At 70.6% G+C, this 56,239-nt stretch carries 56 protein-coding genes (1 of these 56 cut by a window edge); 36 read left to right on the top strand and 20 right to left on the bottom strand.

What is annotated here, in order from left to right; translation table 11 throughout:
- Window positions 1–647 carry the 3' portion of an alpha/beta fold hydrolase gene (locus tag ACSEEN_RS14110; protein ID WP_247863863.1) on the top strand. Its footprint begins 181 nt before the window's first position, so only the last 647 of its 828 coding nucleotides appear in the window; its start codon lies off the left edge, out of view; its stop codon occupies window positions 645–647.
- A gap of 4 nt (window positions 648–651) precedes the next feature.
- Here ACSEEN_RS14110 and ACSEEN_RS14105 read toward each other — a convergent pair whose 3' ends face one another.
- From ACSEEN_RS14105 to ACSEEN_RS14095, 3 genes are read right to left on the bottom strand one after another with little or no spacing between them, the layout of a single operon-like run.
- Window positions 652–1,290: a maleylpyruvate isomerase N-terminal domain-containing protein gene (locus ACSEEN_RS14105; RefSeq protein WP_440713500.1), complete on the bottom strand. Its 639-nt coding sequence runs from the start codon at window positions 1,288–1,290 to the stop codon at window positions 652–654.
- 1 nt (window position 1,291) lies between these two features.
- Window positions 1,292–2,695: a mycothione reductase gene (locus tag ACSEEN_RS14100; protein WP_440713499.1), complete on the bottom strand. Its 1,404-nt coding sequence runs from the start codon at window positions 2,693–2,695 to the stop codon at window positions 1,292–1,294.
- Window positions 2,692–3,747, bottom strand: coding sequence for an alpha/beta hydrolase (locus tag ACSEEN_RS14095; RefSeq protein WP_247863860.1), 1,056 nt, complete (start codon window positions 3,745–3,747; stop codon window positions 2,692–2,694). The genes ACSEEN_RS14100 and ACSEEN_RS14095 overlap by 4 nt, the downstream gene beginning before the upstream one ends.
- 145 nt (window positions 3,748–3,892) lie before the next feature.
- On the opposite strand from ACSEEN_RS14095, the gene mqo reads away from it, so the two are divergent.
- The 5 genes from mqo to ACSEEN_RS14070 are packed head-to-tail and all read left to right on the top strand — an operon-like array spanning window position 3,893 to window position 11,108.
- Window positions 3,893–5,428: a malate dehydrogenase (quinone) gene (gene mqo, locus ACSEEN_RS14090; RefSeq protein ID WP_283255215.1), complete on the top strand. Its 1,536-nt coding sequence runs from the start codon at window positions 3,893–3,895 to the stop codon at window positions 5,426–5,428.
- 2 nt (window positions 5,429–5,430) lie between these two features.
- Window positions 5,431–7,383: a VWA domain-containing protein gene (locus ACSEEN_RS14085; protein ID WP_440713498.1), complete on the top strand. Its 1,953-nt coding sequence runs from the start codon at window positions 5,431–5,433 to the stop codon at window positions 7,381–7,383.
- A 55-nt stretch (window positions 7,384–7,438) separates the two neighbouring features.
- Entirely contained in the window at window positions 7,439–8,056 is a 618-nt protein-coding gene (cobO, locus tag ACSEEN_RS14080; protein ID WP_298441537.1) for a cob(I)yrinic acid a,c-diamide adenosyltransferase, read from the top strand.
- Complete coding sequence (locus tag ACSEEN_RS14075) at window positions 8,053–9,441, top strand: cobyrinic acid a,c-diamide synthase CobB (RefSeq protein ID WP_440713512.1); 1,389 nt, start codon at window positions 8,053–8,055, stop codon at window positions 9,439–9,441. Before cobO ends, ACSEEN_RS14075 begins: the two co-directional genes overlap by 4 nt.
- Complete coding sequence (locus tag ACSEEN_RS14070; RefSeq protein ID WP_298442999.1) at window positions 9,438–11,108, top strand: GAF domain-containing sensor histidine kinase; 1,671 nt, start codon at window positions 9,438–9,440, stop codon at window positions 11,106–11,108. The genes ACSEEN_RS14075 and ACSEEN_RS14070 overlap by 4 nt, the downstream gene beginning before the upstream one ends.
- Window positions 11,109–11,130: 22 nt before the next feature.
- On the opposite strand, the gene ACSEEN_RS14065 is transcribed toward ACSEEN_RS14070, so the two are convergent.
- The 4 genes from ACSEEN_RS14065 to ACSEEN_RS14050 form a co-directional block, all read right to left on the bottom strand.
- Window positions 11,131–11,565 carry an SRPBCC family protein gene (locus ACSEEN_RS14065; RefSeq protein WP_440713497.1) on the bottom strand — a complete coding sequence of 145 codons (435 nt, stop codon included), beginning with the start codon at window positions 11,563–11,565 and terminating at the stop codon, window positions 11,131–11,133.
- 18 nt (window positions 11,566–11,583) lie between these two features.
- Window positions 11,584–12,084 (bottom strand): pyridoxamine 5'-phosphate oxidase family protein, encoded by a 501-nt coding sequence (locus ACSEEN_RS14060; RefSeq protein ID WP_440713496.1) that lies wholly within the window; start codon window positions 12,082–12,084, stop codon window positions 11,584–11,586.
- Between the two features lie 5 nt (window positions 12,085–12,089).
- Window positions 12,090–12,800 carry a hypothetical protein gene (locus tag ACSEEN_RS14055; RefSeq protein ID WP_440713495.1) on the bottom strand — a complete coding sequence of 237 codons (711 nt, stop codon included), beginning with the start codon at window positions 12,798–12,800 and terminating at the stop codon, window positions 12,090–12,092.
- A 73-nt stretch (window positions 12,801–12,873) separates the two neighbouring features.
- A complete protein-coding gene (locus ACSEEN_RS14050; RefSeq protein ID WP_247863853.1) occupies window positions 12,874–13,548 on the bottom strand; it encodes a response regulator in 675 nt (224 codons plus the stop codon).
- Window positions 13,549–13,655: 107 nt separating this feature from the next.
- Between ACSEEN_RS14050 and ACSEEN_RS14045 the strand changes: the two genes are divergently transcribed.
- From ACSEEN_RS14045 to ACSEEN_RS14025, 5 genes are all read left to right on the top strand, one after another.
- Window positions 13,656–14,630, top strand: a complete 975-nt coding sequence (locus ACSEEN_RS14045) for an acyl-ACP desaturase (RefSeq protein ID WP_247863852.1) — start codon at window positions 13,656–13,658, stop codon at window positions 14,628–14,630.
- A gap of 56 nt (window positions 14,631–14,686) precedes the next feature.
- Window positions 14,687–15,928, top strand: a complete 1,242-nt coding sequence (gene cobA, locus ACSEEN_RS14040; protein ID WP_440713494.1) for a uroporphyrinogen-III C-methyltransferase — start codon at window positions 14,687–14,689, stop codon at window positions 15,926–15,928.
- Complete coding sequence (locus ACSEEN_RS14035; RefSeq protein WP_247863850.1) at window positions 15,925–16,404, top strand: hypothetical protein; 480 nt, start codon at window positions 15,925–15,927, stop codon at window positions 16,402–16,404. The genes cobA and ACSEEN_RS14035 overlap by 4 nt, the downstream gene beginning before the upstream one ends.
- 202 nt (window positions 16,405–16,606) lie before the next feature.
- Entirely contained in the window at window positions 16,607–17,389 is a 783-nt protein-coding gene (locus tag ACSEEN_RS14030; RefSeq protein WP_247863849.1) for a phosphatase PAP2 family protein, read from the top strand.
- Entirely contained in the window at window positions 17,386–18,963 is a 1,578-nt protein-coding gene (locus ACSEEN_RS14025) for a hypothetical protein (RefSeq protein WP_298443020.1), read from the top strand. The genes ACSEEN_RS14030 and ACSEEN_RS14025 overlap by 4 nt, the downstream gene beginning before the upstream one ends.
- Window positions 18,964–19,556: 593 nt before the next feature.
- Here the strand turns inward: ACSEEN_RS14025 and yaaA are convergent.
- Window positions 19,557–20,297: a peroxide stress protein YaaA gene (gene yaaA / locus ACSEEN_RS14020; RefSeq protein ID WP_247863847.1), complete on the bottom strand. Its 741-nt coding sequence runs from the start codon at window positions 20,295–20,297 to the stop codon at window positions 19,557–19,559.
- 56 nt (window positions 20,298–20,353) lie between these two features.
- Here yaaA and ACSEEN_RS14015 point away from each other — a divergent pair, with 56 nt between their 5' ends.
- On the top strand, window positions 20,354–22,087 hold the full coding sequence (locus tag ACSEEN_RS14015) for a proline--tRNA ligase (protein ID WP_247868029.1): 1,734 nt from the start codon (window positions 20,354–20,356) through the stop codon (window positions 22,085–22,087).
- A gap of 69 nt (window positions 22,088–22,156) precedes the next feature.
- Here the strand turns inward: ACSEEN_RS14015 and ACSEEN_RS14010 are convergent, their stop codons facing one another.
- From ACSEEN_RS14010 to ACSEEN_RS13995, 4 genes are read right to left on the bottom strand one after another with little or no spacing between them, the layout of a single operon-like run.
- On the bottom strand, window positions 22,157–22,459 hold the full coding sequence (locus ACSEEN_RS14010; RefSeq protein WP_298443024.1) for a hypothetical protein: 303 nt from the start codon (window positions 22,457–22,459) through the stop codon (window positions 22,157–22,159).
- 31 nt (window positions 22,460–22,490) lie between these two features.
- On the bottom strand, window positions 22,491–22,832 hold the full coding sequence (locus tag ACSEEN_RS14005; protein WP_440713493.1) for a helix-turn-helix domain-containing protein: 342 nt from the start codon (window positions 22,830–22,832) through the stop codon (window positions 22,491–22,493).
- A 39-nt stretch (window positions 22,833–22,871) separates the two neighbouring features.
- Entirely contained in the window at window positions 22,872–23,309 is a 438-nt protein-coding gene (locus ACSEEN_RS14000) for a ferritin-like domain-containing protein (RefSeq protein WP_440713492.1), read from the bottom strand.
- Window positions 23,306–23,827, bottom strand: a complete 522-nt coding sequence (locus ACSEEN_RS13995) for a hypothetical protein (protein WP_440713491.1) — start codon at window positions 23,825–23,827, stop codon at window positions 23,306–23,308. The genes ACSEEN_RS14000 and ACSEEN_RS13995 overlap by 4 nt, the downstream gene beginning before the upstream one ends.
- A 100-nt stretch (window positions 23,828–23,927) precedes the next feature.
- Here ACSEEN_RS13995 and rimP point away from each other — a divergent pair, with 100 nt between their 5' ends.
- The 8 genes from rimP (at window position 23,928) to ACSEEN_RS13955 (ending at window position 32,325) form a co-directional block, all read left to right on the top strand.
- The gene (rimP, locus tag ACSEEN_RS13990; RefSeq protein WP_440713490.1) at window positions 23,928–24,473 is read left to right on the top strand and encodes a ribosome maturation factor RimP; all 546 of its coding nucleotides are present in this window, start codon (window positions 23,928–23,930) and stop codon (window positions 24,471–24,473) included.
- A 53-nt stretch (window positions 24,474–24,526) separates the two neighbouring features.
- On the top strand, window positions 24,527–25,579 hold the full coding sequence (nusA, locus tag ACSEEN_RS13985) for a transcription termination factor NusA (RefSeq protein ID WP_247863841.1): 1,053 nt from the start codon (window positions 24,527–24,529) through the stop codon (window positions 25,577–25,579).
- A 90-nt stretch (window positions 25,580–25,669) separates the two neighbouring features.
- Complete coding sequence (locus tag ACSEEN_RS13980; protein WP_440713489.1) at window positions 25,670–25,948, top strand: YlxR family protein; 279 nt, start codon at window positions 25,670–25,672, stop codon at window positions 25,946–25,948.
- 64 nt (window positions 25,949–26,012) lie between these two features.
- Window positions 26,013–28,808, top strand: coding sequence for a translation initiation factor IF-2 (gene infB / locus ACSEEN_RS13975; RefSeq protein ID WP_440713488.1), 2,796 nt, complete (start codon window positions 26,013–26,015; stop codon window positions 28,806–28,808).
- Window positions 28,808–29,257, top strand: a complete 450-nt coding sequence (gene rbfA / locus ACSEEN_RS13970; protein WP_247863838.1) for a 30S ribosome-binding factor RbfA — start codon at window positions 28,808–28,810, stop codon at window positions 29,255–29,257. The genes infB and rbfA overlap by 1 nt, the downstream gene beginning before the upstream one ends.
- On the top strand, window positions 29,254–30,213 hold the full coding sequence (locus ACSEEN_RS13965) for a DHH family phosphoesterase (RefSeq protein WP_247863837.1): 960 nt from the start codon (window positions 29,254–29,256) through the stop codon (window positions 30,211–30,213). The genes rbfA and ACSEEN_RS13965 overlap by 4 nt, the downstream gene beginning before the upstream one ends.
- The gene (locus tag ACSEEN_RS13960; protein ID WP_440713487.1) at window positions 30,210–31,520 is read left to right on the top strand and encodes an MATE family efflux transporter; all 1,311 of its coding nucleotides are present in this window, start codon (window positions 30,210–30,212) and stop codon (window positions 31,518–31,520) included. The genes ACSEEN_RS13965 and ACSEEN_RS13960 overlap by 4 nt, the downstream gene beginning before the upstream one ends.
- A 25-nt stretch (window positions 31,521–31,545) precedes the next feature.
- Entirely contained in the window at window positions 31,546–32,325 is a 780-nt protein-coding gene (locus ACSEEN_RS13955; protein WP_440713486.1) for an esterase/lipase family protein, read from the top strand.
- A 24-nt stretch (window positions 32,326–32,349) separates the two neighbouring features.
- On the opposite strand, the gene ACSEEN_RS13950 is transcribed toward ACSEEN_RS13955, so the two are convergent.
- The gene (locus ACSEEN_RS13950; RefSeq protein ID WP_247863835.1) at window positions 32,350–32,679 is read right to left on the bottom strand and encodes a GNAT family N-acetyltransferase; all 330 of its coding nucleotides are present in this window, start codon (window positions 32,677–32,679) and stop codon (window positions 32,350–32,352) included.
- Window positions 32,680–32,724: 45 nt separating this feature from the next.
- Window positions 32,725–33,927, bottom strand: coding sequence for an NAD(P)/FAD-dependent oxidoreductase (locus ACSEEN_RS13945; RefSeq protein WP_440713485.1), 1,203 nt, complete (start codon window positions 33,925–33,927; stop codon window positions 32,725–32,727).
- A 46-nt stretch (window positions 33,928–33,973) separates the two neighbouring features.
- On the opposite strand from ACSEEN_RS13945, the gene ACSEEN_RS13940 reads away from it, so the two are divergent.
- The 4 genes from ACSEEN_RS13940 to truB all read left to right on the top strand — a co-directional run bounded on the left by ACSEEN_RS13940 (window position 33,974) and on the right by truB (window position 38,769).
- Entirely contained in the window at window positions 33,974–34,939 is a 966-nt protein-coding gene (locus ACSEEN_RS13940; RefSeq protein ID WP_440713484.1) for a metallophosphoesterase family protein, read from the top strand.
- 120 nt (window positions 34,940–35,059) lie between these two features.
- A complete protein-coding gene (locus tag ACSEEN_RS13935; RefSeq protein WP_440713483.1) occupies window positions 35,060–35,743 on the top strand; it encodes a 4'-phosphopantetheinyl transferase family protein in 684 nt (227 codons plus the stop codon).
- A gap of 4 nt (window positions 35,744–35,747) precedes the next feature.
- Window positions 35,748–37,838, top strand: a complete 2,091-nt coding sequence (locus tag ACSEEN_RS13930; RefSeq protein ID WP_440713482.1) for an acyltransferase family protein — start codon at window positions 35,748–35,750, stop codon at window positions 37,836–37,838.
- Between the two features lie 31 nt (window positions 37,839–37,869).
- The gene (gene truB, locus ACSEEN_RS13925) at window positions 37,870–38,769 is read left to right on the top strand and encodes a tRNA pseudouridine(55) synthase TruB (RefSeq protein ID WP_247863830.1); all 900 of its coding nucleotides are present in this window, start codon (window positions 37,870–37,872) and stop codon (window positions 38,767–38,769) included.
- 36 nt (window positions 38,770–38,805) lie between these two features.
- On the opposite strand, the gene ACSEEN_RS13920 is transcribed toward truB, so the two are convergent.
- Both ACSEEN_RS13920 and ACSEEN_RS13915 read right to left on the bottom strand, forming a co-directional pair.
- The gene (locus ACSEEN_RS13920) at window positions 38,806–40,053 is read right to left on the bottom strand and encodes an alpha/beta hydrolase family protein (RefSeq protein ID WP_440713481.1); all 1,248 of its coding nucleotides are present in this window, start codon (window positions 40,051–40,053) and stop codon (window positions 38,806–38,808) included.
- A 95-nt stretch (window positions 40,054–40,148) separates the two neighbouring features.
- A complete protein-coding gene (locus ACSEEN_RS13915; RefSeq protein ID WP_440713480.1) occupies window positions 40,149–40,832 on the bottom strand; it encodes a metal-dependent transcriptional regulator in 684 nt (227 codons plus the stop codon).
- A gap of 59 nt (window positions 40,833–40,891) precedes the next feature.
- On the opposite strand from ACSEEN_RS13915, the gene ACSEEN_RS13910 reads away from it, so the two are divergent.
- The 4 genes from ACSEEN_RS13910 (at window position 40,892) to ACSEEN_RS13895 (ending at window position 45,344) form a co-directional block, all read left to right on the top strand.
- On the top strand, window positions 40,892–41,857 hold the full coding sequence (locus tag ACSEEN_RS13910; protein WP_247863827.1) for a bifunctional riboflavin kinase/FAD synthetase: 966 nt from the start codon (window positions 40,892–40,894) through the stop codon (window positions 41,855–41,857).
- A 175-nt stretch (window positions 41,858–42,032) separates the two neighbouring features.
- Window positions 42,033–42,302: a 30S ribosomal protein S15 gene (gene rpsO / locus ACSEEN_RS13905; RefSeq protein ID WP_247863826.1), complete on the top strand. Its 270-nt coding sequence runs from the start codon at window positions 42,033–42,035 to the stop codon at window positions 42,300–42,302.
- Window positions 42,303–42,440: 138 nt separating this feature from the next.
- Complete coding sequence (locus ACSEEN_RS13900; protein WP_247863825.1) at window positions 42,441–42,743, top strand: GlsB/YeaQ/YmgE family stress response membrane protein; 303 nt, start codon at window positions 42,441–42,443, stop codon at window positions 42,741–42,743.
- Between the two features lie 381 nt (window positions 42,744–43,124).
- Window positions 43,125–45,344, top strand: a complete 2,220-nt coding sequence (locus ACSEEN_RS13895; RefSeq protein WP_247863824.1) for a polyribonucleotide nucleotidyltransferase — start codon at window positions 43,125–43,127, stop codon at window positions 45,342–45,344.
- 81 nt (window positions 45,345–45,425) lie between these two features.
- On the opposite strand, the gene ACSEEN_RS13890 is transcribed toward ACSEEN_RS13895, so the two are convergent.
- The 3 genes from ACSEEN_RS13890 to ACSEEN_RS13880 form a co-directional block, all read right to left on the bottom strand.
- Window positions 45,426–45,872 (bottom strand): GNAT family N-acetyltransferase, encoded by a 447-nt coding sequence (locus ACSEEN_RS13890; RefSeq protein ID WP_247868027.1) that lies wholly within the window; start codon window positions 45,870–45,872, stop codon window positions 45,426–45,428.
- A 316-nt stretch (window positions 45,873–46,188) separates the two neighbouring features.
- Window positions 46,189–48,225: a neutral/alkaline non-lysosomal ceramidase N-terminal domain-containing protein gene (locus tag ACSEEN_RS13885; protein ID WP_298441450.1), complete on the bottom strand. Its 2,037-nt coding sequence runs from the start codon at window positions 48,223–48,225 to the stop codon at window positions 46,189–46,191.
- Between the two features lie 126 nt (window positions 48,226–48,351).
- The gene (locus ACSEEN_RS13880) at window positions 48,352–49,812 is read right to left on the bottom strand and encodes an MFS transporter (RefSeq protein ID WP_440713479.1); all 1,461 of its coding nucleotides are present in this window, start codon (window positions 49,810–49,812) and stop codon (window positions 48,352–48,354) included.
- A gap of 98 nt (window positions 49,813–49,910) precedes the next feature.
- Between ACSEEN_RS13880 and ACSEEN_RS13875 the strand changes: the two genes are divergently transcribed.
- The 6 genes from ACSEEN_RS13875 to ACSEEN_RS13850 all read left to right on the top strand — a co-directional run bounded on the left by ACSEEN_RS13875 (window position 49,911) and on the right by ACSEEN_RS13850 (window position 54,222).
- The gene (locus tag ACSEEN_RS13875) at window positions 49,911–50,393 is read left to right on the top strand and encodes a MarR family winged helix-turn-helix transcriptional regulator (RefSeq protein WP_247863822.1); all 483 of its coding nucleotides are present in this window, start codon (window positions 49,911–49,913) and stop codon (window positions 50,391–50,393) included.
- A complete protein-coding gene (locus ACSEEN_RS13870; protein WP_298441445.1) occupies window positions 50,390–51,874 on the top strand; it encodes an amidase in 1,485 nt (494 codons plus the stop codon). Before ACSEEN_RS13875 ends, ACSEEN_RS13870 begins: the two co-directional genes overlap by 4 nt.
- Window positions 51,875–51,945: 71 nt before the next feature.
- Window positions 51,946–52,689: a 4-hydroxy-tetrahydrodipicolinate reductase gene (dapB, locus tag ACSEEN_RS13865; RefSeq protein WP_298441455.1), complete on the top strand. Its 744-nt coding sequence runs from the start codon at window positions 51,946–51,948 to the stop codon at window positions 52,687–52,689.
- A 3-nt stretch (window positions 52,690–52,692) separates the two neighbouring features.
- Entirely contained in the window at window positions 52,693–53,211 is a 519-nt protein-coding gene (locus ACSEEN_RS13860) for a hypothetical protein (protein WP_298441443.1), read from the top strand.
- Window positions 53,204–53,761: a TIGR03086 family metal-binding protein gene (locus tag ACSEEN_RS13855; RefSeq protein WP_247863818.1), complete on the top strand. Its 558-nt coding sequence runs from the start codon at window positions 53,204–53,206 to the stop codon at window positions 53,759–53,761. Before ACSEEN_RS13860 ends, ACSEEN_RS13855 begins: the two co-directional genes overlap by 8 nt.
- Window positions 53,761–54,222 (top strand): flavodoxin family protein, encoded by a 462-nt coding sequence (locus ACSEEN_RS13850; protein ID WP_247863817.1) that lies wholly within the window; start codon window positions 53,761–53,763, stop codon window positions 54,220–54,222. The genes ACSEEN_RS13855 and ACSEEN_RS13850 overlap by 1 nt, the downstream gene beginning before the upstream one ends.
- Window positions 54,223–54,231: 9 nt before the next feature.
- Here the strand turns inward: ACSEEN_RS13850 and ACSEEN_RS13845 are convergent, their stop codons facing one another.
- Entirely contained in the window at window positions 54,232–54,606 is a 375-nt protein-coding gene (locus ACSEEN_RS13845; protein ID WP_247863816.1) for a winged helix-turn-helix transcriptional regulator, read from the bottom strand.
- A gap of 133 nt (window positions 54,607–54,739) precedes the next feature.
- Here ACSEEN_RS13845 and ACSEEN_RS13840 point away from each other — a divergent pair, with 133 nt between their 5' ends.
- Window positions 54,740–55,390, top strand: a complete 651-nt coding sequence (locus ACSEEN_RS13840) for an NAD(P)-dependent oxidoreductase (RefSeq protein ID WP_247863815.1) — start codon at window positions 54,740–54,742, stop codon at window positions 55,388–55,390.
- Window positions 55,391–55,867: 477 nt separating this feature from the next.
- Window positions 55,868–56,020, top strand: a complete 153-nt coding sequence (locus ACSEEN_RS13835; protein ID WP_440713478.1) for a hypothetical protein — start codon at window positions 55,868–55,870, stop codon at window positions 56,018–56,020.
- Window positions 56,021–56,239: the final 219 nt, after the last annotated feature.

Raw genomic sequence — 56,239 nt, 5'->3', positions numbered from 1 at the left:
GCGGATACAGCCCGGGCGCGCGCCCGGAGGCCGTCGACGACTACCGGCTGGACCGGCTGGCCGGCGACGTCCTCGGCGTCCTCGGCCACTTGAACATCGCGTACTCGATGCTGGTCGGCCACGACTGGGGCGGCATCGTCGCCTGGCAGCTGGCGGCCAAGCACCCGGAGCGGTTCACCAGCCTGGTCGCGGTCAGCACCGGCCACCCGTCGGCGATGGCCGATGCCCTCGCGCTCGGTGACGATCAGCGGACACGGTCGTCGTACATCAAGGACTTCATCGCCGAGGGCGCCGAGGAGACGCTGACCGCCCGCGGCGGCGTCCTGTTGCGCCGTGCGGGGCTGTCCGCCGACGAGGTGAAGCCGCTGCTGGAGCCGGGCAGGCTGGCCGGGCCGCTCGGCTGGTACCGGGCCAACTTCACCGGGAACATCGCCGAGACGCTGAAATGCCCGCCGGTGGAGATCCCGACCACCATGCTGTGGAGCGACGGCGACGCGGCGCTGGGTCGTGACCAGGCCGAACTCTCCGGCCGCTACGTGTACGGCGACTACCGGTTCTCCGAGCTGCACGGCGTGGACCACTGGATTCCGCAGCGCGCGCCGGAGGCCGTCGCCAGCGAGATCGCGCTGCGCTCCGCGCTGTTCTGACCGGTCAGCCCAGGACCGTGAAGCCCGGGGCGAGGCCGTCGCGCCCGGTCATCGCCCGCAGTACGGTGACCGCCCGGCCGGGTTCGGCCAGTGCGGCCGCCAGTTCGATCGCCCGCGGGGCCGCCCGCAGCAGATCGGGCCCGGGCTCGAGTCCGAGGGCGCTCGTCAGGTCCAGCGAGTGCACGGTCAATTCGAAGGCGCGGGTCGGCAGATAGTCGATCAGGCGCATCGGGCCGACGGGGGAGAGCAACGGCGCGTCGTCGGGCAGCACCGGCACGAGATCGCCGACGCGATCGGCGATGGTGAGGGCCGCACCGACCGGATCGTCGCCCAGATCGAGACCGGCCGCGACGCCGCGCGCCGCGACCGCGGCGGGGTCGCCGACCGAAGCGAACGCGGCCCGGAAGTAGGCGATCGGGCCGTCCAGGACACTCTCCGGGTCGATCGAAACCCCTTCTGCCGCGGCGAGATACGACTCGATGGTCAGGAAGGCCCGGCACGTGTGACCGAGAAGGGAACGCACCGTCCAGTCGCCGAGTCCCGGATCGTCGAGCCGGGCCGGGTCCAGGCGGCCGATCGTGTCGCGGAAGCCGGCGGCGGAGCCGTCGAACCAGCCCCGGATCTCCTTCGTCGAGATCGGCATCTCAGTCCAGTTCGAGCCCGAGGAGGGCGTTCTCCAGCACCTCGGGGAGCGCCGGGTGGATCCAGTACTGGCCGCGGGCCATGTCCGCGACGCCGAGGCCGAAACTCATCGCCTGGATCACCGGCTGGATGATCGACGACGCCTGCGGGCCCAGAATGTGCGCCCCGAGCAGGAGCCCGGTGTCGCGGTCGGCGATCACCTTGCAGAACCCGGTGGTGTCCTCCATCGCCCAGCCGTAGGCGACGTCGCCGTACGCCTGCACCTTGACCGCGATCCGGTGACCGGCCGCCACGGCCTCTGTCTCGGTGAGGCCGACGGCCGCGATCTGCGGGTGGGTGAACACCGCGGCGGGTACGGCGGTGTGCATGAACGACGCGAGATCCGGTGCGTCCCAGCCCTTCAGCAGGTTCTCCTGCACGGTGCGCTGCTCCTGGTTCGCCACGTGCTTCAGCTGATACGGAGAGCTCACATCACCGAGCGCCCACACCCCGCGCGCGGGGGTGCGGCCGTGAGCATCGGTCGGTACGCGGCCGTCGGAGGTGAGTTCCATCCCGATGGTGTCCAGGCCGAGCCGGTCGCCGTTGGGGGTGCGGCCGGTCGCGACCAGGAGGACGTCGACGTCCAGGTCGTCGCCGGAGGCGAAGCCCAGCCGGATCTCGCCGGAAGGCAGCTCGCTGACGGTCGAGCAGGTCTCGTCGAGCTGAACGTCCCACTGCCGCTGCGCGATCGCGGTGAAGCGGGCGCTGATCTCCGCGTCGAGCTTGCGCAGCAGCGCCGGCCCGCGGGCGATCACCGTGACCTGCGTGCCGAGGGCGCCGAAGACGTGCGCGAACTCCGCCGCGATGTAGCCGCTGCCGACGATCGCCATCCGCCGGGGGAGTTCGGGGAGCCGCATGACGTTGTCGTTGGTGTAGTAGCGGACACCCGAGCGCGCGATCGGTTCGGGGATCTCCGGCCGCGCACCGGCGGCGATCACCACCTCCGTGGCGAGCACGACGTCGCCGGCGGCGGTGACCAGGCGATAGCGGCCGGTCGCGTCGTCACGGCCGTCGAACACCACGTGCGAGGAATAGACGGTGATGTTGGGGCAGTCCTCCTCGCGGTAGCGCCGCCCGCCCGCCGAGATCGGGTCGATCCGGCCGAAGACGCGGGCGACCAGCTCGGGCCAGCGCACCCCGTCGAAGGTCGCCTCCACGTCGTAGGCGGCCGCCGATCTGATCTCGGCCGCGACATCCGCCGCGTAGACGAACATCTTGGTCGGGATGCAGCCCACGTTCAGGCAGGTGCCGCCGTAGATGCTCTCCTCGAAGATCGCGATCGAGAGGCCGTCGAAGCGCTCGTCGGGGATCGAATTGCCGCTTCCGGTGCCGATGATGGCCAGATCGGTCAGCTGCGGGCTGCTCATGCGTCGGTCTCCTCGGTGGTGGCGGCGGGGTCGATCTCGTGGCGCATCCAGTCGCCGACCGCCTCGTAAGCGAGTTCACGGGGCACGGACTTGGACAGGAAGGCGTCGTGCCGGGCGCCGGGGATCACCACCGACAGCACCCGCCGGCCGAGGAACGGCGCCCAGCGGGCCATGTGGCTCACGTCGAGCACACAGTCGGCGGTGTCGACGGCGACGTCGTACGACGACGAGAAGTGCGACTTGTCCGAGCGCAGCACCAGCACCGGCACGCCGACATCGATCCCGTCGTGAATCGTGAACTGGCCCTGGCGGATCGCGTTGAGCCAGCCGAAAGTGACCGGGAAGCCGCCGAGCGGTTTGCGCTCCAGGTCGTACGACCACTCGCCGCCCGAGTCGACGTGCAGGCTCTCGCCGTACGACGACGACAACTCGCGCGGCACCTCCGCCTTCGGGCGCACCTTGGCGATCGCGGCCACCACCCGGGCGAGCGGGCGGGTCCGCAGCACGGCCTCACCCTGCATGTCGAGCCACGGGGCGTTGAGCAGGAGGCCGGCGATGCGGTCGTGTCGTGCCGGGTCGGTCTCCCGGAGCCGGTCGAGCCACAGCGGGGTCACCAGGCCGCCGGTGGAGTGCCCGGCGACCACGACGCGGACCGGCGCGCCGGCCGCGCTCAGCTCATCGGTGATCACGTCCAGCGCCAGGGTCAGCTCCTCGTCGTACACGGCGAGATCGGTGGTGAAGTGCGGCTGATGATGGGCGGCCAGTGAACGGCCGCATTTGCGCAGGTCGAGTCCGTAGAAGGCGTAGCCGAGGCCGTCGAAGTAGTCGGCCAGCTCCTCCTGGAAGAAGTAGTCGGTGAAGCCGTGGACGTAGAGCACCGCGCCGCGGGAGGCCCGCGCGCGGCCGGGCCGGCGGATCAGGGTGGCGCTGATCGGGTCCTCGCCGTCCGGGTCGGGACCGAGCGGGAGCGTCAGCAGCTCGTAGTGGTCGAGGAATTGGTCGGGACGCCAGACGTGCTCGTGGGCGAGCTCGGAAGACTTCGGGGAGGTCACACCGTAGAGCTTAGATGCCTGTGCCGCGTGTCGTGCATCGCACAAAGGCACCTCCGATTCGGGCGGTCAGCGCGTCATGGTGGACAATGACGAACGATGAGCGGACCCGAACCGGGGCGGCCGCGCGGACGGAAGTGAGCTTGACGTGTCCCAGAAGGTGATCAAGACGGACGTGGCGCTGGTCGGCGCCGGCATCATGAGCGCCACGCTCGGTGCCCTGCTGCGGCAGCTGGAGCCGAACTGGACGATCAGCCTGTTCGAGCGTCTCGACGCCGCGGCCGCGGAGAGCAGTGATCCGTGGAACAACGCGGGCACCGGTCACTCGGCGCTCTGCGAGCTGAACTACACCCCGATGGGTGACGACGGCGCGATCGACATCACCAAGGCGCTGAGCATCAACGAGCAGTTCCAGCAGTCGCGCCAGTTCTGGGCGTACGGCGTGGACAACGGTGTGCTCGGCGCGCCCGACGAGTTCATCAACCCGATCCCGCACGTGAGCTTCTGTCACGGCGATGCCGGCGTCGACTACCTGGCCAAGCGGCACGCCGCCCTCGCCGGTCAGACCCTGTTCGAGGGTATGGAGTACATCACCGACGAGGCCGAGTTCGCCGAGCGGCTCCCGCTGATGGCCGCCGGCCGCACCTACGAGGGTGATCCGGTCGCGCTCAACTGGTACACCGAGGGCACCGACGTCGACTTCGGTGCGCTGACCCAGCAGCTGCTGAACTACGTGGGCCGCGACGCGCAGCTGTACTTCGGCCACGAGGTGCGCAACCTGTCCAAGCAGTCCGACGGCAGCTGGGTGGTCAAGGTCCGCAACGTGCGCACCGGCGAGGTGCTGCGGGTCGAGGCCAAGTTCGTCTTCATCGGCGCCGGCGGCGGTGCGCTGCACCTGCTGCAGAAGTCCGGTATCCCGGAGGCCAAGGGCTTCGGCGGCTTCCCGGTCTCCGGCCAGTTCTTCCGCTGCACCAATCCCGAGCTGATCGCCGAGCATTCGGCCAAGGTGTACGGCCAGGCCGCCGTCGGTGCCCCGCCGATGTCGGTGCCGCACTTGGACACCCGCGTGATCAACCACGACAAGGGTCTGCTGTTCGGCCCCTATGCCGGCTGGTCGCCCAAGTTCCTCAAGACCGGCGGCGTGATGGATCTGCCGAAGTCGGTGAAGCCGGGCAACCTGCTCCCGATGATGTCGATCGCGCCGAAGGAGTTCGGCCTGCTCAAGTACCTGATCGGCGAGCTCGCCGCGTCGTCGGCCGACCGCGTGAAGACGTTGCAGGAGTTCGTCCCGCGCGCCACCGGCGGCGACTGGGAGATGATCACCGCGGGTCAGCGCGTGCAGGTGATCCGGGCCACCGGCAACAAGGGCAACCTCGAATTCGGCACCGCCGTGGTGGCCGCCGCGGACGGCACCATCGCCGGTCTGCTCGGTGCGTCGCCGGGCGCGTCGACCGCCGTGCCGGCCATGCTGAACGTGCTGAAGCAGTGCTTCGGCGACCGCTTCGACGGCTGGACGCCGAAGCTGACCGAGATGATCCCGTCGTTCGGCCAGAAGCTCAACGACAACCCGGCGCTGTTCCGCCAGATGTGGGACTGGACCAACCGCAGCCTCGAGCTCACCGGCCCCGGCCGGCACGTCGCGCCGGAGGGCGCCGGCCGCCACGAGGCCGCCGAGCAGGCCTGAGCGTGTCGCAGTCGCCGGCCCGCTACCCGTTCAGCGCGGTCGTCGGACAGGACCGGCTCAAGCTGGCGCTGATCCTGTCCGCGGTGTCGCCGGGTATCGGGGGCGTGCTGATCCGCGGCGAGAAGGGCACGGCCAAGTCGACCATCGTCCGCGGTCTGTCGCCCTTGCTCGCGCGGGGCGACGGCGGCGGTGGGCGAGTGGTGGAACTGCCCATCGGGGCCACCGAGGACCGGGTGATCGGTTCGCTCGACCTGACGCGTGTGCTGCGCGACGGCCAGGCGCACTTCACTCCCGGCCTGATGGCGCAGGCCGACGGCGGTGTGCTGTACATCGACGAGGTCAACCTGCTGTCCGATCACCTGGTGGACGTGCTGCTCGATGCCGCGGCCAGCGGCCGGGTGACCATCGAACGCGACGGAGTCTCGCACACCCAGTCGGCGGACTTCGTGCTGGTCGGCACCATGAATCCGGAGGAGGGGGAGCTGCGCCCGCAGCTCCTCGACCGGTTCGGGCTGGTCGTCGACGTGGCGGGTCCGCGCGAAGTGGACGAGCGCGTCGCGATCGTCACCGCGCGGATGGCATTCGACGCCGACCCGGAAGGCTTCGCGGCGTCCTACGCCGACGCCGAAGCCGAACTGGCGCAGCGGATCTCGTCCGCGCGGGCGGCGATCGGCGAGGTGACGGTCCCGTCCGCGGAACTGCGGCGCATCGCCGCGGTCTGTGCGGCCCTGGAAGTCGACGGGCTGCGCGGTGACATCGTGGTGGCGCGCACCGCGGCCGCGCACGCCGCCTGGCGCGGTGCCGCCGAGGTCACCGAGGACGACGTGACGGTGGCCGTCGAGCTGGCGCTGCCGCACCGGCGCCGGCGCAACCCGTTCGACTCCTCCGACATGGACCGCTCGCAGCTCGACGAGGCACTGGAACGCGGCGAGCAGGCCGCCCAGGAGCCGCCCCCTTTTGACGGTGCGCCCGAGCCGGACGACGGCCCGGGCGAGGCTGCCTCGGACACCGAACCCGACGGTCCGCCGGACGACGATTCGGGCGGGTCCCCAGACGGCGGCGACGCCCCGCCGGGCCCGGCGTTCGGGACCCCGCCCGCGGGCACCGGGTCGCGGCTGCGGGTCTTCCGCGCCGCGGGTATCGGCGACGGCGACGACGGACGACGCTCCCGCGCCCGCAGCCGCCGCGGAATGACTACGCACGCCGTCGATTTCAGCCACGACACCCCCGTCCACCTGTTCGCGACGGTGCTTTCCGCCGCGGGCCGGGCCGCGGGGACGCCGTCGATCGAGGCCGGTGACCTGCGCGGGGCGCAGCGAATCGGGTCGGAGTCGAATCTGGTGGTCTTCGTGGTGGATCTGTCCGGCTCGATGACCGCCCGCACCCGGCTCGACGCCGTCCGGACGGCGTGCGTCGACCTGCTGCGCGACTCCTACACCCGGCGCGATCGGGTGGCCGTGGTCGTCGCGGCGGGCCGCGGCGCCTCCGTGGCGGTACCGCCGACCCGCTCGGTGGATCTGGCCGTCGCGCGCCTCGCACAGGTGCGCACCGGCGGACGGACCCCGCTCGCGGAGGGACTGACGACGGCGCTCGGGGTGATCGAGCGCGCCGCCCGCACCGATCCGGAGCGCCGACCGCTCCTGGTGGTCCTCACCGACGGCCGGGCCACCGCCGGACCGAACGCTCCCGAACGGGCATCGGCCGTCGCCGATGCCATCGCACGAGGCGGCATCTCGTCGCTGGTGGTGGACTGCGAACAGGGCATGATCCGTCTCGGTCTCGCCGCCGACCTCGCGCGCCGGATGGGCGCCGAGTACGTCTCGATGGATTCGCTCGCCGTCTCCGGACTCGCCACGGCGGTGACCGGCCGTGAATCAGCGGGCTCGTTGGCGTGGCGAGCGCACTCCATGCTGGTCGAGCGGAGTCGAGACCACTCGCTTCGTCGAGAGTGGTGATCTCGACTCCGCTCGATCATCATGTGGACGCCGTCGCACCGCTAGGGTTGGATCCATGCCCAAAGGAGTGCCCGAGTCGGTTCCGAACGACGGTCTGACCACCCGCCAGCGCCGTAACCAGCCCGTGCTGGCCGTCCACACCGGGCCGGGCAAGGGGAAGTCGACGGCCGCCTTCGGGATGGCGCTGCGCGCCTGGAACGCGGGCATGGACGTCGCGGTGTTCCAGTTCGTGAAGAGCGCGAAGTGGAAGGTCGGGGAGGAGAACGCGCTGCTCGCGCTCGGGAAGGTGCACGAGGAGACCGGGCAGGGCGGGCCGGTGCAGTGGCACAAGATGGGGCAGGGCTGGTCGTGGATCCGGCGGTCCGATGACGCCGAGCAGGATCACGCCGAGGCAGCACGCGCCGGGTGGACCGAGATCGCCCGCCGGATCGCGGCGGACGAACACGACTTCTACGTCCTCGACGAGTTCACCTATCCGCTGCACTGGGGCTGGATCGACACCGACGAGGTGGTCGCCGCACTGCGTGCCCGGCCGGGCCGCCAGCACGTCGTGATCACTGGCCGGTACGCGCCGGAGTCGTTGCTCGAGGCCGCCGACCTGGTGACCGAGATGACCAAGGTCAAGCATCCGATGGACGCCGGCCGGAAGGGCCAGAAGGGCATCGAGTGGTGACCCGCCTCCCGGCGGTGGTGATCGCCGCGCCGAGTTCGGGGAGCGGGAAGACGACGGTCGCGACCGGCCTCATCGGTGCGCTGACCGCGGCCGGGCACACCGTGGCGCCGTTCAAGGTGGGCCCCGACTACATCGACCCGGGCTATCACGCCCTCGCGGCGGGCCGGCCCGGACGCAACCTGGATCCTCTTCTGGTGGGCGAGGAGCGGATCGGGCCGCTGTTCGTGTCGGGTGCCCGGGGCGCGGACGTCGCCGTCGTGGAGGGCGTGATGGGCCTGTTCGACGGGCGGATCGCGGCCGCGGCCCCGGACCTCGGGCTGGGTTCGACCGCCCACGTCGCGACCCTGATCGGCGCGCCGGTGGTGCTGGTGGTCGACGCCGCGGGGCACTCCCAGTCGCTGGCCGCGCTGCTGCAGGGCTTCGTCGGCTATGCGCCACAGGTGCGGATCGCCGGGGTGATCCTCAACCGGGTCGGTTCGGACCGCCACGAGGAGGTGCTGCGCCAGGCGTGCGTCCGCGCCGGACTGGCCGTGCTCGGGGTGCTGCGCCGCGACCCGGCGATGTCGGTGCCCTCCCGGCACCTGGGGCTGATCCCGGCCGCCGAGCGAGACGCCGAGGCCGTCGATGCGGTCGCCGCCATGTCCACGAAAGTCGGTGCGGCCCTCGATCTTCCGGCGATCCTCGCGGTCGCCGCGCAGGCCCGCTCGCCGGCGTGCGTGCCGTGGTCGGCGATCGATGAGGTCGCGCACCCGGTGGCGTCGCGTCCCGTGGTCGCGGTGGCCCGTGGTCCGGCGTTCACCTTCTCCTACGCCGAACACGCCGAACTGCTGACCGCGGCCGGGGCAGAGGTGGTCGGGTTCGATCCGCTCACCGAGTCGCTGCCGGAACCGGCCGCCGCCGTGGTGATCGGCGGTGGGTTCCCGGAGGAGCACGCCGCGACGCTGAGCGCCAATCTGCCGCTGCGCGACGCCCTCCGCGCGCACGTGGCGGCCGGCCGGCCGGTGCACGCCGAATGCGCGGGCCTGCTCTATCTGCAGCGGATGCTCGACGGCTATCCGATGACCGGTGCACTGCCCGGACGGGGCGCGTTCACACCGCGGTTGACGCTCGGCTATCGCGACGCCGTCGCGCTGACCGGTTCGGTGCTGTTCGACGCGGGCGAGCGGGTCACCGGGCACGAGTTCCACCGCAGCGTCGTCCACTGGGACGACCCGCCGTCGCCGGCCTGGGGCTGGCGGGGCGCCGACGGGCTCGCGGCCCACGACGGCGCGGTGACAGCCGGGGTGCACGCGTCGTACCTGCATCTGCATCCCGCGGGCTATCCTGCGGCCATCGCCCGATTCGTCCGGGCGGCGGTAGACGAGAGGCCGGCGGAGGGGATATGACGTCCGACGACAGTGAGCGCGGCGATTACGCCGACCTCACCGCGCAGCTGCGCATCCGTGACCCGCACCGTCCGTCCGGTTCGGAGGCGCTGCGCACCGCGCTCGACGCGCTGACCGACGAGCAGTCCGATCCGGCCGTGCTGCGGGAACTGCTCGAAGCGGTGCTGCTGGTGGGGCAGGGGCTGGACCTGGCCGATGCGCTGCAGCGCATCGTCGACGTCGCCGCGGCGGTGCTCGACGCGCAGTACTGCGCGCTCGGCGTCCGCAGCCCCGAACTGCGGTTGCAGGCGTTCGTCTACACGGGGATCTCCCCGGAGGTGCGCGCCGAGATGGGCGGCCTGCCGATCGGCCGCGGGGTGCTTGGTGAGCTTCTGCAGCATCCCGAGGTGCTGCGGATCGCCCATCTCGGCGAGCACCCGGCGTCGGTCGGTTTCCCGCCGCACCATCCGCCGATGGACACCTTCCTCGGGGCGCCGATCATCGTGCGCGGTGAATTGTTCGGCAGCATCTATCTCACCGAGAAACAGACCGGCTCCGAGTTCACCCCGCAGGACGAACAGATCGTGTCGGTGCTCGCGGTGGCGGCCGGTATCGCGGTCGACAACGCGCGGATGTACGAACGCCAGCGCACCCGGCATCGGTGGATGGAGATCCTGGCGCACCGCGGGTCCGAGCCGATGGCCGGCCTGGCACTGGACGACACGCTCAACGGGCTGTGCGCGGACGTCGCGGCGCTGACCGGGGCCACCGACGTGTTCATCGTCTCGATGCAGGGCGGCCAGCCGTGCCTGCACGGGCACACCGGGCGGCCCGTCGAACCCGCCGACATCACCTGGCCGGGACTGACGTTCAGCGTGAGCGAGGCATCGGGTGCCCAGTGGCTGCGGCGCGGGGCCCGCTGGAAGACGGCGCAGCCGATGCAGCAGACGCCCGGTGACTACGGGGCGATCGTGCTGACCCACGTCGACCGCCCGAACTGGGAGCCCGAGGAGATCGCCGGTCTGGCGGGCGTCGCCCGGGTGGCCTCGCTGGCGATCGCCTACGCCGAGCAGCAGCAGCTCACGCGCGAACTGGAGACGCTGGAGGACCGCCACCGGATCGCGCGCGACCTGCACGACCACGTGATCCAGCGGCTCTTCGCCATCGGCATGTCGTTGCAGACCATGCTGGCCGCGCCGAACCAGGTGGAGGAGCGGATGGCGCAGGTGATCGTCGACCTCGACGCCACCATCGCGCAGATCCGGACGTCGATCTTCGACCTTCAGTCGTCGTCCCTGCACGGGGAGTCGGTCACGCTGCGCCGCAAGGTGCTCGACGTGGTCGCCGAACTCGCGCGGCATGCGCCGATTGTGCCGAGCGTGTCGTTCGCCGGGCCGGTCGACACCCTGGTTCCCGACCGGCTGGCCCCGCACATCGAGGCGGTGCTCCGCGAGGGGCTGTCGAACGCGCTGCGGCATTCCGGGGCGATGCGGATCGGCGTCCGGATCGTCGCTGACGACGTACTGACCGTGGAGATCAGCGACGACGGCTGCGGAATCCCGACCGACGTCGGCTACCGGGGTCTGGACAATCTGACGCGCCGGGCCGACGAGTGCGACGGCAACTTCACCGTCGACACCGCCCCCGGCCGCGGCACCGTCCTGATCTGGGAGGTACCGCTCGACTGATCGCCGCGGCGGGCGGGCCGGATCAGCGGCCCTCCAGGTCGTGGGCGCACGCGGCCAGGACGGCCGCGAAGCTGCGCGGCAGCAGCCGCGAGGTGATCGCCGCCATCGGCTTGCCGCCTCCACGCGCGGGATGGGTGTAGTCGGAGGTCCACCGCACGGCCGTGGTCCCGTCGTCGCCGGCGGTCAGGGTGATGGTGCCGCCGCGGTGGTCGATCGCCGGCACCGAGGTGAGGATCAGATACTCGTAGCGGTGCGGCGGATCGGCGGCGACGATCTTCTCCCGGGCCCAGAGCCCGAGTGCCAGAACCTCGCGCACGCTGCCCGCCTCGCCGTTTCCGGACGTCCAGCGTGCGGTGAGCGCCAGCGGCGCACGGGTGAGGTTCGCCGGATCGGTCAGCCAGGCGTACACCTCGTCCGCCGGTGCGGCGATGGTTCGTTCGACGGTCAGTTCAACCACGGGACGGCTCCTTCGTCGTCAGAAGCGGAAGCGGGTGCAGTCGGCCGGGAACGACGACCAGGCGAGCACCCGGTGCGGCACGATCACCCGCAGGCCGCCGCCGTCCGCGCCGGACCAGGCGCCGGGCTCGGGCCGGTAGCCGTCGTCGTGGTACTTGGCGAAGGCCGCGGCGAGTCGTGCACCGAGTCCGTCGGCGTCGGCCCGGGTGGCGCTCGAGGTCCCCTCGACGATCACCACGTCGGTGCCGCTCTCCAGGGTCAGGGTGACGTTCGGGTTCGCCTCGACGTTGCGGGTGTGCCGGGTGGTGGGCGCACCGTCGTAGTAGAAGCGGCCGTCGACCCACACGCCCCAGCGCGGCACGCTGTGCGGCCGGCCGTCCGGCCGCACCGAGCACAGCCAGTAGTGTTTGGCCGCCACCAGTTTCGGTTCGACGGCGGCCCAGGTCAGCAGGCCGTCGGTCGATTCGGGCAGGCCGTAGCCGTCGGGGAATTCGGGGCGGTCGGGTGTGGGGGAGGTCATGGCCTTCAGTCAATCAGTTCCCGGCGCGTCACGGTCGACGACGGCAGCACGAGCACCGCGCGGTCGGCGGTGAGGATGTGCAGGAACCCCGGCGACTCCTCCAGGACGTAGCCGTCGAACGTGCCCCGCGTCGTGGTGGTGATGTGTTCCTCGCCCATCCACGGTTCGTCGTCGACCACCGCGAGGACGAGGATGCCGATCCCGGCGATGAGCGCGATCCGGCCGGTCGCGGCGAGTGCGAAACGGCGCAACTCGCCCGAGCGGGCGAATCGCCGGATCGCCGCCAGCACCGCGCCGAAGGCGACGGCACCGACCAGCGTCCACGGGCTGCGGTAGGTGACGGTCATCGTGAAAGCGATCACCGCGAGCACGACCGCCGAGAGGATCGTCGAGATCTCGATGCGGCCGCGCTGTTCGGGCAGGGGCCAGAACAGTCTCAGCAGGACCAGCGGAAGCAGGACGGCGGTGAAGGCACCGGTGATCCACGGCTGCGCCGCGATGGTGCCGAACGCGATGGCGAAGGAATCGCTGAAGTCGAAGGTGTCGGCGATCTGAGCCACCGTGTGCCAATCCCAGCGGGCGACGGCGAGCAGGCGCAGCAGCAGGAAGAGGACGGCGACGATCGCCGCGGTGCCGAGCTCGATGTCGAACCGCCGGTACGCGGCCTCGGTCTGGGTGTCGTCCGGGCCGGGGTCTCGACTTCGCTCGACCGTCATGGCAACTCGACCGTCATGGCAACTCGACCGTCATGGCAACTCGACCGTCATGGCAGCTCGACCATCGGGAACTTCAGCGTTCGCGTTCGCGCAGCTTGGTCGCCATCACCGCGACCTGGGTGCGGCGCTGCATGTCGAGTTTGGCGAGGATGTGCGAGACGTAATTCTTGATCGTCTTCTCCGCCAGGAACATCCGCTCGGCGATCTGGCGGTTGGTGAGGCCCTCGCCGATCAGCCGGAAGACCTCGCGCTCCTGTCCGGTCAGCTCGGCGAGCGGATCGGTCTTCTCCTTCTTATCGTCGCGCAGCTTGGCGAGCAGGGCGGTGGTGCTGCGGTCGTCGAGCAGCGAGCCGCCCTGGCCGATGGTGCGCACCGCGGCGATCAGGTTGGCGCCCAGGATCTGCTTGAGGACGAAACCGGAGGCGCCGGCGAGCACGGCGGCCAGCAGCGCGTCGTCGTCGGCGTAGCTGGTGAGCATCAGGCAGCGGACCCGTGGATCGCGGGAACGGACCTCGCGGCACAGCTCGACGCCGTTGCCGTCGGGCAGCCGGACGTCGAGCACGGCGACGTCCGGCCGGGTCGCGCCGATCCCCGCGACGGCCTCCTTGACGCTCGCCGCCTCGCCGACGACATGCAGGTCGGGGGCGGTGCCGAGAAGGTCACGCAGACCACGGCGAACCAGCTCGTGGTCGTCGACGAGGAAGACGCGGATCGGCTTCCCGGGGGCTGCGTTCGGAGGAGTCGCCATAGGGGAAACGGTACCGCAGGGCCCGCCGAATTCCGGACCGGCGACCCGGCGGGTTCAGGACTTTCGGCTCTCCGAACCACACCCGTCACACGACGAAGATCGAAACCATGACCACTCTCATCGGAAAGAAAATGAGCGGCTCGGATCTTCTCCGGGAACTGCTGCCCGTCTGCGAGACCGAGGTCGAGCGGCACATGAAGATGACGCGGGACTGGCATCCGCACGACTACGTGCCGTGGGACGAGGGCCGGAACTTCGCGATGCTCGGCGGCATCGACTGGGATCCGGAGCAGTCGCAGCTGTCGGAGACCGCCAAGGCCGCGATGATCACCAACCTGCTGACCGAGGACAACCTGCCGTCGTACCACCGGGTGATCGCCGAGAACTTCAGCCTCGACGACGCCTGGGGCTTCTGGGTCGGCCGGTGGACCGCCGAGGAGATGCGGCACTCCACCGTCATGCGCGACTACCTCGTGGTGACCCGCGGCGTGGACCCGGTGGAACTGGAAGAAGTCCGGATGGCGCACATGACCTCCGGCTTCAATCCGCTGCCCGAGGACGACGGCCAGCGCGACCACAGCTACGACATGCTGTTCGCGGTGAGCTACGTATCGTTCCAGGAACTCGCCACCCGGGTGAGCCACCGCAACACCGGCAAGGCGTGCGGCGACCCGATCGCCGACCGCATGCTGCAGCGTGTCGCCGCCGACGAGAACCTGCACATGCTCTTCTACCGGAACGTCGTCGACGGCGCCCTCGACCTGGTGCCCGACGAGGCGATGGCGGCGATCTACGGGATCGTCTCCAACTTCCAGATGCCCGGCGCCACCATGCCGAACTTCCGCCGCAACGCCGTGCTGATCGCCAAGGGCGGCATCTACGACCTGCCGCAGCACATGGAGGAGGTCGTGATGCCGGTGCTGCGTAAGTGGCGGATCTTCGAGCGCAACGACTTCGGCCCGCTCGGCGAGATGTACCGCGAGAAGCTCGCCGACTTCCTCGAAGAGATGAACATCAAGGTCCGCAAGTTCGAGGCCTCGCGCGAGCGGGCCCTGGCCCGGGAACGCGCCAAGAGCGCCTGAGTCCCGCGCCGTCCGGTGATCTGGCCGTAACAATCGGCGAAGTAGGCTCGGGGATCATGGGCGAAGGACACTATCTGGCGGGGCTGGACCTGACCGGACGCAAGGTCGTGGTGGTCGGCGGCGGCAGCGTCGCGCAGCGCAGGCTGCCGCAGCTGATCGCCGCCGGCGCCGACGTACACGTGATCGCGATCGACCCGCGGCCCACCGTGGAGGCCGAGCCGGCCGTGCACGTGCAGCGGCGCGCCTACGCCGCCGGCGACCTGGACGGCGCCTGGTACGTGCTGGCCTGCACCGACGATCCGGCGGTCAACGCCGCGGTGGTCGCCGAGGCCACCGCGCACCGGATCTTCTGCGTCCGTGCCGACGACGGCCGGGAAGGCACGGCCGTCACCCCGGCCTCGGGGCGGCACGACGGCCTGCAGTTCGGCGTCCTGGCGGGCGGCGACCACCGGCGCAGCGCGGCGGTGCGCGCCGCCATCTCGGCGGCCCTCGCCGACGGATCCGGACTCACGCTGGATACGGCCGCGCCGCACGCCCCCGGAGTGGCGCTGGTCGGCGGGGGGCCGGGCGACCCCGAACTGATCACCGTGCGCGGCCGGCGCCTGCTGGCACGCGCGGACGTCGTCGTCGCCGATCGCCTGGCGCCCGGCGGCTTGCTCGATGAACTCGGCCCGCAGGTCGAGGTGATCGACGCCGCCAAGGTGCCCTACGGGCGGGCGATGCGTCAGGAGAAGATCAACGAGATCCTCGTCGACCGGGCCCGGGCCGGGAAGTTCGTGGTCCGGCTCAAGGGCGGCGACCCGTACGTGTACGGGCGCGGCTTCGAGGAACTTCAGGCCTGCGTCGACGCCGGGGTGCCGGTGACCGTGGTGCCCGGCATCACCTCGCCGATCTCCGCGCCCGCGCTCGCCGGGATCCCGGTGACCCACCGCGGCGTGACCCACGAGATCGTGATCGTCTCCGGGCACGTCGCCCCCGGACACCCCGACTCGCTGACCGATTGGGCCGCGCTGGCCCGGCTCCGCGGCACCCTGGTGCTGATGATGGCGGTCCAGCGGCTCGATGCCTTCGCCGCCGCGCTGCTCGACGGCGGCAAGCCCGCCGACACGCCGGTGGCACTGATCGAGAACGCGTCGCGTGCCGACCAGCGGCTGATCCGCACCGATCTCGCCCACGCGGCGCAGACCGCGCACGAGCAGAAGCTGACGCCCCCGGCGATCGTGGTGATCGGCCCGGTCGCGGGATTCACCGACGCCGATCGGGCGCTGGGTTTCGGCGACGAGCAGGTGCGGCGATGAGCCGGCCGAGCGCCGCGGGCCAGGTCGCGGCCGTCGTCGCCGGGCTGATCCTGCTGGTCGCCGCGGTCGCGGCGTGGTGGGTCTCGCCGTGGGTCACCGCGATCCTGGTGGGCGTCGCCGTCGTCGTGCTGTCGTGCTGGCAGTGGTACCGCCGGCGGCGCGGCATTCCGCCGGCCCCGGAGACCGCGTGGACGGTGTACGTGTGGCCGCTGACCTTCGGCGCGCTGGCGGTGATCGCGCTGAACGGCTGGATCTACCGGATCTCCGTCGACGCCGGCGGTGGGTCGACGACGATCGGGATGCTCGCCGGGCTGGCGACCGGTGTCGTCGGGATGGCCGCGGCGTACGGATACGGTCGTGTCCGGGCGCAGAAGGCGCAGCTGGCGCAGGTCGTCGACAACGCCGTGGACGACCCCGGCGAACAGCGCGAATCCGGCGACGACCAGCAGTGGTTCTTCCCACAGGCCGGTTCGTAGATTCTTGCGGCGAGCGCGCCGCCCCGTACTCTGCATAGAGGTATGTGAACCGCAGGCGTGCCCGAAGGCCCCTGCGCGCGTGGAACGGATGTGGGCAGTGACCGAAGTCAGGGAGCCGGCCGTACGCGCCGATGCACCTGTCGCTGGGGCACCTGTCGCCCGACCCCGGCCGCAGTCCGTGCTCGCGGCGCGTCTCGGACGGATGCCGGTCGCGCTCGCGCGCGTGCTCGACTACTTCATCCAGCCGCGCTGGTGGGTCGAGATCATCGTGCTCGGCGGTCTGTACGCGATCTACTCGGTGATCCGGAATTCGGTGCACAGCGAGGTCAGCCAGGCGTTCGTCAACGGCCGGTGGATCCTCGACTTCGAGGACCGCTGGGGGCTCGCGTGGGAGCGGGGTCTCAACAGCTTCGTCGACCACACACCGGCGGTCGCCGCGGTGTGCGCGGTCGACTACGCGTCGCTGCACTTCATCGTCACCCCGGCGGTGCTGATCTGGCTGTTCGTCGCGCACCGATCGCGCTACCGGCTGGGCAGTTCGGTGCTGGTGCTGACGACGCTGCTCGCGCTGATCGGATTCTTCGCCATGCCCACCGCGCCGCCGCGGATGTTCGCCGACGAGCACTTCGTCGACATCATGGCCAAGACCGGGTCGTGGGGCTGGTGGCCGGAATCCGGGGCGCCGGCGTCGGACGCCGTGTCGAACCAGTTCGCCGCGATGCCGTCGCTGCACTGCGCGTGGGCCACCTGGTGCGGGATCATGCTGTGGCTGTACGCCCGCCGGCTGTGGGTCCGCGTGCTGGGCCTGCTGTACCCGTTCACCACGTTCTTCGTCGTGATGGGCACCGGCAACCACTATCTGCTCGATGTGCTCGCCGGACTGGCGACGCTCGCCGCCGGTGCGCTGATCGCCTTCGGTCTGCGGTACGCGTGGCGCTGTTATCTGCGCTACGCCCTGCGACGATCGGGACCGGCCGCGTCGTGAGTACGGCACCCGCTGCGACGCACCTGCGCCGGGCGTGGTTGCCGATCGCGGTGACCGCGGTGGTCAGCGCGGTGCTGTGGGCCGTCGGGCCGGCCGTCTCGGACATGCAGGCGGCCCTGGCCCGCGAGGGGGCGGCGCGCGCGGGCGTCGGACTCGCGTACTGGTTCGACTGGTTCGGCGGGGTGTCCCCGGGGAGCTACTCGCTGATCGTGCCGACGATGTCGGCGTGGATCGGCTCGCTGCCGCTGCTGTGTCTGTCGACGCTGGCGATCGCGGCCATGGCGTATCCGCTGTCCCGCCGTGCGACGCACCCGACGGCGCTGGCCTGGGCCGTCACCGGCGCGGCGATCCTCAACATGATGTCCGGGCGCGTGGCGTTCGCGGTGGGCGCGGCGATCGCGCTGGCCGCGCTCCTGGCCGCGAGACGCGTGCATCCCCTCGTCGGCGCGGCCGGCCTGCTGGTGGCCGGTCTGGCCAGCCCGCTCGCCCCGGCCTTCGTCGGCATGGCGGCGGTGCCGTTCCTCGCGTACTCGGTGACGCGGACGGCGTCGACGTGGGCCGTCGTGGCGGGCAGTGCGGCCGGCGTCGCCATCCCGTTCGTGCTGTTCGGCGCGCCGGGGTCGCAGGTGTTCCCGGCGACGACGCTGTTCTGGTGCCTGGCGATCGCGGCCTGCGCGTGGGCGGCGATCACCGAGCCGCCGGCCAAACTGATCGTGCCGCTGTCGATCGCCGCGGCGCTCCTCCTGTTCTTCATCCCGACCGGCGTCGGCTCCAACATCGCCCGGTTCTTCTACTTCGTGCTGCCGTGCCTGGCGCTCTACTACTCCCGGCGTTCCCCACGGGTCCTGGCCCTGCTCCTGGTCCCGGCGCTGGTGTACGCGCTGTTCGTGGCGATCTCCGACCTGACGGCGGCGGCGCGGATCGACGACCCGGCGACGTCGTACACGCCGCTCGCCGAAGAACTGGCGCGCGACCACGGCCTCGGCAACCACCGCGTCGAGCTGGTCGACGCCGGCACGCATGTCGGCTCGCACATGCTGGCCGGGACGGCCAAGCTCGCGCGCGGCTGGGAGAACCAGACCGACGCGCGCTACAACCCGATCTTCTACACCCCCGACGCCCTCACCGCGGACAGCTACCGTGCGTGGCTGGCGGACAACGCCGTGGCCTACGTCGCCGTGTCGTCCAAACCGCTGCGTTCCATGCAGCGCGAGGCGGATCTGGTCGGGGGCGGTCTGCCGTATCTCACGGAGATCTGGCGCAACAGCGAGTGGACGCTGTACCGGGTCGCCGATCCGACCGACATCGTGCCGGCGCCGTTGACGCTGGTCAGCGACTCGCCGTCGCGCATGGTGATCGATGTCCCGAAGGCGGGCGTGTTCCCGATCCGGATCCGGCCCAACCGCTACCTGACGGCCCGGCCGGAGGCCGATCCGGCGACGACGGCCTGCATCACCTCCACCGACGACGGCTGGATCGAACTGCACGCCGACCGGCCCGGCCGGTACGAGCTGCAGGGCCAGTTCAGTCTCCGCGGAGTGTTCACCGGCGACACGCTGACCTGCCCGTCGTAGGCGGGCGTGCGGTCTGCCGGCGTCGTCATGCCGTGTGCCCGGTCGCGACAGATTGCGGAACGCGCTTCCTTACCGCGTTCGGGGACCGGCCTCGGCTGTGACCGATCCACGACAGGGCCGAAGCCGATCTCAGTTGCAGTTCGACCCTCCGCCCAACTGGCCTCGACCTCCTGCGGGCTGGACGGCGACGCCTGGGTGGCGGCGTACTCCAGTCGTCGTGCACACTCGGCGTCCGAGTCGGTAGCTCGGGTGATGTTGCCGATGTGTGCAAGTCGGTCGTGACGTCGGTGAACCGTCCCGAGTACCGGGGCCGCTTCTCATCAGTTCTGATCGAGGGCGTGGAAAGTGGACATGACGAGGTGGACGGCACGCTCACTTATGATTCTGCTGACAGCGACTCCCTCTGCCACTCGTGACAGGACAGGGGCGTGGCGTCGTCCGGGCAACGGTCGTCGCGCAGGGTTTGAGGTTTGACTTCGACTCGGACTCGGCTTGCGCTTCGCCCGGCTCGGCTGGCGTGCGGTAGCGCGCAGGCGCTGGTGTGCGCGTCGGTCGCGGGCTTCGGTCGGCGCCGCTGGCGGCGTGTCGGCCACTCACTCGGTGACGACGGTGATCTCGGTCGGTGAGGTGATCTCCACGTGGTGGCCGGCGTCGGACAGCACCGCCGCGAGCTTGTCGATGTCGCCGACCCTGGCGCGGGTGCGGACCAGATCGCGGGCGATCAGGCCCTTGTAGTGCTTGTTGAAGTGGCTCACCACGGTGCGTGAGCCGTCCGGGCGTTCGGTGACGACGGTGGCGGTCACCGCGCCGCGCACCGGTCCGAGGGAGAGATAGGCGCCCGACCGGAGGTCGAGGACGAAGTCGTCGATCGCGTCGAGGGCGGGGGAGAGCGCCGGCTTCCACACCGAGGCGAGGGTGCCGAATCCGGGCAGTTTGGAACCGCCGGACAGCCGGTAGGCGGGGATCGGGTCGCTCGCGCGGACGACGCCGAACAGTGCCGAGCCGATCGCCAGGCGGTCGGCGGCCTTGGCCTTCGACGCGCGGGTGAGGCCGCGGTAGTCGAGGGCGTCGTAGGCGACACCGGTGTACCGCTCGATCGCCGGGCGGGTCGGTGACTCGAACAGATCGGCGTTGCGGTCGACCTCGGCGAGCTGCGCCTTACCCAGGCCGAGCGCCCGCTGCGACGCATCCAGATCGGCGGCCAGCTCGACCAGCGCGTCGGCGATGCGCCGTCGTACCGGATTCAGTTCCGGCAGCCACAACCGGTCCAGGTCGAGCGGGGCGCCCGACCCGCCGTCGGACTTGGTCTCGGAGGGAGGGAGGATCACCAGCACCCGAACACCCTAACGAAGGCGCCGGGCGACTAAGCTGATCACCCGTGATCACGCGTATGTCCTCCCTGTTCCTGCGCACCCTGCGCGACGACCCCGCCGACGCCGAGGTGCCCAGCCACAAGCTGCTGGTCCGGGCCGGATACATCCGCCGCGCGGCGCCGGGCATCTACACCTGGCTGCCGCTCGGGCTGCGCGTGTTCCGGAAGATCGAGGACGTGGTCCGCGAAGAGATGAACGCGATGGGCGCGCAGGAGATCCTGCTGCCCGCGCTGCTGCCGCGCGAGCCCTACGAGACCTCCGGCCGGTGGACCGAATACGGCGACAACGTCTTCAAGCTCAAGGACCGCAAGGGCGCCGACATGATGCTCGGCCCCACTCACGAGGAACTGTTCACCCAGCTGGTCAAGGGCGAGTACAGCTCGTACAAGGACCTGCCGGTGATCCTGTACCAGATCCAGACCAAGTACCGCGACGAGGAGCGCCCGCGCGCCGGTCTGCTCCGCGGCCGCGAGTTCGTGATGAAGGACTCGTACTCGTTCGACACGAGCGACGCGGGGCTCCAGCAGTCCTACGACCTGCACCGGGCCGCCTACCAGCGCATCTTCGAGCGGCTGAATGTGCAGTACGTGATCGTGGCCGCCACCTCCGGCGCCATGGGCGGCAGCGCCTCCGAGGAGTTCCTGGCCGAGTGCGAGGTCGGTGAGGACACCTTCGTCCGCAGCACCGAGTCGGGCTACGCCGCCAACGTCGAGGCCGTCGTCACGCCGGTGCCCGACGCGCTGCCGCTGGACGGCCTGCCCGAGGTCTCGATCCACGACACCGGAGAGACGCCGACCATCGCGACCCTGGTCGACTGGGCCAACGGCGCCCTCGACCGCGAGGTGACCGCGGCGGACACCCTCAAGAACCTGCTGGTGAAGATCCGCCGGCCCGGCAAGGACTGGGAGATCGTGGGCATCGGCATCCCCGGCGACCGCGACGTCGACATGAAGCGGCTGGAGGCCGCGGTCGAACCCGCCGAGGTCGTGCTGCTCACCGAAGACGACTTCGCCGCCAACCCGGCCCTCGTCCGCGGGTACATCGGCCCCAAGGGTGTGCAGGCCGCGGGCGGCACCTACCTGGTGGACCCGCGCGTGGTGACCGGCACGCGCTGGATCACCGGCGCCGACGAGAAGGGCAAGCACGTCGTCGACCTGGTGGCCGGCCGCGACTTCACCCCGGACGGCGTGATCGAGGCCGCCGAGGTGCGCGCCGGCGATCCGTCGCCCGACGGCCACGGCGTGCTGGAGGCCGCGCGCGGCATCGAGATCGGCCACATCTTCCAGCTGGGCCGCAAGTACGCCGACGCCTTCGAGCTCGACGTGCTCGGCGAGAACGGCAAGCCGGTCCGCGTCACGATGGGTTCCTACGGCCTCGGCGTCTCGCGCATGGTCGCGGTACTGGCCGAACAGCGGCACGACGAGAAGGGCCTGATCTGGCCGCGCGAGGTGGCGCCGTACGACGTCCACCTGGTGATCGCCAACAAGGACGAGGCCGCCGTCGCCGGTGCCCAGCAGCTCGCCGAGCAACTGGACGCCGCAGGCATCGAGGTGCTGTTCGACGACCGCAAGGCGTCGCCGGGCGTCAAGTTCAAGGACGCCGAACTGCTCGGCATGCCCACCGTCGTGGTGGTCGGCCGCGGCTGGGCCGACGGGACCGTTGAGGTCCGCGACCGCGCGAGCGGCGAAGCCGCGGCGGTGCCGATCGACGGCGCCGTGGACGCCGTGGTCGCGGCGGTACGGGGCGCGTAGGCGAGGGCCGCGAACGAACGGCGCGAGCCGTCTCCCCCGGTGGGGGACGGCTCGCGCGGTTCGCTGGGGTCAGTGGCCGGTGGTGTTCTTCTCGGCGGAGCTGACGGCGCCGGTCGCGGCGAGCGCCAGGTCGCGCTGCGCGGCGAGCAGCCGCTCGGCGGCCGCGTAGTTGACGGCGACGACCTCGGCCAGGCTCGGCACGCCCGGGAGCCGCTTCGGCTTGGCGGCGAGGACCTTGTCGAGGCCCGGCACGACGGCGACGGCGCTGCTGACGCCCGAACGGATCTTGGGCAGGACGTCGGCGGTGCCGTTGAGGCCGGCGACCCAGGCGCCGGCGAGGTCGGCGGTGGCTTTGGTGTACAGATCGGTCATGCGGGGCTCCTTAGCGAGGGGAAGGACGGCGTCATTCGTCGCCGACCATCGAGCGGTACAGCTGGATCAGGGCGGACTTCTGCGAGTCGGTCAGCCTGGTGTCCCGGGTGACGGCCTCGATCACGCCGGGCCCGTCGCCGCCGAGCCAGCCCGACATGCGGAACAGCTCGTCGGGCGAGATGTCGAGGCCCTTCGCGACGTTGGCGAGAAACTCCGCCGACGGCCGGTAGTTCCCCCGCTCCACCTGGCTCAGGTAGGAGTCGGAGACCGCCGCCATCTTGGCCAGCCCGCGGATCGACAGCTGATTCAGCTGACGCTGCGCGCGGATGTACTGGCCGAGGTAACCGAGTTTGTCTTCGTCGCTCGTGGGCACCTCCCCAAACTACAACGCAAGTGCGTTGTGTGCAACGCGCTAGGTGCCGGGTGTGCCCGGGAAGGGCACCGTCACCGGGCTCTGGCCCAGCACCCCGCGCCAGTGCGCGGCGTAGCCCGCGCTGGCGGTCAGACCGTCGACGCCGCGGCGCCGCAGCTCGGTCTTGCCGGCCTGCTCCAGCAGTGCGCGGTAAGCCCGGGCGCACTCCTGCTCGGCGTCGAGCAGTACGGTCGCGGCGCTCGTCGCGTCCGTGACGTTCACCGGCAGCCGATAGCCGGCGGCCGACTGCGGCGGGGTGCCGCCGGCCGCGGTCACGTCGGCGTTGAGCTCGTCGCGGCGCACCCGGTGGGCCGCCACGTACTGACCGACGGTGACGCGCTCGGCGGTGCCGATGAACGCGGTGGTGACGCCGTAGGTGAAGATCGCGGCGTTCTCGGCCTCGATCGCGTTGTCCAGTGCCTTCCGGTCGTCGCTCATGCCAGCTGCACCTCGCGGAGCGTCGTGCACGACGCGCTGATCGACCCGAGCAGCCCGGCCCGGAAACCCGCCGCGGCGACCGCCGCGCCGGCGCTGTCGCGGGCGGCAGAGGTGAGGCCGTCGCGCAGACCGTCGAGCGTGAGGTTCGTGGTGCCGTCGCCGGCGGGTGCGGTGATCTCCGTCGCCGCCGGGGCGTGGAGGCGGTTGATCTCGTCGGTGAGCGCCTGGGCGTGATCGCCGCGTTCGGCGGCGACCCGATTCAGCGCGTCGGTGTAGTCGGTCTCTTTCGGCGCGAGCTGCTTCGCCTGCCGCTGCTGGAGCTCCGCGGAGCGGGCCAGGGGCACCAGTTCGCGGGCCTGCCGCTCTCGCTCCGACGGTCCCGGGGCGCAGGCGGCGAGCGCTGGACCGGCCGCGGCGGCCAAGGTCAGCGCGGCCCCACCACGCAGCACCGTGCGCCGGGGCAGTGCTCGCGAAGACGGGCGCGGATCGGGTGCGGGCGGCGGCGGTCGGTGCGTCACTCGGCCGATTCTGCCAGCTTCGGCGATCGACTACGATGGAAGGTCGGCGCGGCGGCCCGGAACTCCCGGGCCGCCCTCATCGCACAAGAGGAGGCCCACGGTGTCGCACGCGACCAGTGAGCAGATCGGCGACGTGGTGCGTCCGGTCGTCACCGGGCTCGGCTACGACCTGGAGGATGTCGTGGTCGGCGGCCGGGCCGGGCACGAGGTCCGCATCGTCGTCGACCGCGACGGCGGCGCCTCCCTGGACGACCTCGCCGAGGTCTCGCGCGCGCTGTCCGACGTCCTCGACGCCGCCGACCCGTTCGGCGACGACCCCTACGAGCTCGAGGTCAGCACCCCGGGCGCCGAACGGGCGCTGACAGCGCCGCGCCATTGGCGCCGGGCCCGCGGCCGGAAGGTCGCGGTGCGGCGGCACGCCGACGGCGACGAGCAGATGATCACCGGCCGGGTCGGCGACACCGACGAGGAGTCGGTCACCCTCGTCACCAACGTCAAGGGCCGGATGAGTGAGACGACGATTCCGCTCGCCGACGTGGTCCACGCGCGGGTCGAGGTCGACTTCACCCGGCCCGGGCCCGCCGAACTGCGCCGCTGCGGCCTCGACGACGACGAGATCGAGCGCCGTCGCCGGCCGGCCGAATAGCACCCGTACCTGAATCCACAACTCAATACGACAAACGAATAGGAGTCACCACCATGCACATCGACGTCACGGCCCTGCGCCTGATCGAATCCGAGAAGGGCATCCCCACCGAGACCGTCATCACGGCCATCGAGACGGCGCTGCTCACCGCCTACCGGCACACCGAGGGCTTCGCGCCGCACGCGCGCATCGACATCGACCGCAAGTCGGGCGAGGTCCGCGTGATGGCGCAGGAGATCGACGACGACGGCACCGTGGTGCACGAGTGGGACGACACCCCGGAGGGCTTCGGCCGGATCGCCGCCACCACCGCCCGCCAGGTGATCCTGCAGCGGCTGCGCGACGCCGAGAACGAGAAGCAGTTCGGCGAGCTGGTCGCACACGAGGGCGAGATCGTCGCCGGAGTGGTGCAGGCCGATGCCCGTGCCCGGGCCCGCGATCTGGTGGTGGTGCAGATCGGCACCGACGCCAACGCCACCGAGGGCGTGATCCCGAAGGGCGAGCAGGTGCCGGGGGAGAACCTGCAGCACGGCGATCGGGTCAAGTGCTATGTGGTGGGCGTGGCGCGCGGTGTGCGCGGCCCGCAGATCACCCTGTCGCGGACACACCCGAACCTGGTGCGCAAGCTGTTCGCGCTGGAGGTCCCGGAGATCGCCGACGGCTCGGTGGAGATCGTGTCGGTGGCCCGCGAGGCCGGGCACCGCTCCAAGATCGCGGTGCACACCGGCGTCGCCGGACTCAACGCGAAGGGCGCCTGCATCGGCCCGATGGGCCAGCGCGTGCGCAACGTGATGAGCGAACTGGGCGGCGAGAAGATCGACATCATCGACTACTCGGTGGATCCGGCCGAATTCGTCGGCAACGCGCTGTCCCCGGCGAAGGTGGTGTCGGTGGAGGTGGTCGACGCCGAGGCGAAGGCGGCGCGGGTCGTGGTGCCCGACTACCAGCTGTCGCTGGCCATCGGCAAGGAGGGTCAGAACGCCCGATTGGCCGCGCGGCTGACCGGGTGGCGTATCGACATCCGCTCGGATGCGGCGGGTGACGGCGCCGACGCGGCCGCCCCGGCGCCGGGTGGCTCCGACGCGCCCGGGAATGAGCTAGACTGATCGGTGGTTCTTCCAGAGTCGACACATCCGATCCGCATGTGTCTGGGTTGTCGTGAACGCGGCCCGGTCACGGAATTGATCAGGGTGGCGGTGCGCGATGTGCCGGAGAGCGAGGCCCCGACGGGCGTCGTGCTGGCGATCGATCACCGGAGGAACCTGCCGGGACGAGGCGCCTGGCTGCACCCGACGCGGGACTGTGTGTCCGCGGCGGTGCGGCGGCAGGCATTCGGTCCGGCGCTCCGGGTGCGCGGACTGAAAGCGCACGCGGACGACTTCGCCGAGATTTTCGGCGAGGCCGCCATAGGGACTCCGCAGGAGTCAGGACAGGTGAGTAGAAGACATGAGCACACCGTGAAGTCGCCACGATGAGCACGTTGTTCAGTTAAACCGAGGCCGTAGCGGTTGCCCGCTCGGCCTCCAAGTGAGGAGAGCAGTGGCAGGCAAGGCCCGCGTCCACGAATTGGCCAAGGAACTCGGCGTCACCAGCAAGATCGTGCTGGAGCGTCTGAAGGATCAAGGCGAGTTCGTCAAATCTGCGTCGTCGACCGTCGAGGCCCCGGTGGCCCGTCGACTTCGCGAATCTTTCGCCCCCGCCGACGGCAAGCCCGAGGCGGCGGCACCCAGTCAGAAGCCGGCCGCGAGCAAGCCCGCGGCCAAGCCCGGTGCCGCGTCGTCGGCACCGAAGCCGGGCGGCCCGAAGCCCGGCGCCCGCACCCCCGCGGCCCCGGCCGCTCCGGCAGCCCCCGCCGCGGCCGCTCCGGCGGCCCCGGCTCCGGCGCAGCCCGCGGCGGCCAAGCCCGCGGCGACCAAGCCCGGTCCCAAGCCGGCCCCCGCGCCGGCTCCGGCCCCCGAGCGTCCGGCGGCGGCCACCCCGGCGGCCACCAAGCCCGCCGCGGCCGGTCCGCGTCCGGGTCCGCGTCCCGCGCCGCGCCCGCCGCGCGTCGGTAACAACCCGTACTCGTCGGCTCCGGCCCCCGCGCCGCGCCCGCAGGGACCCCGTCCCGGTCCGGGCCAGGCCGGTCCGCGGCCCGGTGGCGGCCGTCCGGCCGCGGGCGGACGCCCGGGCGCCGGTGGCCCCCGGCCCAGCCCCGGCAGCATGCCCCCGCGCCCGAACCCGGGTGCGATGCCGCAGCGCGCGGCCCGTCCCGACGCCCGCCCGGGTGGTCGTGGCGGACCGGGCGGCGGTCGTCCCGGCGGTGGCGGCGGTTACCGCGGCGGTCCCGGTGGCGGCGGTGGCGGTGCTCCGGCCGCCGGCGGCGGCTTCCGCGGTCGTCCCGGTGGCGGCGGTGGCGGCGGACGTGGTCGCGGCGGTGCCGCGGGTGCGTTCGGCCGGCCCGGTGGCGCGCCCCGCAAGGGCCGCAAGTCGAAGCGGCAGAAGCGGCAAGAGTACGACTCGATGCAGGCACCGACGGTCGGCGGCGTCCGGCTGGTCAACGGTAACGGCGAGACCATCCGGCTCGCCCGCGGCGCCTCGCTGTCGGACTTCGCCGACAAGATCGGCGCCAACCCGGCGTCGCTGGTCCAGGCCCTGTTCAACCTCGGCGAGATGGTCACGGCCACCGAGTCGGTGAACGACGAGACGCTGGAGCTGCTCGGCTCCGAGATGAACTACGTCGTCCAGGTCGTCAGCCCCGAGGACGAGGACCGCGAGCTCCTGGAGAGCTTCGACCTCACCTACGGCGAGGACGAGGGCGGCGAGGACGATCTCGCGCAGCGTCCGCCGGTGGTCACCGTCATGGGTCACGTCGACCACGGCAAGACCCGCCTGCTCGACACGATCCGCAAGGAGAACGTCGGCGAGGGCGAGGCCGGCGGCATCACCCAGCACATCGGTGCCTACCAGGTGATGACCGACCTCAACGGCGAAGAGCGTCTCATCACGTTCATCGACACCCCGGGTCACGAGGCGTTCACCGCCATGCGTGCCCGCGGCGCCAAGGCCACCGACATCGCGATCCTGGTGGTCGCGGCCGACGACGGCGTGATGCCGCAGACGGTCGAGGCGGTGAACCACGCTCAGGCCGCCGACGTGCCGGTGGTGGTCGCGGTCAACAAGATCGACAAGGAAGGCGCCGACCCGGCCAAGATCCGCGGTCAGCTCACCGAGTACGGCCTGGTTCCCGAGGAGTACGGCGGCGACACCATGTTCGTCGACATCTCGGCCAAGCAGGGCACCAACATCGACGCGCTGCTGGAGGCGGTCCTGCTGACCGCCGACGCCTCGCTCGACCTGCGCGCCAACCCGGACATGGACGCCCAGGGTGTCGCCATCGAGGCGCACCTCGACCGCGGCCGCGGTCCGGTGGCGACCGTGCTCATCCAGCGCGGCACCCTGCACGTCGGTGACTCGGTGGTCGCCGGTGACGCCTACGGCCGCGTCCGCCGCATGGTCGACGAGCACGGCGACGACGTCGAGGAGGCGCTGCCTTCGCGTCCGGTGCAGGTGATCGGCTTCACCTCTGTTCCGGGTGCCGGTGACAACGTGCTGGTCGTGGAGGAGGACCGGATCGCGCGGCAGATCGCGGATCGGCGTGCGGCGCGCAAGCGCAACGCGCTGGCCGCCCGCAGCCGCAAGCGGATCAGCCTCGAGGACCTGGATTCGGCGCTGAAGGAGACCAGCCAGCTGAACCTGATCCTCAAGGGCGACAACTCCGGTACGGTCGAGGCCCTCGAGGAGGCTCTCCTCGGGATCGAGATCGACGACGAGGTCTCGCTGCGCGTCATCGACCGCGGCGTCGGCGGCGTCACCGAGACCAACGTCAACCTGGCGTCGGCCTCGGATGCGATCATCATCGGCTTCAACGTCCGTGCCGAGGGCAAGGCGACCGAGCTGGCGAACCGCGAGGGTGTCGAGATCCGCTACTACTCGATCATCTACAAGGCGATCGAGGAGATCGAGGCGGCGCTCAAGGGCATGCTCAAGCCGATCTACGAAGAGGTCGAGCTGGGCCGCACCGAGATCCGCGCGATCTTCAAGTCGTCCAAGGTCGGCAACATCGCCGGCTGCATGGTGCAGTCGGGTGTGGTCCGCCGCAACGCCAAGGCGCGGCTGCTGCGTGACAACACCGTCGTCGCCGAGAATCTCACGGTCAGCTCGCTGCGCCGGGAGAAGGACGACGTCACCGAGGTCCGCGAGGGCTTCGAGTGCGGTCTCACGCTGACCTACTCCGACATCAAGATCGGCGACGTCATCGAGACGTACGAGATGGTGGAGAAGGCGCGAGACTGATGGTCGATCACGCACGAGCCGCACGGCTCGCGAAGCGGATCTCCACGATCGTCGCCTCGGCGATCGGCACCGAGATCAAGGATCCCCGGCTGGCTCATGTGACCATCACGGACTGCCGGGTCACCGGGGATCTGCACGACGCGACCGTCTTCTACACGGTGATGGGCTCGTCGGTCGACGACGAACCCGATGTGGCCGAAGCGGCGGCCGGGCTGGCCGCCGCGACCGGTGCCCTGCGCTCCCTGGTGGGCGCGGGCACCGGCGTGCGGTTCACGCCGACCCTGCGCTTCGAGCTGGACACCGTGCCGGACGCGACGCGGGCGATGGATGAGCTTCTCGCCCGGGCCCGTGCCCAGGACGAACTGGTGGCCCGCGCGGCCCGGGAGGCGAAGCCGGCCGGCGACGCCGATCCGTACCGCCACGAGGACGAGGACAGGGACACCGAGTGAATCCGGCGTCCGCCGCGGACATCGCCGGGGTGCTGAGCGCTGCGCGCACGGTGTCGATCATCAGCCACGTCCGCCCCGACGCCGACACCATCGGCAGCGCGCTCGCGCTGGGCCTGGCCCTGCGCGGGCGCGGGGCGGAGGTCGCCGTCTCGTTCTCCGGTCCCGAGGAACTGCCGGGTACCCTGCGGCAGCTGCCCGGGTCGGAGCTGATCGTCGACGACGCCGCGCTGGCCCCGGCGCCGGTCACCGTCGCCGTCGATGCGGCCACCGTCGACCGGCTCGGCCGGCTGGCGCCGGTCTTCGGCGAGGCGGGGACCACGATCTGCATCGATCATCACGTGTCGAACGCCGGTTTCGCCGATCTCGACCTGATCGACGCGCAGTCCGACTGCACGGCGGTCCTGGTGCTCGAGGTGATCGACGCCTTGGGCGTCGACCTGACCTGCGACATCGCGACCTGCCTGTACGCGGGTCTGGTCACCGACACCGGCAGCTTCAAGTGGGCGCGCCCGGCGTCGTTCCGGGTGGCGGGCCGGCTCACCGAGGCGGGCGTCGACTCGGCCCGGTGGAGCCGCATCCTGATGGACTCGCATCCGTTCGGCTGGCTCGGTCTGATCTCGGGGGTGCTCGCCACCGCCGACCTCGATGAGGGCGCGTGCGGGGGAGCGGGTCTGGTGGTCGCCGTGGTCGGTGCCGAGCAGATGTCCGGCATGGACTGGGAGGACGGCGAGAGCATCGTCGACGTCGTGCGTACTGCGCGCGAGGCCGACGTGACCGCCGTGTTCAAGGAGGCCACGCCCGGCTACTGGAACGTCTCACTGCGCAGCAAGTCGCAGGTCGACCTGGTGCCGATCGCCCGCGGCCTCGGCGGCGGCGGGCACACGCGGGCGGCCGGCTACAGCGACACCGGCAGTGCCGCGGAGGTCGTCGCCCGGCTGCGTTCCGCGCTGGCGTGACAGCGTCCCCGCGCGGGGTGTCGGCGGCCGTCTTCGGCCGTCTCGCCGCGTCCGCGCTGGTGGTGCTGATCGCACCGCCGCTGTATCTGATGCTCGACCTGGCCGTGGTCGGGAGGCTCGGCGGTCACCAGCTGGCGGCCCTGGCCGTCGGGACCCTGGTGCTGTCGATCATCAGCACCCAGCTGACCTTCCTCTCGTACGGCACCACCGCCCGCTCGGCGCGGGCCTTCGGCGCCGGGGACCGGCGGGAGGCGGTCGGCGAGGGCGTGCAGGCCAGCTGGATCGCGGTCGGCGCGGGACTGCTGCTGATCGCCGCGGTCTATCCCAGCGCGCCGTATCTCCTGCGCGCGCTCGTGCCCGACGACACGGTCGCGGCCGATGCGACGGGCTGGCTGCGGACCGCGATGTTCGGGGTGCCGCTGATCCTGCTGTCCATGGCCGGCAACGGCTGGATGCGCGGTGTGCAGGAGGCCCGGCGCCCGGTGGTGTACGTGGTGGCCGGCCTCGCGGTGTCGGCAGTGCTCTGCGTGCTGCTGGTTCACGGCCTGGCCGGTGCGCCGCGACTGGGGCTGGAAGGCAGCGCGGTGTCGAACCTGGTGGGGCAGGGGCTCACCGGACTGTTGTTCGCCGGGCACCTGATCCGGGAGTCGCGCGGGCGGTTGCGCCCGGTCTGGCGGGTGATCCGCGCGCAGCTGACCATGGCGCGCGACCTGATCCTGCGCAGCGTGTCGTTCCAGGTGTGCTTCGTGTCCGCGGCGGCGGTCGCCGCCCGGTTCGGGGTGGCGCAAGTCGCCGCGCACCAGCTGGTGCTCCTGCTCTGGGAGTTCATCTCGCTGCTGCTCGATTCGCTGGCGATCGCCGCCCAGCAGCTGGTCGGGGCGGCGCTCGGGGCGAAGGCGTTCGCGGCCGCCCGGGCCGACGCGCGGCGGGCCACCGGTCTCTCCCTCGGACTGTCGGTGCTGGTCGCGGCGGTTTTCGCGGCCGGCGCGGGCCTGATCCCGCGGATCTTCACGGCCGATTCGGCGATCTTGCACGCGGTCGTCACGCCGTGGTGGTTCCTGGTCGCCATGCTGCCGGTCGCCGGCATCGTCTTCGCGCTCGACGGCGTGCTGCTGGGGGCGGGCGACGTCGCGTTTCTGCGGACGGCCACCCTGCTCGGCGCACTCCTCGGTTTTCTGCCGCTGATCTGGCTCTCACTTGCCTTCGACTGGGGTCTGGCGGGGATCTGGGCCGGGCTGTGCGTGTTCATGCTCGCCCGGCTGGGTGCGGTCGCCTGGCGTGTCCGGTCGGGGTCGTGGGTGCGCTGAAAGTTCTTTAGGCTACCCTTATCGGGTGCCGAAGAAGACTCTCCTCACCCTGGCCTGCGCCGTCGCCGCCGCCGCGGGCACCGCTCTCACCGTCGCCGCACCCGCCTCGGCCGCACCGGCCACGACCCGCGTGATCCTCACGCCCGGTCAGTCGCTGGGCGGAGTCTCGCTGGCCCCGATGTACAGCCGGATGGCCGACGATCTCATCGCGCGCGGGTATCCGACGACGGTGGTCGACGTGATGGGCACCGATCTGCGCCATGACGCGACCGTCATCGGCGATGCCGTCGACAAGGTGCATCGTGAGCACCCGCACGACAAGATCGCCCTCGTCGCCCACAGCGTCAGCGGTATCAGCGCGCGCTGGTACCTCAAGGAGCAGGGCGGACACGACAAGGTGGCGACCTACGTCGCCATCGGGACCGCGCAGTACGGGTCACCGGCGTCGTGCACGGCCGACATCGCGAAAGAGAACTGCCCGAACACCCCGTTCATCAACACCCTGAACGCCGGCGACGACACGCCCGGCGACACCGCATACTACGGCATCCGCAGCACCCGCGAGTTCGCCGACGGCCACCTCGACGGAGGACAGTGCCGGGTGACGCCGATCCCGGAGCTCAAGCCGGTGCCCGCGGACTACCAGCACACCGTGGAACCGCTGAACGCCGACGTCTGGGACGCGGTCGCCGCGTCGCTGGCCGGCAAGTGCGAGGGCAAGTTCGTCGACGATCCGGACGGCGTGCTCACCGGCCGCGGATCGATGCTGCCGGACGCCCCGTACTACCGCGAGTACCGCGGCTGACGCCTCGCGTCCCGCGGTACCGCGTCAGCCGGCGATGACCGAGCGGTACTGCGGGAAGCGCTCGACGAACTTCTGCACGTAGGTGCACACCGGCCGCACGGTGACACCGCGGGCCGCGGCATCGTCGAGCACCTCGTGCACCAGGAGGCGCGCGAAGCCGGCGTGGCCGAACTTCTCGGTGACCACCGTGTGCAGCAGCACCAGGTGACCGTCGGCGTCGCGCTCGTAGCCTTCGACGCCGACCAACTCATCGCCGGACCAGAGTTCGTACCGGTCACGGTCGGGATTGTCCCGCAACCGCGGCGTCGGCTCCAGAGTGACGGTGGGCGGCGGGACCGGGTTCTCGGAAGTCATGCGCTCCACGGTAACCCCGGGATGCCCGCGCCGGGCGCCGACGCGCTACACCGCGTCGAGCGGTACCTCCGGGTCGGCGAGCCGGTCGGGGGACACCGGGCGCCCGCTCGTGATCAGCTCGGCGATCGCCTCGCCGTCGTCCCAGAGGTTCACATTCATCCCGGCGAGCACCCGGGAGTCGTCGTCGAGCCAGAACGCGAGGAACTTCAGGGCGCCGGTGTCGCCGCGGATCACCACCCGGTCCTTTCCGGAGGCGTGGCCGCGATATTCCATCCCGAAGTCGTACTGGTCGGTGAAGAAGTACGGCAGCCGGTCGTAGGTCTCGTCGTGCCCGAGCGCGTTGGCCGCGGCCACGGCGGGCTGGTTGAGCGCGGTGGCCCAGTGCTCCACCCGGAGGCGGCCGAACAGCGGATGCTCCTGATTCGCGATGTCCCCGACGGCGAAGATGTTCGGGTCCGATGTGCGCAGTCCGCCGTCGACGTCCACCCCGTTGCTCACCGACAGGCCGGCGCCGGTGGCGAGGGCGACCTCCGGGACGGCGCCGATCCCGACCAGGATCACGTCTGCCGCCAGCGACGTGCCGTCGTCGGTGACCACCGTGCCGCCGGGTGCGTCGCCGACCGCGATGCTGTCGACCCCGGTATCGAGCCGCAGGTCGACGCCGTGGCCCCGATGCAGATCGGCGATCACCTCGGCGACCCGGTCGCCGAGGATCCCGGCCAGCGGCAGCGGCTGCGGTTCGATGACGGTGACCTCGGTGCCGGCCTGCCGGGCGGTGGCGGCCACCTCCAGGCCGATCCATCCGGCGCCGACCACCACCAGGCGTCTGCCGTCACCGAGGTAGGTGCGCAGCCGCTCGGAGTCGTCGAGTGTCCGGAGATAGGCGACGTCCGGGTCGCCGGGGAAGCGCCGCGGCGACGAGCCGGTGGCGAGGATCAGCTTGTCGTAGTGGAGCGCGGAACCGTCGTCGAGGATGACGAAGCGGCCGTCGCGGTCGATCTTGGTGGCGCGGACACCGGTGTGCACGTCGACCCGGTGCCGGGCGTACCAGTCGCCGTCGTGCGGGAAGACCGACGATCGCTCGGCCTTGCCGGCCAGGAAGTCCTTGGAGAGCGGCGGTCGTTCGTACGGGAGATGATGTTCGGCGGCGACCACCGAGATCGCGCCGTCGAACCCTCGCTCCCGGAGCGCTTCAGCGGACTTCGCCGCGGCCAGACCGCCACCGATGATCACCATTGAGCCGTCCATGAACCCACGCTACGCGCGATCGCGGGCTCTGGCAGCATGGCATCTCATGGCGACACTCTGGGCGATCAGCGATCTGCACGTGGCGCACCGGGGCAACGAGCACATCGTCGATGCGATCCGGCCGAGCGATCCGGGGGACTGGCTGATCGCGGCCGGGGACGTGTCCGAGCGCACCGACGACATCATCGACACGCTGCGGCGGCTCAAGGCGCGCTTCCAGACGGTCGTCTGGGTGCCGGGTAACCACGAGCTGTACACCACCAGCAAGGACCCGCTGCAGATCTTCGGCGTCGCCCGGTACGACTACCTGGTGCAGGCCTGCCGGGACATCGGGGTGATCACCCCGGAGGACCGCTATCCGCTGTTCGATCCGGGCGACGGCCTGCCGCCGGTTCGCGTGGTGCCGATGTTCCTTCTGTACGACTACACCTTCCGCCCCGAGGGCACCGCCACGGCGTTGCAGGCACTCGCGCTCGCGCGGGAGCGCAATGTCGTCGCCACCGACGAGTTCCTGCTCTCACCCGAACCGTTCGGGACCCGTGATGCGTGGGGCCGGGCGCGGGTGGCGGCGACGCGGGAGCGGCTGGAGGCCCTCGATCCGGCCGAGAAGACCGTCCTGATCAACCACTGGCCGCTGCGCCGCGAGCCCTGCGATGCGCTGATGTACCCGGAGTTCGCGCTCTGGTGCGGCACCGAGGAGACCGCCGACTGGCACACCCGCTTCCACGCGGAGGCCTGCGTCTACGGGCACCTGCACATCCCGCGCACCACCTGGTACGACGACGTGCGCTTCGAGGAGGTGTCGGTGGGTTACCCGCGCGAGTGGAAGCGCCGCGGCCTGCCCGAGCCGCTGCTGCGGCAGATATACCCCGGCGACGGCACCGTCGCGGCCGACCTGCACGAGACCGGGGTGCGGTTCACACTGCCTCCGGACTACGAGGAGCGGGCCCGCGAGTTCCGCGAGCGGGTCGAGAAAGTGCGGGAGCGCCGTGCGCAGCGCCGGGCCGACTGAGCGCTGAGGAACACCTCACACGCGCCGCGCCGATTGGCCGTCTCCGCCCGTCGGCTGGCACCATGGTGGGCGCCAATGTATCGGCCGATATATCGCCGACGGTCACGAGGAGGTGACGCGATGATCGAGCTGCTGTTTCCCCGCGGTGTCGGCACCGCGGAATCCTTCGGCGATCCCGACGACGCCGTGCTGCTGCCCGCGGAGGAATCGCTGGTGTCGCGCGCGGTGGAGAAACGCCGCCGCGAGGTCACCACCGCCCGGCACTGCGGGCGCACCGCCCTGGGCCGCATCGGCGTGGGGCCGGAACCGATCCTGCGCGGCGAGCGCGGGATGCCGCTGTGGCCGTCGAACGTGGTCGGCAGCCTGACCCACTGCGACGGCTACCGTGCCGCCGCCGTCGCCTACGCGATGCAGGTCCGGTCGATCGGGATCGACGCCGAACCGCACGCGGCGCTGCCCGACGGCGTCCTCGATCACACCAGCATCGAGGCCGAACGCGAGGTCCTCGCCGGCCGGCCGGACGACCTGCACTGGGACCGGCTGCTGTTCTGCGCCAAGGAGGCCACCTACAAGGCGTGGTTCCCGCTCACCCGGCGCTGGCTCGGTTTCGAGGACGCGCACATCACCTTCACCCGCGACGACACCGCCGCGGCTCCGGCCGGTGAGACGGTGGCCGCCGGGACGTTCACCTCGCAGATCCTGATCGACCCGGCCACGCTCGACGGTGGTGCACCGCTGCTCACCCTGCCCGGTCGCTGGCTGATCGCCGGTGGGCTGATCCTGACGACGATTGCGCTGGTCTGAGGAGATGACGACGGCCGACTCCGAGGTGCTCGCCTCGCCCAACGCCAACGCGCCCGGGCGCCGCCGCGACGTCGAAGGCCTGCGCGGCGTGGCGATCATGCTGGTGGTCGTCTTCCACATCTGGGTCGGCACGGTCTCCGGCGGCGTCGACGCCTTCCTCTTCATCTCCGGCTTCTTCCTGATCCCGTCGCTCATCCGCGGGCAGACCGGCGCCGATCCGGTGAACAATCCGCTGCCGCGGCTGTGGCGGGTGCTCAAACGCCTGTGGATCCCGATGGCGCTCACCGTCGCGGTGACGGTGCTGGCCACCTGGTACATCTATCCGTCGTCGCGCCGCACCGAGACGCTGGGCGGGGCACTCTGGTCCGATCTGTTCGTCGAGAACTGGGCGCTCGGGCTGTCCGGTCACACCTACGCCGACGCGACCAGTCTGCCGTCGCCGTTCCAGCATCTGTGGTCCCTCGCGGTGCAAGCGCAGATCTTCGTGATCCTGATCGGCGGCATCACGCTGCTCGGGCTCGGGTTGCGGACGCTGGCCCGCCGGACCCGGCTGCTCGCTCCCGAGCGCGTCCGGCCGGTGCTGATCGGCATCGTCGCGGTTCTCACGATCGCCTCGTTCGGATACGCGACGTTCATCGGCTCGGCCGACCAGTCGGTGAACTACTACAACACCTTCTCGCGCTTCTGGGAGATCGCGCTCGGCGGTCTCGTCGGACTCGCCGCCGCCCGGCTCGTGGTGCCCGCGCGGCTGCGCTGGCCCGCCGGTCTGGCCGGGATCACCATGCTGGCGGTCACCGGCCTGCTGGTCGACGGCGCGACGTCGTTCCCCGGGCCCGCCGCCATGCTGCCGGTCGGCGGCACCGTCCTGGTCTTCCTCGCCGGGACCGGCGCGGGCAGTCCGGTCACCCGGGCGCTGAGCACGCGGCCGATGGTCTACCTCGGCTCGATCGCCTACCACCTGTACCTGTGGCACTGGCCGCTGCTGATGATGTTCCTGGTCTACCGCGACTTCCACGGGACGCCGGTGAAGCACGTCAGCCTGCTGCAAGGGCTGACGGTGATCGCGGTGTCGTTGCTGCTGGCCGTCGCCTCGGACTGGCTGCTGAAGCCCGACTCGCCGGTGCGGCGCCTGCGCGTCCGGGTGCCGCTGGTGCTGGCGGGCACCGTCGCCGCCCTGGTCGTCGCGATCCAGGCGGCGACGTCGACCACCCCGGCTCCGGTGGCCCAGGACATCGACTGGAGTCTGCACCCGGGAGCCGCGGCGTCGATGGGTGCCGCGACCCCGCCCGGCGTCGCCTTCATCCCGAAGGTGGAGGCCTCGCGCGCCGATCAGGCCCAGACCGGCAAGGACGGCTGCGCCAACGACGGCTACACCAAGTCCGACCTGGTGATCTGCGACTACGGTGCGCCGCGTGAGCCGGGGCGCCCGGTGCTCGCCCTGGTCGGCGGGTCGCACGCGGACCACTACCTGCCGGCGCTCGACCTGATCGGCAAGGAGCACGACTTCACCGTCGAGACCGTGCTGATCGTGAACTGCTCGCTGGCCGCGGGCCCGCACGCCGACGAGTCCACCGACCGGCCGCTGTGCCGCGACTGGCAGAAGAAGGCGATGGCGCACGTGCTGGAGACCCGGCCGGATGCCGTCTTCACCACGTCGACCCGGCCGGCCGCGAACAACGCCAAGGGCGACGAGACCCCGCAGTGGTACATCGACGCCTTCCGGACGTTCTCCGACGCGCACATCCCGGTGGTCGGCGTGCGCGATCTGCCGTGGCTGAAGGGCCCGGACGGCACCTTCCGGGAACCCTTCGACTGCATGGCGGTGAAGAAGGACCCGGTCGCGTGCGGCGTGAAGCGCGCCGACGCGCTCTTGCCGGTCGACCCCGCGCAGGCCGCCGTCGGCGGTCTGCCCGGCGTGACGCTCCTCGACTTCAACGACCTCAACTGCGGCCCGGTCGACTGCCCGGTGGTGATCGGCAACGTGCTGGTCTACCGGGACGCCCATCACTTCACCAAGACCTTCATGCTCACCATGACCCCGTTCATCGAGCGGGAACTCGGGCCCGCGCTCGGCTGGTGGCCCGCCCGGCATTAGCCGCCGGCGTCCGGCTTGGCACTATTGAGCAATGGCCGATTCCTCGATCGAGAACGCCGGACTCCTCGTCATCGACAAGGCGGCGGGCATGACCAGCCACGACGTCGTCAAAGAGTGCCGCAAGGCGTTCAGCACGCGCCGTGTCGGCCACGCCGGCACCCTCGACCCGATGGCGACGGGGGTGCTGGTGATCGGTATCGAACGCGCCACCAAGCTGCTCGGCCTGCTCTCGCTGACCACCAAGAGCTATCGCGCAACCATCCGCCTCGGCGCCGCCACCACCACCGACGACGCCGAGGGCGAGGTGACCTCGTCGGCCGATGCCTCGGGTGTCACCGACCAGCAGCTGCGCGACGGCGTCGCGGCGCTCACCGGCGACCTGCAGCAGGTGCCCGCGACGGTGAGCGCCATCAAGGTCGACGGCAAGCGGGCGCACGCGCTGGCCCGCGACGGCGAGGAGTTCGAGCTCGCCGCGCGCCCGGTGACCGTCGACCGCTTCGAGATCCTCGGCATCACCCGCGCGGGCGACACCGTGGACCTCGACGTCGAGGTGGACTGCTCGTCGGGCACCTACATCCGGTCCCTGGCCCGCGACCTGGGCGCGGCGCTCGGCGTCGGCGGCCATCTCACCGCGCTGCGGCGCACCGCGGTGGGACCGTTCACGCTGGCGCACGCCCGGACGCTCGACGAGGTGATCGCGCAGCCGGGCGTCAGTCTCGGGATCGACGCGGCGGCCAAGCTGTGCTTCCCGCACCGCGACATCTCCGACGACGACGCCGAGTCGATCAGCCAGGGCCGCTGGCTGGAGCCGATCGGCCTGCGCGGGATCTACACCGTCGTCGATCCGGCGGGCCAGGCCATCGCCCTGGTGCAGGAGAAGGGCCGCCGCGCCGCATCGGTCATGGTCGTGCGACCGGCCACCCTCCGCTGAACGCGGAGAGTGGCCGGAGGCGGGTAGCGGATCGGGTCAGCGCAGGATACGCGCCAGCCACGGGGTGGAGTCGGGCATCGAGGCGAGCACGGTGCCCGAGTGGTCCTCGGTCGGGTAGACGTGCAGCGTCACCGGCTGGTTGTTGGCCTTCATCTGCGCGTAGAGCGAGAGCGCCGAGGGGGCCGGGACGTCCGCGTCCTTGAGGCCCTGGCCGAGGAAGATCGGCCGGTCGTAGCCCTTGTACGGGGTCAGCATGTACGCGTGGATCGCCGGGGAGAGACCCGGGACGGACTGCAGCGGCCGGGAGAACCAGGTCCGCACGTCGTCGCCGGCCAGCTTCTGCTTGAGGATCGGGTAGCACAGCGTGCGGCCCATCTCCAGGCGCTGCTTGCCCTTCGCGTTCAGGGCATTGGTCAGATGCAGGTCGGGCCGGGCGTTGTTCAGGCCCGCCAGGATGTAGGCGGTGTAGGCGTTCAGCGAGCCGGGGAGCTTGAAGGGCGGCACGGCCGGGCCCATCTGCTCGTACAGGTATTCCAGGTTCGCCGGAATGCCGGTGGCGACCACGCCGCGGTAGTCCAGGCCGCGGCCGCGGCTGAACTCCGTCGCGTAGCGCGCGCCGTTCAGCGCGGCGGCCGCACCCTGCGACTGGCCGATGATGGCCCAGCGCTTGGCGAGCTTGGCGCCGGCCGGCAGTTGCAGCTGGTGCGCCGACACCGTGGCGGCGACGATGGCGTGCGCCGCCGTCTTGCCGTCGAGGTAGGCCATCAGGCCGGGGGTGCCCAGCCCGACGTAGTCGGCCGCGACCACCGCGTAGCCCTGGTCCAGCCAGTGGCCGAGGTACTTGACGTCACGCTCGCTGCGCGGATGGGCCGACGGCGTGCAGTCGTCGGCCATGCCGACGGTGCCGTGCGCCCAGGAGATCACCGGCCAGCCGCCGGCCGGCGCCTTGCCGCGGGGCAGGAAGACCGCGCCCGTGCTGGTCGCCATCTTGCCGTGCTGATTCTTGGCCGAGAACTGCACGCGGTAGGCGTGGCTCGCGGCCGGCAGGGTCAGCGACGGATCCAGCGGCACCTGTGCGATCAGCTGACCCTCCCGCGCGGGAATCGGGCCCGAGTAGCCGGTCACGTCGAGACCGGACCACTCGGGAACGCCGATGGACACCACGTCGTCGGCGCGCGCCGGCGCGGCGTCGGTGAGCGTGAACGCCGCCAGTGTCACCGTCACGGCGGCGGCCGTCGCGGTCAGGAATCTTCGGCTGCGGGAGAAAGCACCTGAGGGAATCATGAGCAGAAATTAGCAGCACGCTGTGACGCGTATCGCCGCTCAGCGAGCGTCGGCCCAGGAAGCCGGAAAAGATGGCACGGGATGCGCGAAAGCTGTCACGGGATGTCGAGAAAGATCGCCCGCGCGGCGACGTCCCCGAGGTGAATGGGCGCCGAATCGTCGACGCAGATGGTGATGGTCCCGGCGAAGGGCCGTTTCTCGGTCACCGTCACTCGGCGGTCGAGATCGACGCCGATCTCCTCGAAATACCGCAGCATGGCGGGGTCGGTGTCGGAGATCCGGGTGATCACCGCGGACTGCCCGACGTCCAGGCTGTCGAGACCGCGTGACCCGGCGTTCGGGACCCGCCCGTCCGGCTGCGGGATCGGGTCGCCGTGCGGATCCCGCTGCGGAAAGCCGAGTTTCGCGTCGATCCGCGCCATCAGCCGGTCGGAGACCGCGTGTTCCAGGATCTCCGCCTCGTCGTGCACCTCGTCCCAGCCGTAGCCGAGTTCGCGGACCAGGAAGGTCTCCAGGAGCCGGTGGCGGCGCACCATGCCGATCGCGGCGGCGCGGCCGTCGTCGGTCAGCGAGACCGATCCGTAACGCTCGTGTTCCACCAGTCCCTGGTCGGCCAGCTTGCGGATGCCTTCCGAGGCGGTGGACGGGGAGACGCCGAGCTTCTCGGCCAGCAGCTTGGTGGTGACCTTGACCTCGTTCCACTCCTGGGACGTCCAGATCACCTTCAGGTAGTCCTGGGTCACCGACGTGAGGTCACCGACCGGTCGTGAGTGGGGCATAGGTGAAGCTTACTGGGACACCGGAGAGACGCCCGGGCGGCGGGTCGTACCCTGATGAGGTGTTGCGTTGGCGAGGGTTGGAGAACGTGCCTCCGGGCTGGGGGCGCTGCGTGGTCACCATCGGGGTCTTCGACGGTGTGCATCGGGGCCATGCCCAGCTGGTGGCGGCGGCTACTCGCGCCGCCGCCGAGCGGGGCATCCCCTCGGTGCTGATGACCTTCGATCCGCATCCGTCCGAGGTGGTGCGCCCCGGAACGCATCCGCCGCAGCTGTCGACGCTGGACCGGCGCGCCGAGATCGCCCAGGAGATGGGCATCGACGTCTTCTGCGTCCTTCCGTTCACCCCGACGCTCGCGGCGCAGTCGCCCGAGGAGTTCGTGCACGAGGTCCTGGTGGAGCAGCTGCACGCCGCCGAGGTGGTCGTCGGCGACAACTTCACCTTCGGGCACAAGGCCGCCGGGACCGTCGAACGCCTGCGGGAACTCGGCGCGCGTTTCGGCTTCGAGGTGACCGCGGTGTCGCTGTTCGGCGAGCACGCCGTCACCTTCTCCTCCACCTACATCCGATCGTGTGTGGCGGCCGGGGACGTGGAACTGGCGACCGATGCCCTGGGGCGGCCGCATCGCGTCGAGGGGGTCGTGGTGCACGGCGAGAAGCGCGGCCGCGACCTCGGTTTCCCGACCGCCAACGTCTCGGCCACGACGCATGCCGCGGTCCCCGGCGACGGCGTGTACGCGGCGTGGTTCACCATCGCGCGCAGCGGACGCGAACCCGAGGGCATGGTGATCGGCCGGCGTTACCCGGCCGCGGTCTCGGTCGGTACCAACCCCACCTTCGCCGGGCGCGAGCGCACCATCGAGGCCTACGTGCTCGACGTCGACGCCGACCTCTACGGCCAGCACGTCGCCGTCGACTTCGTCAGCCGGATCCGCGGTATGGAGAGCTACGACAGCCTGGATTCGCTGATCGCCGCGATCTCCGACGACGTCGACCGCACCCGGGTGATCCTCGGCGACGAGGAGTGAGCGAGAGCTGCCGCGGCCCGATTCGCCGCGGCCCGATTCGCTCGGCCGCGCCGGGTCCGGTAGCCTAGAGCGCTGGTGCTTGCTGCGGTCCGTGGCGGCGCACCCTCCGTGGGTACGGAGTCCCCGGGTCCGGGGAACACGATGAGCACGGCACTGAAAAACAAGGAGTTCTTCCATGGCGTTGACCGCTGAGCAGAAGAAGGTCATTCTCGACGAGTACGGCGTGCACGAGGGTGACACCGGTTCGCCGGAGGCCCAGATCGCGCTGCTGACCAAGCGCATCCAGGATCTGACCGAGCACCTCAAGTTCCACAAGCACGATCACCACAGCCGTCGCGGCCTGCTGCTGCTGGTCGGCCGTCGCCGCCGCCTGCTGAAGTACCTGCAGAGCGTCGACATCAACCGTTACCGCTCGCTGATCGAGCGTCTCGGCCTGCGCCGCTGAGCGCAGTCACGACCGAGTCGCAAGGCCGCTCCACCATGACGGTGGGGCGGCCTTCTTCGTCCGGTTTCGGACGTGCTGTTCGTGTGACACGGTGGAGAGGTGACTCTCGAGACACGAGAGCACAGCGGAGGGAGTGTCATGATCATCGCGGCAACCCAGGTCCTCGCCGCCGAGTGGACCACCTCGGTCGGCTGGATCGGCTACATCATCATCGGAGCGATCGCCGGCTGGATCGCGGGCAAGATCGTCGAAGGCAGCGGTGCCGGGATCCTGATGAACATCGTCATCGGCATCGTCGGAGCCTTGATCGGCGGCTTTCTTCTCAGTCTGGTCGGTGTCGACGTCGCCGGCGGCGGCTGGTGGTTCACCCTGTTCACGGCGATACTCGGAGCGGTCATCCTCTTGCTGATCGTGGGGCTGGTCACCAAGAAGAGTTCGTGACGATCGGCGCCACGGCCGTCCCGCGCAACGGTGGGGCGGCCGTCGTCGGGTGGCCGTGTGGCGGAGTTTCTGGGCGCGCCGATCGCGAAATGGCACCGACGCGGCTAGAATGGTCGCCGAATGCTGCATTGCGTGCAGTGCGGCTGTCGTGTAGTCAGACCGGTCCTCGGTAGTGGCTGCCGGAATCATCAGAGAATTCCGGCAGCTTCGATCGAAGGCCGTCTCCACCGCGGAGGGCGTGAGCCCGACGGTGCGGTGCGCGTACGGCCATGCCTCACCGCAGTCAGTGTTCCCGGTGCCCGCATCCGCGTGGCGCCTGCTGCTGCATACCCGCGGACGGCTCCGGCCGGTCCGCGCCACGAAGGGATTGACAACACATCCATGACTGATGTCATCGAAGAATTCGACGAGACCATCACCGAGGTCTCCTGCGTGATCGACAACGGCGAGTTCGGGAAGCGGACCCTCCGCTTCGAGACCGGCCGGCTGGCTCTGCAGGCCGCGGGCTCGGTCGTCGCCTACCTGGACGAGGGCACCATGATCCTCTCCACCACCACCGCCTCGAAGAACCCGAAGGACCACTTCGACTTCTTCCCGCTCACCGTCGACGTCGAGGAGCGGATGTATGCCGCGGGCCGGATCCCCGGCTCGTTCTTCCGCCGCGAGGGCCGCCCGTCCACCGACGCGATCCTCACCTGCCGCCTGATCGACCGGCCGCTGCGCCCGTCGTTCGTCGACGGCCTGCGCAACGAGATCCAGGTGGTCGAGACCATCCTGTCGCTCGACCCGAAGGACCTGTACGACGTCGTGGCCATCAACGCCGCGTCCGCGTCGACCCAGATCGCCGGTCTGCCGTTCTCCGGCCCGGTCGGCGGCGTGCGCGTCGCGCTGATCGGCACCCAGTGGGTGGCGTTCCCGACCGTCGAGCAGCTCGAGGGCGCCGTCTTCGACATGGTCGTCGCCGGCCGCGTCACCGACGCGGGTGACGTCGCGATCATGATGGTCGAGGCCGAGGCCACCGAGAACGTGCTCGCGCTGATCGAGGGCGGTGCCACCGCGCCGAGCGAGGCCGTCGTCGCCGAGGGCCTGGAGGCCGCCAAGCCGTTCATCGCGCAGCTGTGCGAGGCGCAGAAGCAGCTGGCCGCGGCCTCCGCCAAGGAGACCCGCGACTTCCCGCTGTTCCCGGCCTACCAGGACGACGCGTTCGCCGCGGTCTCGGAGTTCGCCTCCGACCGGCTGGCGCAGGTGCTGGCCATCGCCGGGAAGCAGGAGCGCGACGAGGCCACCGACGCTCTCAAGGCGGACGTGCTCGCCGAGCTGGGCGAGCGTTTCGCCGGCCGGGAGAGCGAGATCGGCGCGGCCTTCCGCTCGCTGACCAAGAAGCTGGTCCGCCAGCGCATCCTGACCGACCACTTCCGCATCGACGGCCGCGGCATCACCGACATCCGTGAGCTGTCGGCCGAGGTGAGCATCGTGCCGCGTGCCCACGGCTCGGCGCTGTTCGAGCGCGGTGAGACCCAGATCCTGGGCATCACCACTCTCGACATGGTCAAGATGGCCCAGCAGATCGATTCGCTCGGCCCGGAGACCTCCAAGCGCTACATGCACCACTACAACTTCCCGCCGTACTCGACCGGTGAGACCGGCCGCGTCGGCTCGCCGAAGCGCCGCGAGATCGGCCACGGCGCCCTCGCCGAGCGGGCCCTGGTGCCGGTGCTGCCGAGCGTCGAGGAGTTCCCGTACGCGATCCGTCAGGTCTCCGAGGCGCTGGGCTCCAACGGCTCCACCTCGATGGGCTCGGTCTGCGCATCGACCCTGTCGATGCTGAACGCCGGTGTGCCGCTGAAGGCCCCGGTCGCCGGTATCGCGATGGGTCTGGTGTCCGACGAGGTCACCATCGACGGCAAGAGCGAGACCCGCTACGTCGCGCTGACCGACATCCTCGGCGCCGAGGATGCCTTCGGTGACATGGACTTCAAGGTCGCCGGCACCAAGGACTTCGTGACGGCCCTGCAGCTCGACACCAAGCTCGACGGCATCCCCTCGCAGGTGCTCGCCGGTGCGCTCAGCCAGGCCAAGCAGGCCCGCCTGACCATCCTCGACGTGCTCGCCGAGGCGATCGATGAGCCGGACGAGATGAGCCCGTACGCGCCGCGGATCACCACCATCAAGATTCCGATGGACAAGATCGGCGAGCTGATCGGCCCCAAGGGCAAGACGATCAACGGCATCACCGAGGAGACCGGCGCCAACATCTCGATCGAGGACGACGGCACCGTGTTCATCGGCGCCGCCAACGGCGAGGCCGCGCAGGCCGCGATCGACAAGGTCAACGCCATCGCCAACCCGCAGCTGCCCAAGGTGGGCGAGCGCTTCCTGGGCACGGTCGTCAAGACCGCCGCCTTCGGCGCCTTCGTCTCGCTGCTCCCGGGCCGCGACGGCCTGGTCCACATCAGCAAGCTGGGCAACGGCAAGCGGATCGGCAAGGTCGAGGACGTGGTGAAGGTGGGCGACAAGCTCCAGGTGGAGATCGCCGACATCGACGAGCGCGGCAAGATCAGCCTCGTCCCGGTGCAGGCGGAGACCGCCGCCGCCGAGTAGGCATCAGCAGACGGCACGGCGGCCCGTCACCCGTTTCGGGTGGCGGGCCGCCGTCGTCTCCGTCTCTGCCGGTATACGCCGTCAGAGATCACGCAGGTAGAGGAGCATGCGATAGTCGTTGCCGGGCTCGATGTTGACGAACCCGTGCCGTTCGTAGAAGCGGCGCGTGTCGTGGTCGATCTCGTCGACGTTGATGTGCAGACCACCGCCTCGGCGCCGTCGTACCTCGTCGATCACCGCGTTGAGCAGTTCCGAGCCGATACCCCGGTCCCGGAGGGCGGGAGCCACGTACAACTCGTCGAGGACCGCCAGCGGCCCGTCGTAGTAGATGGTCGGGCGCAGGGTCACGGTTCCGAAACCCGTGGCCGCGCCTGCGGATTCCGCGAGGACCGCGAATCCGTCCTCATCCGCGAGCAGCAGCGCGTACCGGCGGGCGAGAACATCGATGTCAGCCGGCTCCGCGCCGAACTCGGTGTCGAACGCGTCCTGGAGCCGGGCGAGGAGCGCGGCGTCGCCGACGGTGGCCATACGTGTCGTCACACCACCTACGTTAGGGCGCTGGCGTCGTCGACCACTGCTGTCTGGTGGCTGCTCAGTAGCCGTCGGACAGCAGTCTTGGCCCGGGGACGACGGTGGGCTGGTGTCAGGCCAAGCGCCGGTGCCCATCGGTATGGACATCCAGCCGCTTGCGCGCCGCGGTTTGAGCCCGGACGACTTGTCGAGGAACCGGGTCGCTCTGTTGTCGGCGTCATTCACGTCGATCTGGTCGCGCTTCATAGTTCCGCCGCGCACCTGCGGCAGGCGAGCGGACTCGCACCGATCGTCTGCGGGCGGCCGGGACAGGTCAGGCGACGTCGATCGGGCCCGAGTTGCCGCTGAACCCGGTGAGCGCGCCGGTCGGCGACTTCGCATCGCCGTAGTAGCGCACCCGGTAGCGGCCGCGCGCGTTCTGCGGGATACGCCAGGTGACGGTCGCCTTCGACGCCGAGGCGCCGACGCGCTCCCACGCGAGTTCGGTGGACTCGTGGTCGTCGTCGTACGCGACCTGCCAGCCGGTGGGGGTCTGCTTCTCGACGGCGTAGTAGCCGACCGTGTTCGGGCCGCGGCGGATCTTGTTGGTGGGGTAGGCGCCGCAGAAGGCGACGGTGACGGTCGATCCGGCCTTCGCCGCTCGGGGGACCTTCGACACGGTCTGCCCGAAGCGCGTGCCGGGCAGCGGGGTGTCGGCCGGCTGGGTGCCGAGCAGATCGGGCTGCAGTCCGGCGCGGTCGGCCGGGCGCGCCTCGCCGCGCAGCCGGGTGCCACGGGCCATGGCGCGGGCCATCTTGTCGAACTCCTGCATGTACGCGCACAGCGTCCAGCGCCCGAACATCGTCTCGCCGCCCTCGTACTGCTGCGAGGCGTACTCCTCGGGCGTCGTCGTGTACTGGCTGTATCCGTTCGAATAGCCTTGCAGCAGAACGTTTTCCAGCGGCACCTTCAGCGCGTCGGCGACGATCCGCCGCACCCGGAGACCGGCGACGATGGTGCTCTCCGTCGGCATGGCGGCCAGCACCAGATCGCCGATCCGGATCAGCTGGATCGGGAGGGTCTGCTCGATCCAGGGGCGCGGGGGCAGCATGCCGAGCGGGAACAGCTCGGCCTTGGGCGCCTGCGCGTAGACCATCCACGGCTCGGGGGTGGGGACGGCGGTGGCGCCGAGAGCGACGGTCAGCTCGTTCCGCATCCCCTCGTGCAGGATCGAGAGCTGGCTGCGAGTGTTGTCCTCCATGCTGGTCGCCGCGGCGGCCATTCCCATCATCGCCGGGGTGGTGCGCGCGGCCTTCCCATTGGGTGTGTAGTGGCCGTCGATGTGCATGTCGGCCAGGTTGAGATACTTGGTGGCGCAGTCGATGCCGCCGCGCAACGGCCGTGCACCGGCGAGTGCGTTCTGGCCGGCGCGGTCCTGGCGCTGCCCGATCAGGATGCGGTTGGTCCGGTGGTTCGCTGTCGGCCCGCCCGGGTGCATCTTGCGCAGCCACAGGTTCGGCGTCATGTCACCGGCGTTGGTCTGCGCGTGCGCGGTGACCACGTGCGGATCGCGTTGTTCGGCCAGATACGCCGCGTAGCCCTTGTTGTCCGGGCCGATCAGGAAGTTGGCGTCGGTGAGCGACGTGCCGTGCGTGGCGAACCAGACGATCTCGCCGATCGTCTGCCCGCCGCGCCGCAGCCGGATGGCCGTCACCTGCGGATCGATGTGCTGCGGGAAGTGCTTGCGGTCGGGTTCGGGATTCATCGCGAACGCCGGCATCGAGCGGTTGGCGCTCGCGTTGTGGAGTTCGGCGAAGCCCAGTTCGACGGTGCCCGGGCCCAGGCTGCGGTGCGCCTGATCGACGGCGTCGAGCAGCCCCGCCATCTCGGCGACCAGCGAATTGTGCCGGTGTCCCTTCGCGGCCAGCGTGTACGCGTAGTCCCACGACGTGCCGCCGCACGAGTTGTGGTTGTGCGTCGCGTTCAGGTTGACGTTGTGCTCGTCGTACAGATGGCCGTAGCGCTTGCGCAGTTCGGCGAGCAGCAGATTGTGGTGCGAGGTGAAGATGCACGCGATGTCGGCGGTGATGAACAGGACCCGCTTGCCGGTCGCCGCGTCGGCGATCACGTACGCGCGCGCCCAGGTCCGCTGCAACAGACCTTCCGCGACCTGTTCCATGTCGGAGTAGCCCATCATGCCCTGGCCGGCGATGGCCCCGGTCATGTCGCCCTTGCCGGCGCCGACCAGATAGCCGCTCCCGCCCGGGGCCGCGGTGGCGGGCGACGAGGCCCCGGCGATGCCGAGGGCGCCCACCCCCGCGGCGGTGACGGCGGCGGCCTGCAGCAGGTTTCGGCGTGAGATGTCGGCCATGGTTGCTCCCCGAGCTAGAACGTGTGGCAATTCGCTGTACGTTAACTCACGAGTAGCGATAAGACGAGACCCGGGTCACCCATTCGGGTGACCCGGGTCTCGTCGAGGAAGCGCGGACGGCGGCGGTCAGGCGGCGGTGACGGCGTCCTGGAGTTCCTGGGGAGCGAGTCGGCGGCCGCGCAGCGGATAGACGAAGGCCGCCAGGACGGCGCCGATCGCTGCCGCCACCGCACCGACGATGAAGCACAGCTGGAAGCTGCCGAGGGTCGGCACCTCGTGGCCGCCGAGATCCATGGTCCGGCTGGTCATCACGACGGCCATCACCGCACCGGAGACGGTGGTGCCGATGGACCGGGCCAGACCGTTGACGCCGACGCTCGCTCCGGCTTCGGCCGGCGGCACGTTCTCCAGGATCAGGGTCGGCATGGCGGCGTAGCCGATGCCCACGCCGGCGAAGCCGACGCAGGTGGCGATCAGCAACTGCCATGGGGCGCCGGTGAGGAAGATCGCGAGTACGTAGCCGACGGCGAGGACCAGTCCGCTCAGGGTGAGCGTGAGACGTCCGCCGATGGTCGACAGCAACTTGCTCGACACGGGAGCGAACAGCAGCATCATCAGGCCGCTCGGTGCCATCCAGAGGCCCGCCTGCAGAATGCTCCGGCCGAGACCGTATCCGGTGGCCTCGGGCATTTCGAGGAGTTGCGGCACGACGATGGCCTGCGCCATCATGCCGAACCCGATGAGAACGGCGGCGAGGTTGGTCATCAGGACCGGCCGGCGCGCCATGGTCCGCAGATCGACCAGCGGATCGTCGAGGCGCGTCTCGAACACGCCCCAGAGCGCCAGCACCGCCAGACCTCCGAAGATCGCGCCGAGCGTGGTCGCCGACGTCCAGCCCCAGTCCTGCCCCTTGGAGATGCCGACCAGGAAGGCGACGAGACCGATGGCGAGGCCGATGGCGCCGAGCCAGTCGAGATGCGCGTCCTGCGCGTCGTGCACGTGTGGCAGAAAGAGCAGCGACAGGACGACCATCACCGCGGCGAAGCCCAGCGAGACCCAGAACAGGATGTGCCAGTCGCGGCCATCGGCCAGCCAGGCGGCCAGCGGAAGGCCGAGTGCGCCGCCGACGCCGAGCATGGCGCTGATCGACGCGACCGCGGTGTTCACCAGGTGGAGCGGGGTCACCTCGCGAACGAAGCTGATCGCGACCGGGATGTAGCCCATCGCCATCCCCTGCAGGACCCGCCCGACGAGCATCGGGGCGAGCGTGTCCGAGAGCGCACAGATCAGGGAGCCGACCAGCAGTACGACGCTCAGCGCGACCAGGACCGGCTTCTTGCCGAAGATGTCGGCGAGGCGGCCGGCCACCGGCATCGCCACGGCGCCGCCGAGCAATGTCGCCGTCAGCACCCAGGAGGCGTTGGCCGGGCTGGTGTTCAGGAGGCCGGGGAGCTCGAGCTGGATGGGGAGCACCAGCGACTGCATCAGCGAGACGAACAGGCTGGACACACCGAGCGTGATCACGATGACGATGGGGTTCACCGGCGTGCCGGCTCGTGGCCGCACGTCTGGGTCGGGGATGTTCATGTGAGAAATCCTTTGCATGAAGAGGTGTGCAAACTACACAGCGACGATTGTGTAGATTACACACCGGACCGAACGGTCCCCATCTCCGAGAGGGCGACGTGAGCGAGAGCACGCAGATTTCCGGCGAATACGACTATCGCGGCCTCGGCGACGAGCCGAGCCTCCGGATGGCGAAGGCACTCACGCGCCTCGAGGGCTTCCGGCGTCATCGGCCCCGCGACGGCGGGCTCGGTGCCGCGGACATGCGCCTGCTGTGGCTCCTGGTGGAATCCGGCCCGCAGACGCTCGCCGAGGTGACCTCGGCGCTCGGTCTGGAGCGGTCGACGGTGAACCGCCAGGTCAATGCGGCGGTCGCGGCGGGTCTCCTGGGGAAGGAGCGCATCGCGGCGTCCAGCGCGTACCGGGTGTTCCTCACCGCGGACGGCTATCGCGCCTTCGGCGAGGGCGCCCGCCGGGTCCTCGCGTCGATCGGCGAGACGCTCGCCGACATGGGGGAGGACGACTCGACGCGCCTGCTCGAACTGACCGAACGCTTCGTCGACGCCTATGGGCGCCGGATCGGTGGTGAACTAGAGGGATGAACCTCGACGAATACCTGTCTTACGACGCCACCGGACTCGCTGAACTGGTCGCCACCGGCGAGGTGACGCCCGCCGAACTCCTCGACCTCGCCCGGCAGCGACTCGCCGCGGTGAATCCCGCTCTCAACGCCGTGGTGATCGAGACCGCCGAGAACGCCGACGTCCAGGTGGCCGGCGACCTCACCGGACCGTTCGCCGGGGTGCCGTTCCTGATCAAAGACCTGTCGCAGGAGTACCGCGGCTACCCGACCACCGGCGGCTGCAAGGCTCTGCGCAACGACATCGCGACGGAGAACGCGCTGGTCACCGACCGCTTCCTGGATGCGGGGCTGGTGATCTTCGGCAAGACCAACACCCCCGAACTCGGTTCCAAGGGGATCACCGAGTCGCAGCTGTGGGGGCCGGCGCGCAACCCCTGGGACACCACGAGGACGCCCGGCGGCTCGTCGGGCGGTTCGGCCGCCGCGGTGGCCGCGGGAGTGGTTCCGGCCGCGGGCGCCAACGACGGCGGGGGATCGATCCGTATTCCGGCCGCCACCACCGGCCTGGTGGGACTCAAGCCGAGCCGCGGTCTGGTGCCTTACGGGCCGCAGACCGGTGAGCCGATGTTCGGAATGGCCGTGGAGGGTGTCGTCTCGCGGACCGTGCGCGACACCGCCCGCCTGCTCGACACCATCGTCGGCGCCGATCCGGCCGCGGACTATCTCGCCCAGTTCCCGCCGGAGCCCTTCGCCGCCCGGCTGGCGGAGCGGCCGGGCCCGCGCCGCATCGGGTATTCCGCGCACTCGGCCATTCGCGGCGAGCCGACACCGTCGGCGCGGCGGGCGATGGAGGAGACCGCGCAGCTGCTCACCGACCTCGGTCATCATGTCGAGGAGGTGCCGCCGCCGTACGACGACAAGGCGCTGGCCGGGACCTTCCTGACGATCTGGTTCGCGCAACTCGCCGGTCAGGTGGCCGAGATCAAGGAGCGCACCGGTGCCGGTGACGGCGACTTCGAGGCCGACACCCTCGCGATGGTCGAACTGGGCCGGGCGAACGGCGCGGTCGGGCTGCTGCGGGCGCTCGGCGAGATCACCGGGTACACGCGGGCGATGACGACGTTCTACGAGAGCTACGACCTGTTCATGACGCCGACGCTCGCCGAGGAGCCGATCAAGGTCGGCTCCCTCGACACTCCGGCGCCGTTGCGGGCAGGCGCCCGTCTGGCGCATCGGCTGCACGGCGGCCGGCTGCTCACCGCCACCGGTGTGATCGAGCAGATGATCGACGACAACCTCGGCTGGGTGCCCTACACCCAGATGGCGAACCTCACCGGCCGCCCGGCCATCACCGTCCCGATCCACTGGACCCCCGCGGGCCTGCCGCTGGGCGTGCAGTTCAACGGGCCTCTCGGCGCGGACGGTGCGCTTCTGCGATTCGCGGCTCAGCTGGAGGAGGCGGCACCCTGGATCGACCGGTTCCCGGCCCAGCCCGCCTGAACACCACCGCCTAGACTCGGTGCCGAGAGCGGCGTCGAGTGATGAAGGTGGAGACGATGAGCAGCGGTGCGATCCGGGTCGGTGTGCTGGGCAGCAGGGGCAAGGTCGGGCAGGCGATCGTCGCCGGGGTGCAGGCCGCGGAGGACACCGAGTTCACCGTCGGCGTGGACACCGGCGATCCGCTGAGTTCGTTCGTCGACTCCGGCACCCGGGTGGTGGTCGACTTCACCCACCCCGATGCGGTGATGGACAACCTGAAGTTCCTGATCGACAACGGTATCCACGCCGTCGTCGGCACTACCGGATTCACCGATGAGCGACTGTCCCAGGTGCAGGCCTGGATCGACGATGCGGACAACGGCGTCGGTGTGCTGATCGCCCCGAACTTCGCGATCGGCGCGATCCTGTCGATGTATTTCGCGGAGAAGGCGGCGCCGTACTTCGACTCGGTGGAGATCGTCGAACTGCATCATCCGTACAAGGCCGACGCGCCGTCGGGGACGGCGGGACGTACGGCCAGGCTCGTCGCGCAGGCCCGGGCCAAGGCCGGCAGCGCCCCGATGCCCGATGCCACGTCGACCGGGCTCGAGGGTGCCCGAGGGGCCGACGTCGACGGGGTGCGCGTGCACTCGGTACGACTCGCCGGACTCGTCGCGCACCAGGAGGTGCTGCTCGGCACCCAGGGGGAGACGCTCACCATCCGGCACGACTCCATCGACCGCACGTCGTTCGTGCCCGGCGTGCTCCTGGGCGTCCGCGAGATCGACACTCATCCCGGTCTGACCGTGGGCCTCGACCGGTTCATGGACCTGTAGCCGATGGCGGATCAGCGGAGGGCGAAGCAGAAGGACGCCCGGCCGATCGTCCTGATGATCGGATTCATGGTCTTCGCGATCGGCGTCTACCTGGTGCTGCTCAGCCGGTCCGCGGTGCGGCTCATCCAGACCGGTGGCGCGGTGGGGATCGGCCTGGGCATCGGCGTCTTCATCCTGCCGGTGATCGGCGTCTGGATCGTCGTGCGCACACTGCAGGCCGGGATCGAGCACCAGCGGATGGCCGCGGCGGTGGCCGACGCCGGGCGCGACCTGAACGTCGACGACCTGCCCCGCCGGCCGTCCGGCCGGATCGAGCGGGACGCCGCGGACGAGCTGTTCGCGCAGGTCAAGATCGAATGGGAGGCCGACCCCTCGGACTGGATGAGCTCCTACCGGATCGCTCGCGCCTACGACTACGCCGGCGACCGCAAACGGGCCCGCGAGATGATGTCGCGCGCCGCGGAGGGATACCGGGCCGCGAAGGCGGCCGGAGGACTCGCGGAGACACGCGAGCATGAATGATGCCGACCGGACACTCGACGACGCCGAGGCCCTCTGGGCCGCAGCGCTGTCGAGTGCCGGTGCCGGCACCCTCTCGGCGCCGAGCGGCTGCGGCGAGTGGAGCAACCGCGAGTTGATCGACCACGTGATCGGCGGCGCCGACCGGTACCGGATGCTGATCGAGGGCGCCTCCGCCGGCGACACCGCGGTCACCCGGGGCCGGGACTACATCGGCGACGATCCGGTCGCGGCGTTCTGGCGATACGAGCGCGCTCTGCGCGCCGCGGCCTCGTCGGCCGATCTCGGCCTGCCGGTGGACCATCGCGCCGGGCCTCGGTCCGGCACGGAACTGATGACGATGCGCGTCATGGAGCTGACGCTGCACGCGCAGGATCTGTGCGTGGGTCTCGGGATTCCGTGGGCGCCGCCGGAGCGGCTCTGCGAGTATCTGCTGACCGAGGCCGCGCCGGTGATCGACGGCCTGCGCGGACTCGGTCTGTTCGCCGCCGCGACGGCACCCCGATCCGCGACGCCCGCGGATCGGCTGCTCGCTTTCACCGGGAGGTCGTGATGTCCGAGCCTCGACGACTGCTGATCGTGCACCACACGCCGTCGCCGCACTGCCAGGAGATGCTGGAAGCGGTGATCGCGGGGGCCACCGACCCGGACATTCGGGGCGTGCGCGTGATCCGGCGCGCCGCTCTCACGCTGTCGCCGGTCGACGTGCTGGAGGCCGACGGCTATCTGCTCGGTTCGCCGGCGAACCTGGGCTACATGTCGGGTGCGCTCAAGCACGCGTTCGACGTCATCTACTACCCGTGCCTCGACGCCACCGGCGGGCGTCCGTACGGACTGTTCATGCACGGCAATCAGGGCACCGAGGGAGCTCAGCGGAGCGTCCACTCGATCGCCGGTGGACTCGGCTGGGTCAAGTCGGCCGACGACGTCGTCGTCTCCGCCAAGCCGACGAAAGACGAAGTCGAGGCCTGCTGGAATCTCGGCGCGACTGTCGCGGCGTGCCTGATGGACTGACTCGGGCCGTCAGGATCCGGTGCGCGCGGCCTGCTCGCGGGCGTCGAGGATCTCGCCGATGTGCGTGTTGGCCCAGAGTTCGAGCTCGTGCAGCGGTGCGCGCAGCGAATGGCCCAGGGGGGTGAGTTCGTATTCCACGCGCGGCGGGATCTCCGGGTACTGGGTGCGGGTGAGGAGGCCGTCGCGCTCCAGGCCGCGCAGCGTCTGGGTGAGCATCTTCTGGGAGATGCCGTCGATGCGGTGGGCGATCTGGCTGAAACGGCGAGGGCCGTCGCTGAGCGTCCCGATGATCAGCACGGTCCAGCGGTCGCCGATCCGGTCGAGGATGTCGCGCGTCGGGCAGTTGCGGTCGTACGGGTTCGGGGCCGTCGGTGCGCCGGTCATGCCGGGTCCCTTCGTCGTCGGTGTGTAAGTTACCGAAAAGTGCCTACTTACCAATGGAGAGTAACACGCCTACAGTGAGTCAAGAGGGGTCGTGAACAGGTCACGACCCGGAACGACAAAGGGAGAACTCTTCATGGCGCACATCACCGTTCTGGGCGGCACCGGCTACGCGGGCCGCCACCTCGTCGCGGCCGCCGCGAGCCGGGGACACTCGGTGACCTCGTACAGCCGCTCGCAGCCGTCGTCGCCGGTCGCCGGTGTCGACTACCGTACCGGCGATCTGACCGATCCGGCCGTCCTCGCCGCGGCCACGCAGGGGGCCGATGTCGTCGTCTCGGCGCTCTCCCCGCGCGGTGAACTGGAAGGACCCGGCGTGCTGCGCGCGCTGGAACAGACGATCGCCGATGCGGCGGCGACGGCAGGCGTGCGCTTCGGGGTCATCGGCGGCGCGGGCTCCCTGCTCGTCGCGCCGGACGGCCCGCGCGTCGCCGACACCCCGGACTTCCCGGCGGAGATCAAGCCGGAGGCGCAGGAGATGGCCGGCGTACTCGACGATCTGCGCGCGAGCGACTCGGGAGTGGACTGGTTCTACGTGAGCCCGGCCGGCGGCTTCGGGCCCTGGGCCGAGGGCGAGGCCACCGGTACCTATCGCATCGGCGGCGATGTGCTGCTGGTCGACGACGCCGGTCAGTCGAACATCTCCGGCGCCGACTTCGCGGACGCGGTCGTGCGCGAGATCGAGACGCCGGCGCACCGCGGCTCCCGGTTCACGGTGGCCTACTGAGCCGCGGCAGCCGCGTATCCGAGAAGGGCGCGCATCGCAAGGGGTGACCCGCCCGGCCTGTGGACGGCGGCCGTCGTCCACAGGCCGGAGACTGGGGGACTGGTGCCGCCGGTACGCCGCGGGAGACGCTGGTCTCCGACGAGGGGAGCCGGCGATGGGGGCACAGGTCTGGGTCACGCTAATCGTCGGCCTGGGGGCGACGTTCGGTGTGCTCGCCACGCTGTGGCAGCGGCAGCGATCGGAACATCTCCGGCCGTGTTGAGCAGCGCCGCGATCGCCTGCGGCACGACGAGCAGCAAGCGCGTGTCGAGTGGTGGCGACGGTGGGAGTGGGCCGTTGAACTGGCGTTATCGGATGACGACGCGACAGAGGCGACAGGGATCGAAACGCTCGAAGCTCTCGTCTTGTCGCCACTGCAGACACCCAGTGAGTTCGGTATCGTCGAGATATACCTGAAGAATCGGGGAGGAATCGGCGATGGATCTCAGTGAGAGCGAGCGCCAGCGGATGAACGCCGACTACACGCTCCGTGGCAGGACCCCGCGGGCGCGGTCGGCAGCGGCGCGAGCATTGGTGACGATCGCCCGTCGGCGTGGTGAAGAGCCGGACCAGTGGGTGCTCGACGAGTAGTGCCCCATAAGGTGGTGTAACTCGGTGGCCGAGATCGTCTCCGACTTCGTGTCGGGACGGACGTAGAGCGGCCACCGTGTGATCCTTCGAGTCAACCGTCTAAAGAATCCTCGAACGGAGTCATCACGATGACCGCACCTCATATTGTCGACCCTGCAGGCCTGCTTGGCCAAGCCCTCGCCGACGCGTCACCGGATCTGATGCGCGAGCTGCTGCAAA

Origin of the sequence: Gordonia marina (assembly GCF_052036135.1) — a bacterium.
Classification (GTDB): domain Bacteria; phylum Actinomycetota; class Actinomycetes; order Mycobacteriales; family Mycobacteriaceae; genus Gordonia.
This window is presented reverse-complemented; position numbering and strand designations above follow the sequence as displayed.

Coding starts and splice junctions, on each gene's coding strand:
- ACSEEN_RS14105 (WP_440713500.1), bottom strand. CDS start 1,290: ATGCCGATCTCGACGAAGGAGATCCGGGGCTGGTTCGACGGCTCCGCC.
- ACSEEN_RS14100 (WP_440713499.1), bottom strand. CDS start 2,695: ATGAGCAGCCCGCAGCTGACCGATCTGGCCATCATCGGCACCGGAAGC.
- cobO (WP_298441537.1), top strand. CDS start 7,439: ATGCCCAAAGGAGTGCCCGAGTCGGTTCCGAACGACGGTCTGACCACC.
- ACSEEN_RS14070 (WP_298442999.1), top strand. CDS start 9,438: ATGACGTCCGACGACAGTGAGCGCGGCGATTACGCCGACCTCACCGCG.
- ACSEEN_RS14060 (WP_440713496.1), bottom strand. CDS start 12,084: ATGACCTCCCCCACACCCGACCGCCCCGAATTCCCCGACGGCTACGGC.
- ACSEEN_RS14055 (WP_440713495.1), bottom strand. CDS start 12,800: ATGACGGTCGAGCGAAGTCGAGACCCCGGCCCGGACGACACCCAGACC.
- ACSEEN_RS14050 (WP_247863853.1), bottom strand. CDS start 13,548: ATGGCGACTCCTCCGAACGCAGCCCCCGGGAAGCCGATCCGCGTCTTC.
- ACSEEN_RS14045 (WP_247863852.1), top strand. CDS start 13,656: ATGACCACTCTCATCGGAAAGAAAATGAGCGGCTCGGATCTTCTCCGG.
- cobA (WP_440713494.1), top strand. CDS start 14,687: ATGGGCGAAGGACACTATCTGGCGGGGCTGGACCTGACCGGACGCAAG.
- ACSEEN_RS14035 (WP_247863850.1), top strand. CDS start 15,925: ATGAGCCGGCCGAGCGCCGCGGGCCAGGTCGCGGCCGTCGTCGCCGGG.
- ACSEEN_RS14030 (WP_247863849.1), top strand. CDS start 16,607: ATGCCGGTCGCGCTCGCGCGCGTGCTCGACTACTTCATCCAGCCGCGC.
- ACSEEN_RS14015 (WP_247868029.1), top strand. CDS start 20,354: ATGTCCTCCCTGTTCCTGCGCACCCTGCGCGACGACCCCGCCGACGCC.
- ACSEEN_RS14010 (WP_298443024.1), bottom strand. CDS start 22,459: ATGACCGATCTGTACACCAAAGCCACCGCCGACCTCGCCGGCGCCTGG.
- ACSEEN_RS14000 (WP_440713492.1), bottom strand. CDS start 23,309: ATGAGCGACGACCGGAAGGCACTGGACAACGCGATCGAGGCCGAGAAC.
- nusA (WP_247863841.1), top strand. CDS start 24,527: ATGCACATCGACGTCACGGCCCTGCGCCTGATCGAATCCGAGAAGGGC.
- rbfA (WP_247863838.1), top strand. CDS start 28,808: ATGGTCGATCACGCACGAGCCGCACGGCTCGCGAAGCGGATCTCCACG.
- ACSEEN_RS13950 (WP_247863835.1), bottom strand. CDS start 32,679: ATGACTTCCGAGAACCCGGTCCCGCCGCCCACCGTCACTCTGGAGCCG.
- ACSEEN_RS13945 (WP_440713485.1), bottom strand. CDS start 33,927: ATGGACGGCTCAATGGTGATCATCGGTGGCGGTCTGGCCGCGGCGAAG.
- ACSEEN_RS13940 (WP_440713484.1), top strand. CDS start 33,974: ATGGCGACACTCTGGGCGATCAGCGATCTGCACGTGGCGCACCGGGGC.
- ACSEEN_RS13935 (WP_440713483.1), top strand. CDS start 35,060: ATGATCGAGCTGCTGTTTCCCCGCGGTGTCGGCACCGCGGAATCCTTC.
- ACSEEN_RS13930 (WP_440713482.1), top strand. CDS start 35,748: ATGACGACGGCCGACTCCGAGGTGCTCGCCTCGCCCAACGCCAACGCG.
- truB (WP_247863830.1), top strand. CDS start 37,870: ATGGCCGATTCCTCGATCGAGAACGCCGGACTCCTCGTCATCGACAAG.
- ACSEEN_RS13920 (WP_440713481.1), bottom strand. CDS start 40,053: ATGATTCCCTCAGGTGCTTTCTCCCGCAGCCGAAGATTCCTGACCGCG.
- ACSEEN_RS13915 (WP_440713480.1), bottom strand. CDS start 40,832: ATGCCCCACTCACGACCGGTCGGTGACCTCACGTCGGTGACCCAGGAC.
- rpsO (WP_247863826.1), top strand. CDS start 42,033: ATGGCGTTGACCGCTGAGCAGAAGAAGGTCATTCTCGACGAGTACGGC.
- ACSEEN_RS13900 (WP_247863825.1), top strand. CDS start 42,441: ATGATCATCGCGGCAACCCAGGTCCTCGCCGCCGAGTGGACCACCTCG.
- ACSEEN_RS13895 (WP_247863824.1), top strand. CDS start 43,125: ATGACTGATGTCATCGAAGAATTCGACGAGACCATCACCGAGGTCTCC.
- ACSEEN_RS13890 (WP_247868027.1), bottom strand. CDS start 45,872: ATGGCCACCGTCGGCGACGCCGCGCTCCTCGCCCGGCTCCAGGACGCG.
- ACSEEN_RS13885 (WP_298441450.1), bottom strand. CDS start 48,225: ATGGCCGACATCTCACGCCGAAACCTGCTGCAGGCCGCCGCCGTCACC.
- ACSEEN_RS13880 (WP_440713479.1), bottom strand. CDS start 49,812: ATGAACATCCCCGACCCAGACGTGCGGCCACGAGCCGGCACGCCGGTG.
- ACSEEN_RS13870 (WP_298441445.1), top strand. CDS start 50,390: ATGAACCTCGACGAATACCTGTCTTACGACGCCACCGGACTCGCTGAA.
- ACSEEN_RS13860 (WP_298441443.1), top strand. CDS start 52,693: ATGGCGGATCAGCGGAGGGCGAAGCAGAAGGACGCCCGGCCGATCGTC.
- ACSEEN_RS13855 (WP_247863818.1), top strand. CDS start 53,204: ATGAATGATGCCGACCGGACACTCGACGACGCCGAGGCCCTCTGGGCC.
- ACSEEN_RS13850 (WP_247863817.1), top strand. CDS start 53,761: ATGTCCGAGCCTCGACGACTGCTGATCGTGCACCACACGCCGTCGCCG.
- ACSEEN_RS13845 (WP_247863816.1), bottom strand. CDS start 54,606: ATGACCGGCGCACCGACGGCCCCGAACCCGTACGACCGCAACTGCCCG.
- ACSEEN_RS13840 (WP_247863815.1), top strand. CDS start 54,740: ATGGCGCACATCACCGTTCTGGGCGGCACCGGCTACGCGGGCCGCCAC.
- ACSEEN_RS13835 (WP_440713478.1), top strand. CDS start 55,868: ATGGATCTCAGTGAGAGCGAGCGCCAGCGGATGAACGCCGACTACACG.